General features: G+C 32.0%; 61 protein-coding genes and 2 riboswitches. Of the genes, 6 read left to right on the top strand and 55 right to left on the bottom strand.

Annotation, left to right across the window (positions count from 1 at the left end; genetic code table 11):
• Nucleotides 1-4: 4 nt before the first annotated feature.
• The 16 genes from aroA to CN601_RS09650 form a co-directional block, all read right to left on the bottom strand.
• Nucleotides 5-1,288 carry a 3-phosphoshikimate 1-carboxyvinyltransferase gene (aroA, locus tag CN601_RS09725; protein WP_098121046.1) on the bottom strand — a complete coding sequence of 428 codons (1,284 nt, stop codon included), beginning with the start codon at nt 1,286-1,288 and terminating at the stop codon, nt 5-7.
• A 177-nt stretch (nt 1,289-1,465) separates the two neighbouring features.
• Nucleotides 1,466-2,551 (bottom strand): 3-dehydroquinate synthase, encoded by a 1,086-nt coding sequence (gene aroB, locus CN601_RS09720; protein ID WP_098170921.1) that lies wholly within the window; start codon nt 2,549-2,551, stop codon nt 1,466-1,468.
• Nucleotides 2,551-3,720 carry a chorismate synthase gene (gene aroC / locus CN601_RS09715; RefSeq protein WP_098121044.1) on the bottom strand — a complete coding sequence of 390 codons (1,170 nt, stop codon included), beginning with the start codon at nt 3,718-3,720 and terminating at the stop codon, nt 2,551-2,553. The genes aroB and aroC overlap by 1 nt, the downstream gene beginning before the upstream one ends.
• Before the next feature lie 244 nt (nt 3,721-3,964).
• On the bottom strand, nt 3,965-4,411 hold the full coding sequence (ndk, locus tag CN601_RS09710; protein ID WP_098170920.1) for a nucleoside-diphosphate kinase: 447 nt from the start codon (nt 4,409-4,411) through the stop codon (nt 3,965-3,967).
• Nucleotides 4,412-4,637: 226 nt separating this feature from the next.
• Nucleotides 4,638-5,600: a heptaprenyl diphosphate synthase component II gene (gene hepT, locus CN601_RS09705; RefSeq protein ID WP_098121042.1), complete on the bottom strand. Its 963-nt coding sequence runs from the start codon at nt 5,598-5,600 to the stop codon at nt 4,638-4,640.
• Nucleotides 5,601-5,644: 44 nt separating this feature from the next.
• The gene (locus CN601_RS09700; protein ID WP_098121041.1) at nt 5,645-6,355 is read right to left on the bottom strand and encodes a demethylmenaquinone methyltransferase; all 711 of its coding nucleotides are present in this window, start codon (nt 6,353-6,355) and stop codon (nt 5,645-5,647) included.
• 41 nt (nt 6,356-6,396) lie between these two features.
• Nucleotides 6,397-7,071, bottom strand: coding sequence for a heptaprenyl diphosphate synthase component 1 (locus CN601_RS09695; protein ID WP_179865508.1), 675 nt, complete (start codon nt 7,069-7,071; stop codon nt 6,397-6,399).
• A 264-nt stretch (nt 7,072-7,335) separates the two neighbouring features.
• On the bottom strand, nt 7,336-7,908 hold the full coding sequence (gene folE / locus CN601_RS09690) for a GTP cyclohydrolase I FolE (protein WP_098121039.1): 573 nt from the start codon (nt 7,906-7,908) through the stop codon (nt 7,336-7,338).
• Nucleotides 7,909-8,227: 319 nt separating this feature from the next.
• A complete protein-coding gene (locus CN601_RS09685) occupies nt 8,228-8,500 on the bottom strand; it encodes an HU family DNA-binding protein (RefSeq protein WP_056466694.1) in 273 nt (90 codons plus the stop codon).
• Between the two features lie 476 nt (nt 8,501-8,976).
• On the bottom strand, nt 8,977-10,455 hold the full coding sequence (gene spoIVA / locus CN601_RS09680; RefSeq protein WP_098121037.1) for a stage IV sporulation protein A: 1,479 nt from the start codon (nt 10,453-10,455) through the stop codon (nt 8,977-8,979).
• A gap of 197 nt (nt 10,456-10,652) precedes the next feature.
• A complete protein-coding gene (locus CN601_RS09675) occupies nt 10,653-11,369 on the bottom strand; it encodes a hypothetical protein (protein WP_098121036.1) in 717 nt (238 codons plus the stop codon).
• 20 nt (nt 11,370-11,389) lie between these two features.
• Entirely contained in the window at nt 11,390-11,587 is a 198-nt protein-coding gene (locus tag CN601_RS09670; protein ID WP_098121035.1) for a DUF2768 domain-containing protein, read from the bottom strand.
• A gap of 437 nt (nt 11,588-12,024) precedes the next feature.
• Nucleotides 12,025-12,294 (bottom strand): stage VI sporulation protein F, encoded by a 270-nt coding sequence (locus CN601_RS09665; RefSeq protein WP_098121034.1) that lies wholly within the window; start codon nt 12,292-12,294, stop codon nt 12,025-12,027.
• Nucleotides 12,295-12,573: 279 nt separating this feature from the next.
• The gene (locus tag CN601_RS09660) at nt 12,574-13,611 is read right to left on the bottom strand and encodes an NAD(P)H-dependent glycerol-3-phosphate dehydrogenase (RefSeq protein WP_098121033.1); all 1,038 of its coding nucleotides are present in this window, start codon (nt 13,609-13,611) and stop codon (nt 12,574-12,576) included.
• Between the two features lie 42 nt (nt 13,612-13,653).
• Complete coding sequence (der, locus tag CN601_RS09655; RefSeq protein WP_098121032.1) at nt 13,654-14,964, bottom strand: ribosome biogenesis GTPase Der; 1,311 nt, start codon at nt 14,962-14,964, stop codon at nt 13,654-13,656.
• 131 nt (nt 14,965-15,095) lie between these two features.
• Entirely contained in the window at nt 15,096-15,686 is a 591-nt protein-coding gene (locus CN601_RS09650; RefSeq protein WP_098170919.1) for a YphA family membrane protein, read from the bottom strand.
• 265 nt (nt 15,687-15,951) lie between these two features.
• Here CN601_RS09650 and CN601_RS09645 point away from each other — a divergent pair, with 265 nt between their 5' ends.
• Nucleotides 15,952-16,089 carry a YpzI family protein gene (locus CN601_RS09645; protein ID WP_082459340.1) on the top strand — a complete coding sequence of 46 codons (138 nt, stop codon included), beginning with the start codon at nt 15,952-15,954 and terminating at the stop codon, nt 16,087-16,089.
• 47 nt (nt 16,090-16,136) lie between these two features.
• Here CN601_RS09645 and rpsA read toward each other — a convergent pair whose 3' ends face one another.
• The 14 genes from rpsA to CN601_RS09575 form a co-directional block, all read right to left on the bottom strand.
• On the bottom strand, nt 16,137-17,255 hold the full coding sequence (rpsA, locus tag CN601_RS09640; RefSeq protein ID WP_098170918.1) for a 30S ribosomal protein S1: 1,119 nt from the start codon (nt 17,253-17,255) through the stop codon (nt 16,137-16,139).
• Nucleotides 17,256-17,363: 108 nt separating this feature from the next.
• Nucleotides 17,364-18,044: a (d)CMP kinase gene (gene cmk / locus CN601_RS09635; protein ID WP_098170917.1), complete on the bottom strand. Its 681-nt coding sequence runs from the start codon at nt 18,042-18,044 to the stop codon at nt 17,364-17,366.
• A gap of 138 nt (nt 18,045-18,182) precedes the next feature.
• A complete protein-coding gene (locus CN601_RS09630) occupies nt 18,183-18,368 on the bottom strand; it encodes a DUF5359 family protein (protein WP_098121028.1) in 186 nt (61 codons plus the stop codon).
• A gap of 169 nt (nt 18,369-18,537) precedes the next feature.
• Nucleotides 18,538-19,506 (bottom strand): asparaginase, encoded by a 969-nt coding sequence (locus CN601_RS09625; protein WP_098170916.1) that lies wholly within the window; start codon nt 19,504-19,506, stop codon nt 18,538-18,540.
• A gap of 485 nt (nt 19,507-19,991) precedes the next feature.
• The gene (locus CN601_RS09620; RefSeq protein ID WP_098170915.1) at nt 19,992-20,969 is read right to left on the bottom strand and encodes a YpdA family putative bacillithiol disulfide reductase; all 978 of its coding nucleotides are present in this window, start codon (nt 20,967-20,969) and stop codon (nt 19,992-19,994) included.
• Between the two features lie 139 nt (nt 20,970-21,108).
• On the bottom strand, nt 21,109-22,389 hold the full coding sequence (locus CN601_RS09615) for a Glu/Leu/Phe/Val family dehydrogenase (protein WP_098121025.1): 1,281 nt from the start codon (nt 22,387-22,389) through the stop codon (nt 21,109-21,111).
• Nucleotides 22,390-22,754: 365 nt separating this feature from the next.
• Entirely contained in the window at nt 22,755-23,369 is a 615-nt protein-coding gene (locus CN601_RS09610; RefSeq protein WP_098121024.1) for a genetic competence negative regulator, read from the bottom strand.
• A gap of 76 nt (nt 23,370-23,445) precedes the next feature.
• Entirely contained in the window at nt 23,446-24,354 is a 909-nt protein-coding gene (locus tag CN601_RS09605) for a MerR family transcriptional regulator (RefSeq protein WP_257131665.1), read from the bottom strand.
• A gap of 31 nt (nt 24,355-24,385) precedes the next feature.
• Complete coding sequence (locus tag CN601_RS09600) at nt 24,386-24,913, bottom strand: hypothetical protein (protein WP_098170914.1); 528 nt, start codon at nt 24,911-24,913, stop codon at nt 24,386-24,388.
• 406 nt (nt 24,914-25,319) lie between these two features.
• Nucleotides 25,320-25,952, bottom strand: a complete 633-nt coding sequence (locus CN601_RS09595) for a CBS domain-containing protein (protein WP_098121021.1) — start codon at nt 25,950-25,952, stop codon at nt 25,320-25,322.
• Nucleotides 25,953-26,040: 88 nt separating this feature from the next.
• Nucleotides 26,041-26,676, bottom strand: a complete 636-nt coding sequence (locus CN601_RS09590; RefSeq protein ID WP_098170913.1) for a LysM peptidoglycan-binding domain-containing protein — start codon at nt 26,674-26,676, stop codon at nt 26,041-26,043.
• A complete protein-coding gene (locus tag CN601_RS09585; RefSeq protein WP_098121019.1) occupies nt 26,673-27,257 on the bottom strand; it encodes a CPBP family intramembrane glutamic endopeptidase in 585 nt (194 codons plus the stop codon). The genes CN601_RS09590 and CN601_RS09585 overlap by 4 nt, the downstream gene beginning before the upstream one ends.
• Before the next feature lie 9 nt (nt 27,258-27,266).
• Nucleotides 27,267-28,784 carry a RecQ family ATP-dependent DNA helicase gene (locus CN601_RS09580; RefSeq protein WP_179865507.1) on the bottom strand — a complete coding sequence of 506 codons (1,518 nt, stop codon included), beginning with the start codon at nt 28,782-28,784 and terminating at the stop codon, nt 27,267-27,269.
• Nucleotides 28,771-29,844: a YpbB family protein gene (locus CN601_RS09575; RefSeq protein WP_179865506.1), complete on the bottom strand. Its 1,074-nt coding sequence runs from the start codon at nt 29,842-29,844 to the stop codon at nt 28,771-28,773. The genes CN601_RS09580 and CN601_RS09575 overlap by 14 nt, the downstream gene beginning before the upstream one ends.
• A 322-nt stretch (nt 29,845-30,166) precedes the next feature.
• On the opposite strand from CN601_RS09575, the gene CN601_RS09570 reads away from it, so the two are divergent.
• Nucleotides 30,167-30,415, top strand: a complete 249-nt coding sequence (locus CN601_RS09570) for a ferredoxin (RefSeq protein WP_056466764.1) — start codon at nt 30,167-30,169, stop codon at nt 30,413-30,415.
• A 176-nt stretch (nt 30,416-30,591) separates the two neighbouring features.
• Here CN601_RS09570 and CN601_RS09565 read toward each other — a convergent pair whose 3' ends face one another.
• The 12 genes from CN601_RS09565 to rluB all read right to left on the bottom strand — a co-directional run bounded on the left by CN601_RS09565 (nt 30,592) and on the right by rluB (nt 44,013).
• Nucleotides 30,592-31,158 carry an ECF transporter S component gene (locus CN601_RS09565; protein ID WP_098170910.1) on the bottom strand — a complete coding sequence of 189 codons (567 nt, stop codon included), beginning with the start codon at nt 31,156-31,158 and terminating at the stop codon, nt 30,592-30,594.
• Nucleotides 31,159-31,373: 215 nt separating this feature from the next.
• Nucleotides 31,374-31,509, bottom strand: a riboswitch (FMN riboswitch).
• Between the two features lie 64 nt (nt 31,510-31,573).
• The gene (locus CN601_RS09560; protein ID WP_098170909.1) at nt 31,574-32,482 is read right to left on the bottom strand and encodes a phosphotransferase; all 909 of its coding nucleotides are present in this window, start codon (nt 32,480-32,482) and stop codon (nt 31,574-31,576) included.
• Between the two features lie 577 nt (nt 32,483-33,059).
• On the bottom strand, nt 33,060-33,629 hold the full coding sequence (locus CN601_RS09555; RefSeq protein WP_098170908.1) for a cob(I)yrinic acid a,c-diamide adenosyltransferase: 570 nt from the start codon (nt 33,627-33,629) through the stop codon (nt 33,060-33,062).
• A 34-nt stretch (nt 33,630-33,663) separates the two neighbouring features.
• Nucleotides 33,664-34,449, bottom strand: a complete 786-nt coding sequence (locus tag CN601_RS09550) for an ABC transporter ATP-binding protein (RefSeq protein WP_098121013.1) — start codon at nt 34,447-34,449, stop codon at nt 33,664-33,666.
• A complete protein-coding gene (locus CN601_RS09545) occupies nt 34,446-35,498 on the bottom strand; it encodes a FecCD family ABC transporter permease (protein ID WP_098170907.1) in 1,053 nt (350 codons plus the stop codon). The genes CN601_RS09550 and CN601_RS09545 overlap by 4 nt, the downstream gene beginning before the upstream one ends.
• Complete coding sequence (locus CN601_RS09540) at nt 35,464-36,423, bottom strand: ABC transporter substrate-binding protein (RefSeq protein ID WP_098170906.1); 960 nt, start codon at nt 36,421-36,423, stop codon at nt 35,464-35,466. Before CN601_RS09540 ends, CN601_RS09545 begins: the two co-directional genes overlap by 35 nt.
• A gap of 124 nt (nt 36,424-36,547) precedes the next feature.
• Nucleotides 36,548-36,720: riboswitch (cobalamin riboswitch) on the bottom strand.
• Nucleotides 36,721-36,893: 173 nt separating this feature from the next.
• Nucleotides 36,894-38,681 (bottom strand): ATP-binding protein, encoded by a 1,788-nt coding sequence (locus tag CN601_RS09535; RefSeq protein ID WP_098121010.1) that lies wholly within the window; start codon nt 38,679-38,681, stop codon nt 36,894-36,896.
• The gene (locus CN601_RS09530) at nt 38,681-39,400 is read right to left on the bottom strand and encodes a response regulator transcription factor (protein ID WP_098121009.1); all 720 of its coding nucleotides are present in this window, start codon (nt 39,398-39,400) and stop codon (nt 38,681-38,683) included. The genes CN601_RS09535 and CN601_RS09530 overlap by 1 nt, the downstream gene beginning before the upstream one ends.
• Nucleotides 39,401-39,637: 237 nt before the next feature.
• Nucleotides 39,638-40,804 (bottom strand): c-type cytochrome biogenesis protein CcsB, encoded by a 1,167-nt coding sequence (ccsB, locus tag CN601_RS09525; RefSeq protein WP_098121008.1) that lies wholly within the window; start codon nt 40,802-40,804, stop codon nt 39,638-39,640.
• Nucleotides 40,805-40,817: 13 nt separating this feature from the next.
• Nucleotides 40,818-42,440, bottom strand: coding sequence for a cytochrome c biogenesis protein ResB (resB, locus tag CN601_RS09520; RefSeq protein ID WP_098121007.1), 1,623 nt, complete (start codon nt 42,438-42,440; stop codon nt 40,818-40,820).
• Between the two features lie 28 nt (nt 42,441-42,468).
• Nucleotides 42,469-42,996 (bottom strand): thiol-disulfide oxidoreductase ResA, encoded by a 528-nt coding sequence (resA, locus tag CN601_RS09515; protein WP_098170905.1) that lies wholly within the window; start codon nt 42,994-42,996, stop codon nt 42,469-42,471.
• Between the two features lie 288 nt (nt 42,997-43,284).
• Nucleotides 43,285-44,013, bottom strand: coding sequence for a 23S rRNA pseudouridine(2605) synthase RluB (rluB, locus tag CN601_RS09510; protein ID WP_098121005.1), 729 nt, complete (start codon nt 44,011-44,013; stop codon nt 43,285-43,287).
• A gap of 218 nt (nt 44,014-44,231) precedes the next feature.
• Between rluB and CN601_RS09505 the strand changes: the two genes are divergently transcribed.
• Both CN601_RS09505 and CN601_RS09500 read left to right on the top strand, forming a co-directional pair.
• Nucleotides 44,232-44,510: a hypothetical protein gene (locus CN601_RS09505; RefSeq protein ID WP_098121004.1), complete on the top strand. Its 279-nt coding sequence runs from the start codon at nt 44,232-44,234 to the stop codon at nt 44,508-44,510.
• Nucleotides 44,511-44,578: 68 nt separating this feature from the next.
• Nucleotides 44,579-44,851 carry a hypothetical protein gene (locus tag CN601_RS09500; protein WP_098121003.1) on the top strand — a complete coding sequence of 91 codons (273 nt, stop codon included), beginning with the start codon at nt 44,579-44,581 and terminating at the stop codon, nt 44,849-44,851.
• Between the two features lie 678 nt (nt 44,852-45,529).
• Here the strand turns inward: CN601_RS09500 and CN601_RS09495 are convergent.
• From CN601_RS09495 to CN601_RS09435, 13 genes are all read right to left on the bottom strand, one after another.
• Nucleotides 45,530-46,003 (bottom strand): S-ribosylhomocysteine lyase, encoded by a 474-nt coding sequence (locus CN601_RS09495; RefSeq protein WP_098121002.1) that lies wholly within the window; start codon nt 46,001-46,003, stop codon nt 45,530-45,532.
• A 28-nt stretch (nt 46,004-46,031) separates the two neighbouring features.
• Nucleotides 46,032-46,673 (bottom strand): class I SAM-dependent DNA methyltransferase, encoded by a 642-nt coding sequence (locus tag CN601_RS09490; RefSeq protein WP_098121001.1) that lies wholly within the window; start codon nt 46,671-46,673, stop codon nt 46,032-46,034.
• Entirely contained in the window at nt 46,674-47,828 is a 1,155-nt protein-coding gene (locus CN601_RS09485) for a bifunctional cystathionine gamma-lyase/homocysteine desulfhydrase (protein ID WP_098121000.1), read from the bottom strand.
• 3 nt (nt 47,829-47,831) lie between these two features.
• Nucleotides 47,832-48,752 (bottom strand): PLP-dependent cysteine synthase family protein, encoded by a 921-nt coding sequence (locus tag CN601_RS09480; RefSeq protein WP_098170904.1) that lies wholly within the window; start codon nt 48,750-48,752, stop codon nt 47,832-47,834.
• A gap of 220 nt (nt 48,753-48,972) precedes the next feature.
• Nucleotides 48,973-49,503, bottom strand: coding sequence for a spore maturation protein (locus tag CN601_RS09475; protein WP_098120998.1), 531 nt, complete (start codon nt 49,501-49,503; stop codon nt 48,973-48,975).
• Nucleotides 49,504-50,097, bottom strand: coding sequence for a nucleoside recognition domain-containing protein (locus CN601_RS09470; RefSeq protein WP_098170903.1), 594 nt, complete (start codon nt 50,095-50,097; stop codon nt 49,504-49,506).
• Entirely contained in the window at nt 50,090-51,235 is a 1,146-nt protein-coding gene (locus CN601_RS09465; RefSeq protein ID WP_373604966.1) for a D-alanyl-D-alanine carboxypeptidase family protein, read from the bottom strand. Before CN601_RS09465 ends, CN601_RS09470 begins: the two co-directional genes overlap by 8 nt.
• Nucleotides 51,236-51,382: 147 nt before the next feature.
• The gene (locus CN601_RS09460) at nt 51,383-52,306 is read right to left on the bottom strand and encodes a superoxide dismutase (protein WP_098170902.1); all 924 of its coding nucleotides are present in this window, start codon (nt 52,304-52,306) and stop codon (nt 51,383-51,385) included.
• A 118-nt stretch (nt 52,307-52,424) separates the two neighbouring features.
• Nucleotides 52,425-53,411, bottom strand: a complete 987-nt coding sequence (locus tag CN601_RS09455) for an aromatic acid exporter family protein (RefSeq protein WP_098120994.1) — start codon at nt 53,409-53,411, stop codon at nt 52,425-52,427.
• Nucleotides 53,412-53,582: 171 nt separating this feature from the next.
• Nucleotides 53,583-54,077: a DUF3907 family protein gene (locus CN601_RS09450; protein WP_098120993.1), complete on the bottom strand. Its 495-nt coding sequence runs from the start codon at nt 54,075-54,077 to the stop codon at nt 53,583-53,585.
• Between the two features lie 18 nt (nt 54,078-54,095).
• Entirely contained in the window at nt 54,096-54,491 is a 396-nt protein-coding gene (locus CN601_RS09445; RefSeq protein WP_098120992.1) for a hypothetical protein, read from the bottom strand.
• 72 nt (nt 54,492-54,563) lie between these two features.
• On the bottom strand, nt 54,564-55,145 hold the full coding sequence (gene scpB / locus CN601_RS09440) for an SMC-Scp complex subunit ScpB (RefSeq protein ID WP_098120991.1): 582 nt from the start codon (nt 55,143-55,145) through the stop codon (nt 54,564-54,566).
• Entirely contained in the window at nt 55,145-55,915 is a 771-nt protein-coding gene (locus CN601_RS09435) for a segregation/condensation protein A (protein ID WP_098170901.1), read from the bottom strand. Before CN601_RS09435 ends, scpB begins: the two co-directional genes overlap by 1 nt.
• 208 nt (nt 55,916-56,123) lie before the next feature.
• On the opposite strand from CN601_RS09435, the gene CN601_RS09430 reads away from it, so the two are divergent.
• Both CN601_RS09430 and CN601_RS09425 read left to right on the top strand, forming a co-directional pair.
• Nucleotides 56,124-56,240: a YjcZ family sporulation protein gene (locus CN601_RS09430; protein WP_098120989.1), complete on the top strand. Its 117-nt coding sequence runs from the start codon at nt 56,124-56,126 to the stop codon at nt 56,238-56,240.
• Between the two features lie 111 nt (nt 56,241-56,351).
• Nucleotides 56,352-56,855 carry a DUF309 domain-containing protein gene (locus CN601_RS09425; RefSeq protein ID WP_179865505.1) on the top strand — a complete coding sequence of 168 codons (504 nt, stop codon included), beginning with the start codon at nt 56,352-56,354 and terminating at the stop codon, nt 56,853-56,855.
• The last annotated feature ends 816 nt before the right edge of the window (nt 56,856-57,671 follow it).

Genomic DNA, 57,671 nt, shown 5'->3' with positions numbered 1-57,671 from the left:
ATGACTACTTTATTAATTCATTTAATTGCTCTTTAAAATTCGGAAAAGATACCGCTATACACTCTGTGTTTTCGATTATTGTATCACCTTTTGCAAGTAGTGCAGCGATTGAAAGCATCATTCCCATTCGATGGTCTCCATGTGAATTTACATTTGCACCTATTAAAGAACTATTTCCTTGTATAATCATACCATCTTTTGTTGCTTCAATGCTTACACCAAGATTTGTAAGTTCTGTTACAACTGTTTGGATACGATCAGTTTCCTTAACTCGTAATTCTTCAGCATCCTTAATAATTGTCTCACCGTCTGCTAATGCCGCTGCTAATGCTAAAATAGGTAACTCATCGATACATGTTGGGATTTCAGCACCACCGATGATAGTAGATTTTAAATCGGATGATTTCACTCTTATATTAGCGATTGGTTCTCCGTTTACTACTTTTTCATCCTCTAGGGTAATATTAGCTCCCATTCTTTCTAAAACGGTTAAAATGCCAATTCTAGTTGGATTTACGCCGACATTCTTTAATAAGATCTCGCTATTTGGAATGATCGACCCTGCTACTAAGAAAAATGCCGCAGATGAGATATCACCAGGTACAGTAACATCTGTTGCAATTAATTCTTGGTTACCGTCAATTGAAACGGCATTTCCGTCTACAACTAATTCACAGCCAAATGCCTTTAACATTCTTTCAGTATGGTCACGAGACTTTTCTGGTTCAGTTACAACAGTTGTTCCGTTTGCAAATAAACCCGCTAGTAAAATTGAAGATTTAACTTGTGCACTTGAAACAGGAGAATCATATGAAATACTATTTAGTGAACCACCTCTTATAGAAATAGGTGTATATGTAGCATCCTCACGTCCATCTATAGAAGTTCCCATCATTTTTAAAGGTTTTGTAACCCGTTTCATTGGTCTTTTCCCAATTGATTCATCACCAATAATAACTGAATGGAATGGTAAACCACTTAATATTCCCATCATTAATCGTGCTGTTGTCCCCGAGTTACCTACATCAAGTACTGCATTTGGCTCTTTTAATGCTTCAATTCCTTTGCCATAAACAATTACTTCATCTTCTGTTACTTCGATTTGTACACCTAATTTTCTAAAACAAGCAATCGTACTTAAACAATCTTCACCTAATAGAAAGTTAGTTATTTTTGTCGTCCCTTTCGCTAATGAACCAAACATAATTGCCCTATGAGATATTGATTTATCTCCCGGAATTATCACATCACCAACTAAACGGATTTTTTCTAATTGAGAATTTCTCATCGTAGCCACCTTTTCTAACCTTTCTATACGTAATTACATTCCATTTTTTATTAAATCAAACCTTTTTTTTCTCCTAAATTCTATTCGACGAATTGTCCCATGTTTTTCATTCTAATTTAGAAAAAGAAAATGATATTTTGATTTATAAATGATCAAAACACCATTTTCATGTAAGGATTATGAAAGTATTTGCTTTAAAAAACAATCTAAATTCTCTTTAATAAACTCTTCCTCTAATTCACAAGTTACTGGATTTCCATAGTTCTTTAATAATATATATTTTATTTTCAAATCTATATTTTTCTTATCTTGTTTCATTAGATTAACAATCGATTCTATTTCTAGATTTGAATATACAGGATATTCTAATTGTTTATACCATCTTAAAATCTCATCATATTTTAAATCGATTTTAAAATATTGTTCACTTAAGTAAATTGAAAATAAGGTCCCAAACGCAATTGCTTCACCATGAGTAGTTTTTGCATAGCCTAAATAAGCTTCAATAGCGTGTCCAAGTGTATGGCCTAAGTTTAAAAATGCTCTTTCTCCATTTTCTCTTTCATCCTTAGATACAATTTCGTTTTTCACACTTATTCCCATCGTCACACACTTTTCAATTAATTCAGCATCTAAATTTTCAAGAGAATGGATATACTCCATTAACCAATTCAAATTTTCGATAGAAGAAATCATAGCCTCTTTACTAACTTCAGCAAAACCTGATCTCCATTCCTCAATTGGCAATGTAGTTAAAAAATTCAATTCATACAATACTAGTTCTGGCTGATAAAACGCACCAACGATATTTTTAGCTTTCGGAAGGTTTATGGCAACTTTACCACCAATCGCACTATCGTGAGCTAATAATGTTGTAGGCATTTGAATAAATCGAATACCTCGCATATATGTAGCCGCTACGAACCCTGCTAAATCACCAACTACTCCCCCACCTAATGCTAAAATTAAACTATTACGATCTAACTGAATATCAAAGCAATAAGTTAAACAATCTTCATAAATGGCAAAGCTTTTACTTTTTTCACCATGAGGGATGACATACTGTTCTACAGTATTAACATGAAGACAATTTTGTTTTACTTCCTCCAAATAATACGATGCAACTTGATCATCAGTAATAATCAATATTTTTGAAACTTTAGGTACAAGGCTTTCAAGCTTCGACTGTAAATGACTTAATACCCCGTACCCAATACATACATCGTATTGTTTAGAGCTTGTTTTTACAGTGATCACATTCATTAAAACTTCCTCGCATACTCACGGAAATCTTCAATATTGCGTTTTAATCGCTCAAGTTGATCTGATTCAAATTGTTCGATAATCGCTTTTGCAACTTCCCATGCTACGATATGCTCAGCAACTACTGACGCTGCTGGAACCGCACAGCTATCTGATCGTTCGATACTTGCTTCATATACTTCTTTTGTTTCGATATCAACGCTCTGTAATGGCTTATAAAGCGTTGGAATAGGCTTCATTACAGCTCGAACGACAATTGGCATGCCAGTTGTCATACCGCCCTCAAAACCTCCTGCACGGTTCGATAATCGATAATAGCCTTTTTCCTCAGAATATGCTATTTCATCATGTACTTCACTTCCAGGTATTGAACCGGCTTGAAAACCAATACCAAACTCTACCCCTTTAAAGGCGTTAATACTTACAATAGCACCTGCAATTTTTGAATCTAGTTTTCGGTCATAATGTACGTAACTACCAACACCAGCTGGCATACCCTCAACGACTACTTCAACGATTCCACCTACTGAATCACCATTTTGCTTAGCATCATCAATTAATGCTTTCATATTTTCTGTTGCTTCTGAGTCTATACATCTAACTTCAGAGTTTTCAGCACGATTATGTAAGTCTTCAACATTTTTATATTCTATGTTTTTCGCTTTAACTCCACCAATTTCAATTACATGGCTTGCAATTGTGATCCCTAGTTCACTTAACAATTTTTTTGCGACTGCCCCAGCTGCAACACGTACAGTAGTTTCACGAGCCGAAGAACGCTCCAATACATTTCGAACATCTCTAAAGCCGTATTTAATTGCACCATTTAAATCTGCGTGACCAGGTCTTGGTTTTGTAATGCTTCTTTTTCCTTCATATTCAAGATCTTCTAAAGGTTCAGCACCCATAATATTCGTCCAATGTTTAAAGTCGTTATTTTCAACAACTAAAGCGATTGGAGAGCCAAGTGTATAACCATGTCGAACACCGCTAGTAATTTGAGCAGTATCCTTCTCAATTTGCATTCTTCGCCCTCTTCCATATCCACCTTGACGTCTACGAAGTTCACTATTAATTTCTTCTGCTAAAATTGGTAATCCTGCTGGAACGCCTTCAATAATAGTTGTTAATTGTGGACCATGAGATTCACCAGCTGTTAAATAACGCATGTCAACACCTTCTCTTTATGTAAGTTTAAAATTATTAGTTACTACTATACCACAACCTATTTGGAATTTAACATAAAAAAAGGACGATAAAATGGCACTTTTTTTGATTTTTTGTAAAAATTTGTTTCTTTTGATGTAAAAATGGTTTTTCTGTACAGAATTTTTGTTCAATTTCTTAAACTAAATTTTATGACAAATAAAAAAAGCTAGCACGAGGCTAGCTTCTTTATTTCAATATTAAAGATTAGTATACCCACTCTTTAATAAGCTTAGAGTATTCAACTAATTCGTTTTGATTGAAGAAAATACCGATTTCACGCTCAGCGCTTACAGGTGAATCTGAACCGTGAATAATGTTTTTGCCTACAGTTGCAGCATACTCACCACGGATTGTTCCTGGAGCTGAATCTTTAGGGTTAGTTGCTCCCATCATTTGACGCGCGGTAGCGATTACATTTTCGCCTTCCCAAACCATAGCAAATACTGGGCTTGAAGTGATGAAGTCTACTAATTCACCAAAGAAAGGACGCTCTTTGTGCTCAGCATAGTGAGTTTCAGCTTGTTCTTTGCTCACTTGCATTAATTTAGCTCCAACTAATTGGAAACCTTTTTTTTCAAAACGTGAAACGATTTCACCAATTAAGTTACGTTGTACACCATCAGGTTTTACCATTAAATAAGTTCTTTCCATTATGCTCTACCTCACTTGATTTCAATTATGTATAAACAACACAGTTAGAATAGTATCATCTATTTATAAAATTATCAATAGTTTAAAATCTTGATATTTTGTAAAAATTGCAATCGCTTACAGATTTTCGGTTAATTTTTATCAAACTAACTAATTTATTGCCATAACAATCCTATAAAAAAAGCCAAAAGAGGCAGTCCGAAATGCTTTTGCATTTTTACCGCCTCTAGTTTTTTCGATTTCCAATATTTTTAGCAATTAAAATTAACATTTCCTTTGCTTCGCTATTTGGTAGGCTTGCGATACTGTTTAGTGACTTTTGTAAATAAGCTTCACTTACCTTTTTAGCAGCTCTTATGTATGTACTTTTTCGAATTTGATTAATAAGTGGTTTAACAGTCTCTGGATCTATTCCTTCATGAACTGAAACAATTTTCTCTTTAAATGCTAAATCATTCATTGCAAACAAAACAGGTAATGTAATATTCCCTTGAATTAAGTCGCTTCCTGATGGTTTTCCTAATTCCTTCTCAGAAGCCGTAAAATCTAGAATATCATCCATAATTTGATAAGACATACCTAAATAGTATCCATAATCTTTTAAACACTTTTGAAAAGCTTTAGAAGCTCCTGATGCTATTGCACCTATTTCGCAACTTGCAGATATTAAAAGTGCTGTTTTTCGTTTAATTCGTCTTAAATAACATTTTAAATTTTGGTCAAAATTATATTTATCTTTTATTTGTTCAATCTCACCTAAACAAATCTCTAAAATTGTTTCAGATAATTTTTGATGGGCCAATGGGATTTCAATTTCTGACATACATTCCAATGCTTTCGCAAATAAAAAATCCCCTGCATACATAGCAACTCGGTTATTATATGTTGAATTAATTGTCGGTTTACCTCTTCGTAAACTAGCTTCGTCAATTACATCATCATGTACTAATGATGCCATATGTATGATTTCCAATGTAGCTGCTACATTTTTTATAGATTGAAGGTTATATTGTCCAAATTTAGCACTAAGCAATACAAATACTGGTCTAATTCTTTTTCCACCAGATTGAAGTAGTTGTACAGATGCATTTTTCAAAATTGGCTGCGTTGAATCGACTACTTGATGTAGTGTATTTTCAATCTCATTAATGTCTTTTTTTAAATAAGAATACTTCCATTTAACCTTCATTCCGTTCACCTTACTATTCATCCCAATTTCTTGCTTTTTTGTAACTAGCTCTTTGGTTTAACACCTAAATGCATCGCCGCTACCCCAAAAGTATAAGGTTTGATTCTAATTTTCTCTAATCCTGCTTTTTCGAAAAGCTTTGCAAGCTCATTCATCCCTGGAAAAGTACTTGCGCTTTCTTGTAACCAAGAATATTCTTTAAAGCTTTTAGCGAATAATTTACCAAAGATCGGCATGATGTATTTAAAATAAGCTTTATATACATGTCTAACACCAAATGCCGTTGGTTGTGAAGTTTCTAAACATACTACAATCCCACCAGGTTTTACAACTCTAGTCATTTCTTTCAACACTTGATAATAATCTGGAACATTTCTTAATCCGAATCCGATTGTAACTGTATCAAAATAGTTGTCCTCAAACGGTAATTCCATCGCATTACCATGGATTAATTTAACCTGGTCTAAATGCATACTTTTAACTTTTTGCTCTCCAATTGAAAGCATGTTCTTACTAAAGTCTAATCCTACTACTTCTCCATCTTTTCCAACTGCATTTGCTAATGCAATCGTCCATTCACCAGTACCACAGCATACATCAAGCGCTTTCATACCTTTTTGGACATTCATTATTTTCATAGTTTGTTTGCGCCAAGCAATATGTCTTCTAAAACTAATAATACCATTCATTGTATCATATTTATTATAAATCTTTTCAAACACGTCATGAACGCGTTCTTCTTTTGATTGAGTCATATAAACCCCCACTAAACTAATTACGATTACTTCTATGTAGATTATTTTTGTAATTGTATCATTATTTTTGATATTTCTTCTTTTATTTTACCCATATCATTCATACCTATTATATTCTGAAATTGCTTAATAAAATCAGAACAATGATCAACTGAAGAGATTTCGTATTCTTTTTTCAGTCTAGCTATTAAACAAGCTTGCTCAATATGGTGAATTGATTCTTCCGATGCAATAAATTTTGCAAAATGAACAATTATAGTTGATTCAATAACTGTGATACATTTGAAAAGCTCATCTAAAGATTTAAATTTTTCGTGAACTAAATTAATTTTTTCTTCATTCATTTCTTTTACCGCATATGAAAGTTCCTTAATTAATCCAATTTCACCAGTTTTAGAAAGAGCATTGTAATATAGTCCACTATATAAGTCCCCTTCCAATACGGTTAACTGTTTCTTCTCACGATCCATTGGCGTACTTTCATATGTTGATACTTTTTCATGTGTATCTAATGCAATTTGATGAATCATCAAGGCTTTACAGTAATGCACAATTTTATCACTCGTAAAATCATTATCTTTTAATAAATTTATTAATAAAGTAACCTTTACATCATCAATTGTTGGTATTGAAAGATGCTGATTTAAATAAGGATGTTTAATTGTATGTAAAATTTGAGTGATTACTTCATTTTTTATCTCGTGAATACTATTCATTATTTCCATCCATTCCATTTATTACTGATTTAATCATTATACCATAAGTATTTTAGATGGTATAAGTTGATTACTCAATCAACTTGCATTATTTATAATGAATATTTTCAAAAAAAGCAGGTTTACCTTTATTCAGACGAATGATAAACGCCCCTCTATAAGACGAGCGTTTACGATCAGTCTAAAAAACTTCTCAAAATGTTGAACCTATAATACATTGTCGGCACCTTAATGACGGCGCACCTGTTTTTTTGATTGATAAAACTATCTTGTTGAATGAATCATTGCAAGAATTTCATTTCTTCCTTGAGCATCCTCTTTTAATGATCCACGAACCGCTGTAGTAACTGTTTTTGAACCAGGTTTTCTTACTCCACGCATTGACATACACATATGTTCTGCTTCAACGACTACCATTGCACCATGTGGTTGAAGTACTTCCATAATCGCATCAACTACCGAAGCAGTAATACGTTCTTGTAGCTGTGGTCTTTTTGCAACAGTTTCAACTGTACGTGCCAATTTACTTAATCCAGTTACTCTACCATTCCTTGGAATATAAGCTACATGTGCAACGCCATAAAATGGTAATAGATGATGTTCACACATTGAATGGAATGGTATATCTTTTACTAGAACTAATTCTTCATGATCTTCACCAAATACTTTATGTAAATGAGCTTTTTCATCTTGGCGCATGCCAGAGAATACTTCAGCATACATTTTCGCAACTCGTTTTGGCGTTTCGTAAATTCCTTCTCGATTTGGATCATCACCGATAGCTTCGAGAATTAGACGAACCGCTTGTTCAATTTTTTCTAAATTTACTTCATTCATTAATTGATCCCCCATGCTAAAAAAATTCTAATATTCACTATCAGATTCGTTTTATTTTAACATAATTCTTTTTTTATAGGCAAAAAAAAGAAGGATGCCTTTAATTATCATCCTTCTTAGTGACTACTAGAAGCGCACGATTCTTTACTTTGTCTATTTGCAGCCTTGTTACTAATAAGTAACTTCGCTTTACAAAAGACTTTGCAATACGTAATGATGACCGCTTTTAAGAAGTTTGAAAAACATCTTTTTAGGGCTTTCCAGCAAAAAAAGAAGGATGCTTTAATTAGCATCCTTCTTTTCCGCTTAAATTATGTAATTATTTTACAGCATCCTTAAGCGCTTTACCAGGTTTGAAAGCTGGAACTTTACTAGCTGCGATTTCGATTTCTTCGCCAGTTTGTGGATTACGTCCTTTACGAGCTGCACGCTCACGAACTTCAAAGTTACCAAATCCGATTAATTGTACTTTATCCCCGTTTTGTAACGCACCAAGAATTGATTCGAATACAGCGTCTACTGCTAAAGTAGCTTGTTTTTTAGTTAATTCACCAGCTTCAGCAACTGCATTGATTAAATCAGTTTTGTTCATGTCTTTCACCTCCTCCCAAAAAATTAAAATAATTCTTAATTTCATTTGTGACCAAAATTTTAAATTTTATACAACAAATTCCAATTAATTTCTTTGTCATGCCTTATATTATACGATTCTACGGCTTTTTTCAATATGTTTTACAAGAAAATGTTGGAATTACTCGAAAATGTGAAGCGATTTTTCTGAAAAATTCATTTTTCTACCACTAATTTTTTATAATTTCTTGTTGAATATACGATGATTACTGAATTAATAGGCAATTCCGTAATTTTTTTTTACTAATTCCGATCAAAATATTTTTGTAGAAACTTGTCGATTCTAATCTTTTTTGCAGTTTTTTTAATTTACTACTAAAAGCAATTTTCGTCTCAAAAAAATACCAAATTCTCTTAAAAATCTTTTCGAATTTATGAAAATGCAAAAAAAAATCAGATGGTTTAATACCATCTGATTAATTATATTGATTCATTCTATTAAAGGATGATTGCAATTAAGCCGCCACTTCCTTCGTTGATAATTCGTTCTAATGTTTCCTTCAATTTATATCTTGCATTTTCAGGCATTAGAGAAAGTTTTGCTTGGATTCCTTCACGAACGATTGAACTTAATGAGCGTCCAAATATATCTGAATTCCAGATTGACAGTGGATTATCTTCAAAATCCTGCATTAAGTATTTAACAAGCTCTTCGCTTTGTTTTTCTGTTCCAATAATTGGTTCAAATGTTGACTCAACATCTACTTTAATCATATGAATAGATGGGGCAACCGCTTTTAGTTTCACACCGAATCTAGATCCGTGGCGGATAATCTCCGGTTCATCTAAACTCATATCTAAAAGAGATGGTGCAGCAATTCCGTATCCAGTTTGTTTCACCATTTTTAATGCATCGGCAACTTGATCATATTCTTGTTTTGCATGAGCAAAGTCTTGCATTAATTCTAATAGATGATCTTTACCTCGAATTTCTACTCCAACTACTTCTTTTAAAACTTGGTCATATAACTCATCTGGAGCAGATAAATCGATTTCTGCCACCCCTTGCCCCATGTCTATTCCAGCAAGTTGTGCATGTTCAATAAACTCATAATCACTAAATTGACCAACTACAAAGTCTACATCTCTTAATCGTTTTATGTCTTTTACTGTTTCTTGAATTGCTTCTTGGTAGCTTTGGCGTAACCAGTGATTTTCTTTTAATACTAATACCCAGCTTGGTAGATTTACATTCACTTCAAGGACTGGGAACTCGTATAGAGCTTCACGAAGTACGTTTAATACATCACCTTCACGCATTGCTTCAACACTTAAAGCGATAACAGGAATGTCATACTTTTCGCTTAATTCCTGTCTAAGTGCTTCTGTATTAGGGTGATATGGCTGAGAAGAGTTAACAACCATAATGAAAGGCTTACCAACTTCTTTTAATTCAGCAACTACTCGTTCTTCTGCTTCGATGTAATCGTATCTAGCGATTTCTCCAATTGTGCCATCAGTTGTTACAACAACTCCAATTGTAGAATGCTCTTGGATAACTTTTCTTGTACCGATTTCTGCTGCTTCATTGAAAGGTATTGGTTCTTCATACCAAGGTGTGCTAATCATTCTAGGGCCGTTTTCATCTTCATATCCTTTAGCTCCTGGTACACTATAACCAACGCAATCTACTAATCGAATATTTACATCTAACCCATCCGCTACATGAATTTTCACACCTTGATTTGGAACGAATTTAGGTTCTGTCGTCATTATTGTTTTACCTGCTGCACTTTGAGGTAATTCATCATGTGCTCTCGCACGATCAGCTTCATTTTGAATATTTGGGATAACAACTGCTTCCATAAAGCGTTTTATAAATGTTGATTTACCAGTACGCACAGCGCCTACAACACCTAAGTAGATATCTCCTCCCGTGCGCTCGGCAATGTCTTTAAAAATATCTATCTTTTCCATGTGTTCCCCTCCCGATTTATCAATACATGGGAATAATTGACTTGAAGTAGTATGCCTATGACAATATCATTCTATGATGTTGTCCTAGTAAGTTATGACAAGATTTTTTATTTTTTCTACTTATTAACTTCGGATAAAAATAAAATAATCCTTCGATAAAATGTATTCTTTTATCAAAGGATTATGATTTATATTATTTATTTTTGTTCTAAAAATACCGGTTGTCCATCTTTGACAGTGTATGGAAGTGAGTATGCAGGCACGATTGGTGAGTCTTTTACTAAAATAGATCGTATATCTTCACCGAACTTAAAATTTTTCGCTTCTTTTATTTTTGCATATAAGTCAGTTGAATAATCCACATAGAATTCACCGTCATTGCCCATTACGATTGGTAAATGATTATTACTATAAGGACTTACAACGTAAGGCTCCTCTTTAAACCCCATCTTTTTATAGTTTAATAGGAATACACCGTTAGCAAGGGTTTTCTTAATTGGTGGATAAGTATGTTTATCTTTATAAACTTGTACTTGCAAATTAACATCTCTTAATTTTTCTGCAGTTCTAAGATCAACTAATTTGACCGTTGGATTTTTTTCTGCATCAATTAAGACATATTGAAAGATTCCACCATTTTCATATGAATTACCAGGTGAATCACTTAAATAACCGGGAATCAGTTTCGTAAAATCAATTGGATATTTAATGTAAATTGGTGTACTCATATCCTTCGTTTTTATTGGTAAGATTCCAGAATTATCTTCTTTAAATTTATTTACTGCTTTTTGAACACTTTCTATTTGATCGTCATATGGTACTTGATTTTGTGCAAGATTATCTTGTGGATATAAACAGCCACTTAATACACTTATTACAAAGCACATTAAAATGGTAAGAAATAGCTTTTTCATGTTAGTCCCCTTTTTTATCATTAACTAGGCCAGCTTAATACGATATATGTAATTAAAATTCCAGATATAATTAAAGACATATATGCAATAAATGCCGTTATCATTTTTAAAAATTTAATTTTTATTTTGTGTCTACTCAAGAAAATTAAAAATAATGAAAAAAGCATTAATCCAATCCCAACAAAAGAAATAATTTCATTAATATGTGCCGCGTTCATCTTGTTCCCCCTATGTAATTGCTAACATTATTATAGTATCAAAATAATGACCCGATTTGAAATAAAATATTTTTATTCCTATTAAGTCATTATCGACTAATTCAGTCCCTACCTATACTTGTTCAATACTATTTTTCAATCTTTTTATAATCGATTATTTTAGATAAAATTCTCTATTTTTAATTAATCCGAGCACATCGATTGTCCCTCAAATCATTCCAAATAAAGGTTATACATAGGAGAATTCACATATTTGTAAATAAAAAAAGAAAGAAGAAGTAAATAAATACTCCTTCTTTCTTTGAAGCAAACTGGGGCAATTGCTTCTTTAAATTTTATCGACTAACACCCACCAGAATTCATCCGGTATAAGTCATTCTATACTATGCGAAAATGTATGATTATGCACTAAATACATCGCTGAAGAATAAGCCCAATTATTTTTGTTTAAACATATTTGTTAATGATTGAAAATCTAGTGGCATATTATTTGTAACAATTGCTTGAACGATTTTGTCTTCTTTTTCCTTTGTAACTTGACGACCAGTCATTAACGCAATTTGGCGCACTAGTTTTCTAACAGTAGCTTCATCTTTAAAGTTTGCATCTTTCACTGAATCAGCAACTTTAAAAATATCTGATTTACTTACATTTGCTTTCTTTTCAATCTTATCAAAGAAACCATTTGGATTATTATTAGTCACCATTCAAACCTCCCTTTTTCTATACAACATATGCTATGCAAAAAAAGAGAAATGGTGAAACGCCTATTTTAGTCCATTAAGGAAAAGTATAAAATAAAAAAATCTACAGCTTTCCTTTAAAGGATTTATGTATGCATTATTCTATTTATTAAAAAGAGGGATGTGAGCCACTTCTTCTTGCCTGTACGGTGTACAAAATATAAAAAAGAGTGTAGAGAAATTTTTCTCTACACTCTTTAGCATTAATTAGAGTACACATATTCTTATAAGTAATCTAATTGATTACTCAGTAAGATCACTTATAAAATTCAAAGTGCTCTCGCCTTCATGTCTTTTTACACGAGACATTAGCGCATCGACTGCTAATTTTGGATTTTTATTTTCAAATAATACTGCATATAACTCATTAACAATTGGCATTTCAACATTTGCTTGTTTTGCCAATTGGTAAGCGGCTTTTGTCGTACGAACGCCTTCTACAATCATACCCATATTATCTAAAACTTCTTCTAGTGATTGGCCTTTTCCTAATAAATTACCCGCTCTCCAGTTACGGCTATGTACACTTGTACAAGTTACGATTAAATCGCCCATTCCTGTTAAACCTGCAAAAGTTTGAGTATTAGCACCCATTGTTTTACCTAAGCGAATAATTTCAGCAAGTCCACGAGTCATTAAAGCCGCCTTTGCATTGTCTCCATAGCCAAGTCCGTCAGTAATCCCTGCAGCAAGTGCAATAATATTTTTTAGAGCCCCTCCAATTTCCACACCTATTACATCTTCATTTGTGTAGACACGGAAGTAGCCATTAGAAAATAAGTCTTGTACATATTCTGCTTCGTCCATATTTTCAGAAGCAGATGTTACAGTCGTAGGATGTCTTAAAGCAACCTCTTCAGCATGACTTGGTCCTGATAATACAACAACTGATTTTAAGAGCTTTGGATTAATTTCTTCTGAAATCATTTCTGAAACACGTTTTGAAGTATCTGGTTCAATCCCTTTACTTGCATGAATAATCGTAACCTCTTCAGTTAGCTCATTATTTAATTTTTGACATACCTCTCTAATTGCTTTTGTAGGTACTACAAGTAAAATATATTTAGCTCCATTAATCGCTTCGTTTAAATTTACTGTTGCTTTTAAAGATTGTGGTAATTCAATTTCTGGCAAATATTTTTTATTTGTATGATCATCATTTATTTCATTAATTTGATTGGCATTATTTCCCCATAACGTAACTGAATGTCCATTATCTGATAACACCATGGCTAAAGCTGTTCCCCAACTACCTGCACCTAAAACTGAGATTTTTTCCATAACCACACTCCCTTTCAAAAAGAATCCAAATTTTACAATGAATTAAGCTCGTGCTCGACCAATAATCCTAATTGGAGATCCTTCAAAGTCAAATGCATCTCTAATACGATTTTCTAAGAATCGTTCGTAACTAAAGTGAAGTAATTCTGGATCGTTTACAAACACAACGAATGTTGGTGGTTTAATCGCGACTTGAGTTGCATAATACACTCTTAATCTTTGTCCATTATGTGTTGGAGTAGGATTCACTGCAATTGCATCCATAATTACATCATTAAGTACATTCGTAGGAACACGTAAGCTATGGCTCTCACATGCTTTATTAATCATCGGTAACAAAGTTTGAGTTCTTTTCTTCGTTTTAGCTGAAAGGAATACAATCGGTGCGTAGTCCAGGAATTGGAAATGTGCACGAATGTTTTCAATGAAGTCATTCATTGTTTTTTCATCTTTTTCTACAGCATCCCATTTATTAACGACAATAACAATTGATCTTCCTGCTTGATGTGCATAACCAGCGATTTTTTTGTCTTGTTCGATAATTCCTTCTTCACCATCTAATACAACTAAGACGACATCCGATCTTTCAATTGCTCTTAAAGCACGTAAAACACTATATTTTTCTGTACTTTCATAAACTTTACCTTTTTTCCTCATACCAGCTGTATCAATAATGACATAATCTTGACCATCTTTTGAGTATGGCGTATCTACAGCATCACGTGTTGTACCGGCAACATTACTAACGATTACACGCTCTTGACCTAATAATGCATTTACTAAAGATGATTTCCCTACATTTGGACGTCCAATTAAACTGAATTTAATTGTCTCCTCATCATAATTTTCTTCTTCTTTTTCAGGGAAATGCTTAACAACCTCATCTAGTAAATCTCCAATTCCTAAACCATGTGAGCCTGAGATTGGAAATACTTCACCGAAGCCTAATGCATAAAAGTCGTAAATATCGCTTCTCATTTCAGGATTATCTACTTTATTAACTGCTAAAACAACTGGCTTTTTTGTTTTATAAAGGATTTTAGCAACTTCTTCATCTGCTGCTGTTACACCTTCACGGCCATTTGTTAGAAAAATAATTACATCCGCTTCATCAATAGCGATTTCTGCTTGTTGACGAATTTGCTCTAAAAACGGCTCATCACCTATATCAATTCCACCTGTATCAATTAAACTAAATTCTTGATTTAGCCACTCTCCTGAGCTATATATACGGTCACGAGTAACTCCTGGAATATCTTCTACAATTGAGATTCTTTCTCCCACGATCCTATTAAAAATAGTTGATTTACCTACATTCGGTCGTCCAACTATTGCAACTGTCGGTTTAGACATTTAATTCATCCTTCCTAGCATAACTATGTACCATTTAATTCATGTAAATGTGTTTTAGTTTTGATTATAAATTGATTTATTTAAATAACTTATCTATTTTAACAAAAAATATGAAAAAAGACCAATATACATTAGTTTTTTAGTAATTTTCTATTTTTAAGGCTCAATTTTGAATAATATTTTGTTAAATATTGAATCCCTGACAATAGTAAGATTGTAAAAAATAAAGTATCAAACCAGTTTAAGTCTCCGATTACATAGTTAAAATCAATCGATTCAAATGTAATATAATTAAATAGTTCTCCTTGAACAAGACCAATCGTTATGTATCGTAACTTATCATAATAAGATTTACTTAAAAATAAACAAAGCACGATTATAAAAAATGATTTAATAATCATCTCATTGATAAAAAAACTTGCAGGATCATATATAGAAAGCAAAGTTACAACGCTATATGTCATCCCAATAATCAATCCTTTAACGAAATGGATTATTTGTTCACGTAAACTTAATAAGCTAATTTTGTAACTTATGTAAAAAATCATGATGATATATGAAATATTTATTTCAATGGAAAATACATCGATTGTATAAGCTGAACAGATAATTAAGATCAGGATCCCTGATAAATAGAGAAAGCTCAATTTCGTTCTTTCTCTTAAAAACATCAAAACAAATACGAGAACCCAAGAAGCAATTATAAAAAAACTCCCTTGCACATGAAAACCTCCTATTAGTTCTAGTATGTAACAATTCCTACCAAAAATAATCAATTTAGAAAGACTGATTTCTTATAAATTTAATTGTAAGAAATATTATAGAAATGACTATAATTTTGAATATTTTTATACTAAATTTTACTGATCCAATTATTAACTGGATAAAAAATATACTTTTAAAAGTAAAAAGCTGACAGAAAAGAATGGTATAAGAAATTGATTTTATTACGAATCTATAAAAGAGAATTTTTTGGAGGTGAAACGAGTGGGAAAAGATCGACAAGAAAAGAAGCTTAAGCAATCTAGAAGAGTTGAATCTGATCGTGATCAGAGCATCCATTACAAAGGTGCTACACGTTTAGACACTCCTGAGGAAGCAAGAGCAGAAAATCAACATAACTAATTAAACAAATAAAAATCCTTCAGCTTCTCAACTGAAGGATTTTTATCTTATTTTTTAAATTTACTTAATTTTTCACCAAGAAGCTCACTTAATTGGAAACCACTTTCGCTTGGTTGTACGTATTTAGCAATATCTTCTTGAAGTTCAGCTTCACCAGCTTCTTTGATGCTTAATGATAAGCGTTTTTCAGTAGGGTTAATTTCTAAAATTTTAACCTTTACATCTTGACCTACCGCTAAGACTTCATTTGGATTTTTAATATGTTTATCAGCAATTTGAGAAACATGAACTAATCCTTCAATACCTTTTTGAACTTCTACAAATGCACCAAAGTTTGTTAGGCGTCTTACAGTTCCTTCTACAACAGCATCAGCTTTAATACTTGGATCTAATTGATCCCATGGGCCTGGCTGAATTGCTTTCATTGATAAAGCGATACGGTTTGTATCTGTATCAATTGAAAGAACTTGAACCTTTACAGTATCTCCTACAGATACAATCTCTTCAGGTTTTGTAACTCGATTATGAGACATTTGAGAAACGTGTACTAATCCATCAACTCCACCGATATTAACAAAAGCACCGAAATTAGTTAATCTTTCTACTTTACCTTCAACAATTTGACCAACTTTAATTGTTGAATATGCTTGACGACGATTTTCAATTTCGTTTAACTGCTCTACAGCTTTATGTGATAGGATTACACGATTTTTTTCACGATCAAGTTCTTCGATTACTACTTCAATCGATTGACCAACATAGCTTCCTAAATCTTCTACGAATTTTTTTGAAACTAAAGAAGCCGGAATAAAACCACGTACTCCTACGTCAGCGATTAATCCACCGTTAACTTGCTCAGTAACGATTACTTCGAATACTTCTTTACTTTCTAATTTAGTTACTAATTGATCCCAAGCTTTAACAGAATCTACAGCACGTTTAGAAAAAACTACTGAATCTTCTTCAACTTTAATAACCTTTAATTCAATTTCCTGTCCAACAGTTAACGCGTCACTAACGTTTTCAATATGTACGTTTGAAATTTCTTTTATTGGAAGAATACCATCTGTTTTTCCACCGAACCCTACAATTGCTTGTTTATCTTCAATTTGTTCAATTACACATGAGATAATTTCCCCAACCTCTGGCATTACTTTTTCAACCATGCTATATTCCTCCTTGTGTTTTAAAAATGGATAGACCAATTATGTATTATCCTCTTTTACCATCTAATAAATAAGCAGAAAAGTCAAGAAATCTGATGACTAATTCTTCTAAATATTTTTTACCTTTTCATCTACAATTGTTAATATATCATTTACAACGTCATCAATGTTTTTCGAAGTAGTATCTAAAGATATTGCATCATCAGCTTTTTTCAGTGGTGAAACTTCTCTTTCTGAGTCGATTCGGTCTCTTGTTGAGATTTCTATTTTTAATTGCTCTAGGTCACTTTCGAAACCATTTTTAACATTTTCAATATGTCTTCTTTGAGCTCTTTCGTCTACTGAAGCAATCATGAATATTTTAACTTCTGCATCAACTAATACGTGAGTACCAATATCTCTCCCATCCATTACAACTCCACCATTCACAGCATATTGTCGTTGTAATTCGACCATTTTTTCACGAACTAAGCTGTGTTTTGCAACAAATGATACGTTTCTAGTCACTTCTGGAGTTCTGATTGGCTCTGAAACGTCTACATCGTCAATAAACACTTTTTGAGTGTCCTCTACAGGAACTAATTTTATTGTTATATTAGAAAGTAAATTGCTTAAATCCATTTCATTATTAACATCAATATTTTCTTGGATTGCTTTAAAAGTTAGAGCACGATACATAGCACCTGTGTCGATATATACATAACCTAATTTTTTTGAAACGATCTTTGCAACGGTACTTTTACCAGCAGCTGCCGGACCATCTATCGCTATACTAATTTTTTTACTCATAAGTCCTCCTACATAAAAAAATTGCTAAATGAATAGCAACCTTTAATCTTATCATGTCCTAAAAAGACAAAAACAAATAAAAATAAAGCAGGCTAGCCTGCTTTATTTAATATTACCATATGATTCCGATGAATTCATCTATTTACCTATATGATTATATACTTCTCTTGTTACATCTTTTGCTTTTTGCGTTACTCCTTCATATAATTCAATTTTTGTTAAATAAACTGAAAGACTTGGAAAAGACAAAATGTACTGGCTTACAACTAAACAAACTAATTGAATCATGATTAACTTAAAAAGTATTCGTTCGATTCTTTTCATTTTTTTCATACCCTTTTTTATTACCATTATGAATAAATCCAATTAATTTTATACACAATTTCGAAATTAATATAAAATTACTTTAACTTAAATTCGAAATCTAACACAATTCTGATATACAAAATAAAAAACGTGCTAAGCACGTTTTAAAATAAATAAGATTTGAAATTTATTTAGTAAAACCTTCAAGAATATCCTCAACTTCAGATGCTAACATGACAGTTAATTTAATTCTTGCCTTTTTACTGTCGTAATCTTTACCTAAAATTACACCTTTGTTAACTAAATCATAAGCACTTCCGAAATAATCGTAGGTCGGATATACTTCGCCCTCTTCAGAACTTGTTGTGATAATTACTTTAACCCCATCTTTAACTGCTTTTTCAATTTCTTCAGTCATAAATGGTGATACTTGTCCTCTTCCAACACCTTCTAGGATAATACCTTTTGCACCATTTTCAACAGCTGCTTTAATGAAGTATCCTTTTGCTTCGATATAACATTTAATGATATCAACTTGCGGTAGTTCACCTGTAATTTTGTATTTATCTTTTATTACTGGTTTTTGGTAAATATGTACTTTGTCATTATCAATAATCCCTAAGTACCCGAAACCGAAAACGTTAAATCCTTGAATATTGGATGCATGTTCTTTTTTAACATATTTTGCAGTAAAAATACGTTCATTAAAGACAACAACAGTTCCAACATTTCTTGAAGAGTCATCAGCTGCAGTATAGATTGCATGTCTTAAATTAATAAAAGCATCAGTACCTAGTTCACCTGGTGATCTTTGTGAGCCAGTAACAACTACAGGACGTTCGTCGTCAATTGTTAAATCTAAAAAATAAGCCGTTTCTTCTAAAGTATCAGTTCCATGGGTAACGACTACCCCATCGATTGTTTCATCTTGATAGTATTCTTCAATTTTATTTTTTAACATCATCCAATGATTAAAGCCGATGTGCATACTTGGAACTTGAAAAAAAGAATCAACAATAACATTTATATCTTTTGGTAAATCAAGCATTTCTGCAATTTCTTGTCCCGATAATGCACCTGAATCTAACTTCCCTGATTCAGCATTTGGTTTACTAGCAATTGTTCCACCTGTCGTAATTAATACTACTTTTTTCATTACAGCACCTCATTTCACATGAAATTATATCATTTAAAAATTATTCAAGTAAACAAAAACAGGTTATAAATTCTTTGTACAAAAAAAACGTAGCTATGCTACGTTTCATGTTGTTGAAAAAAGAAGTTATCAATGTAAAGGAAGTAGTATGATATTAATTTCTACTACAGAATTCTCGCTCTCCATGGGGTGAGATTCATGAGTTAGAAAATAGCAAGTTAATCAAAAAAACTTACTAATAAAAGCTTCAATAGTATGTAAAAATACAAAAATAAGAAAACTCCATAATCATAATAGGCCGTAGTGGAAGTCCACTACGACCGATTTTTCTTAACACTGATGATGATGGACTGATCGACAAGCTCATTTTTCATCCGTCTGAAACGTAGCTATGCAATGTTCATATACTGTTGAAAAATGAACTTATCAATAAATTTGCAGAACTTGAGAATTTTAAAAAATTATCCCAAAAAAACTTTGCCCATTTACTTTGAACTACTTGTTATATGAGAGGCAATTAAATCTCCATGAAAACGGCCATTTTCAATAAAAATTTCATTTGCATTGTTACCGGCAGCGATTACTCCAGCAATATAAATACCTTCTATATTAGTTTCCATCGTTTCTGGATTAAATAGTGGTCGCCCCGACTGATCATCTACCTTTACTCCCATACTTTTAATTAAAGTATGATCCGGATGATAACCTGTCATTGCATAGACAAAGTCATTTTCAATCTCGATTATTTGCCCTTCTTTTTCATAAACAACCGAGTCTTCTTTGATTTCTACTATATTTGCGTTAAATTCCATTTTGATAGATTCTGAACGGACAAGCCCTTCAAACTCAGGTAAAACCCATGGTTTAATACTTGGTGAATATGAACTACCTCTATAGATGACAGTTACTTCCGCACAACATTTTTCTAATTCTAGTGCTGCATCGACACTTGAGTTTTTACCACCAATAATTGCAACCTTTTGATTAAAATGCTTATGTCCTTCAAAAAAGTAATGTGAAACTTTTTCAAGCTTTTCACCAGGAATTGATAAGTAGTTTGGTTGATCGTAGTATCCTGTAGCAACTATGACTGCTTTTGCTTCATACTTTTTTTCTTCACCGTTTGTCGTAACTGTTTCAATCATAAAATTACTTTTTTTTGTAACAGACGTTACTTCTTCAAAAGCATTAATTTTTATATTATTTCTTTTTACAACATCACGGTAATAAGCTAGTGCCTGATGTTTCTTCGGTTTTCTACCTTCGATAATAAATGGAATATTTCCCACTTCTAATTTTTCACTCGTACTAAAAAACGTTTGATGTGTTGGGAATCGACTAAGGGTATGAACTATATTTCCTTTTTCAATTATTAATGCAGATATCCCCTTATTTTTCAGAGCTAGATAAGCCGCAATACCACAAGGTCCTCCACCTATGATCAGAACTTCAACTTTTTCCATTTGAAACATCTCCATTAAACTTAATTCTTAGTTATATTTACTATATCTATTTTACGTAAAAAATTTATTTTGTCTAATAATAGGTAAACAAAAAAACAAGATGGAAAAATTCCCATCTTGTTTTTTATCATATATAAGCTTATACCCAACCTCTGAATCGGCTAGCTTCAGCCATTTTACGCGCTCCTACCATGTAAGCTGCAAGACGCATATTTACTTTTCTATTTACACTTGTTTCATAAATATTATCAAATGAGCGTACCATAACTTTTTCTAATCTTGTTTCTACTTCTTCTTCAGTCCAGTAATAACCTTGGTTATTTTGTACCCATTCAAAGTAAGAAACAGTTACGCCACCAGCACTAGCTAATACGTCTGGAACTAGTAGAATTCCACGTTCAGTTAAAATTTTTGTCGCTTCAAGTGTTGTAGGTCCATTAGCAGCTTCAACTACAATCGATGCTTTAATGTTATGAGCATTTTCTTTTGTAATTTGATTTTCAATCGCTGCAGGAACTAAAATATCACAATCTAATTCTAATAATTCTTTATTTGAAATTGTATTATTAAATAGTTTAGTAATTGTACCAAAGCTATCTCTACGATCTAATAAATAATCAATATCTAAGCCATTTGGATCATGAAGAGCACCATAAGCATCAGAAATACCAATAACTTTTGCACCAGCATCATGCATAAATTTAGCTAAGAAGCTACCTGCATTACCAAATCCTTGGATAACAACTCGTGCACCTTCTAAGTTAATACCTTTACGCTTAGCTGCTTCACGAATTACAATTGTAACACCTTTAGCAGTAGCAGTTTCACGACCGTGAGAGCCACCTAATACTAATGGCTTACCAGTAATAAAACCAGGAGAGTTAAATTCATCTATTCTAGAATATTCATCCATCATCCAAGCCATAATTTGAGAGTTCGTAAATACGTCTGGAGCTGGAATATCTTTAGTTGGTCCTACGATTTGGCTAATTGCACGAACATAACCGCGGCTAAGTCTTTCTAACTCACGAAAAGACATATCACGTGGATCACAAACGATTCCACCTTTACCTCCGCCATATGGTAAATCTACAATTCCACATTTCAAGCTCATCCAGATTGAAAGTGCTTTCACTTCATTTTCTGTTACATTCGGATGGAAACGGATACCACCTTTAGTTGGTCCTACTGCATCATTATGTTGTGCTCTGTAACCAGTGAAAATTTTCACTTGTCCATCATCCATGCGAACTGGAATTTTTACAGTCATCATACGAACTGGTTCTTTTAAAAGTTCATACATTTCATTTGAATATCCTAATTTTTCTAACGCTTCTTTGATTACTACTTGTGTAGGCGCTAGTACATCTAATTGTTCTTCAGTGTTGCTATTTTTCTCTGTAGATTTCTCGGCAACCATTGTAAACCCCCTAGAAATTTGAACTATGAAAAGTTTCATTCATTCTGAAATTAGTATACAACTTTCCATCCCATTTTGAAAGTTATAAACACATAGAAAACAAAATATAATATTTGTTTAATGTAAGCGTTTTCTAAGGTCATTATACTCCTATTTACAAAGTTTGAAAAGGAAAGAATATGAAGAAATACAATATATTCATAAAAAATTTACATAAAGAAAACTCGCCGATTGGCGAGCCTTTAGCCGAAGACAGAGACGTAGTTGCACTGCACGTTAGATCTTGAATTGGAAACTACGTCGATTTGACTTCACCGGTGCAAATTTATACTTTCAAATGTGAAAGTAAAACCTCTCGTAATAAATTACTGAGAGGCTTTATTTTTATTTTTAACGAAATAAAAATGCAGTTGTTCAATAGCATTTTCTGAAATAAGCTCTTTACCGTACTCAATAATACGATAAATTGTTCTTGTGGAAGGATTTCCATATTCAGCTAATATCGCATAAAATGTTTCACGATCTAGTCTTCCTATTTCATTCTCCTCAAACTTTAAATAAAACGTATTTTCAAAAGAGAACAATCTTCCACCAATAGCATCACATGAAACTAATTTTTCAGAAAGTAGGATTAGATCATCCAAAGTAGAAAACTCGTACAATATATGTTCACTTTCATCAAGGATTACTTCCATTGATATAAAATCATCTTGAAATTCATCTTCCTCTTCTTCAATATCATCGGATTTTGTGACGATTACTACCATCCCTTGAGCTTGAAGTGAGAAAACTTCAACGGATACTTTACCATCTACTTCGAAACCTAGTTCTACGCTAGCTTCATGCATCATATCTTGAAAAAGCTGTTGAACTTTTGGCGCATTATACCATAAGTCTTCTTTTGTCAGACCACGTTCAGATAAATCATCAGATGTAAGAAAAACTTTTATTTTATTGTAGTTCAACCGTTCCAACCTCATGAACTAGCCTCCTTGCTGCATTTACCATAGTACAGTTTATGTTTTTAAATACTTTTGGTGATTCTAAAGTCAAAATTCATTTATAATTAAAATTCTGCTTTAACCACTCATCCCAGTTTGATTGTCCATTCCCTATATAAAATTCCTGGATTGAATCCATTATAGGGCTGTCACAAGTTGAAACTGCGTGACCACCAATTCCAATAATGATATCAGACTTAATTTTTTTGATTGTAATGGCTAGATCAATTGTTTTCTTTAAATTATCTTTAGAAGTACATGACATAATAAATCCAGCTGGATTCACTTCGCTTATAACTTGTTCAACGTCATTAGAGTCAATAGATGCTCCTAAATAAATTACCTGAAAACCAATTCTTCGTAAATAAATAGTAAATATTAATAAACCTAATTCATGCTTTTCATCTGGACCACAAACTGCAACTAACTTTGGCAAATGTTTATTGTTTGGTAAGTTTTGATAAACCATCCCTAATCTTGTTCTTAAGAAAGAGGTCGCAAAGTGTTCATGTGCACTTGTAATTTCTCCGTTACGACATTTATCACCTATTAAAATGAAAACTTTAGAAATGATTTTAAATAACACTTTATCAACTGAAAAAAGACTAAATGCCTCATTCACATAATTATGTGCTTCATTTTCTTCAAAAGTTAATAGTGATGATACAATACGATTTACTAAAGCATCAGATTGTAGATTTTCGGAAAGTGATTGATCATTAGATGATTTATGCTCTTTTGCTTCATATAAATTAATCGCTTGTCCAATTGTAAATCCTTCATTAACTTTTTGAACAAGCCATTTTAAGATGTATACATGTTCTTCTGTATAAAGTCGATGGCCAGCATCATTTCGTACAGGACTTATAATATTATATCTTCTTTCCCAAGCTCTTAAAGTGCCTGGTAATATCCCTACAATGTTAGAAATTGCTTTAATATTGTATTTTCCTATTTGGGCCAATTTTCTTTCCTCCTGCATGTAAACAAAACCCTTATTTCATAACCTCAAAATTTATGACAGTTAGTGTGTTTTGTTTTCGAATTCCTTTATTGTTATGTAGCTCCAAATATACCGTTTTCTGATTTCGTTTTACATTTGATTGACTTCTTTCAAACAGATAAACTTGAATACTTTTAAAATTACTAATATTACTATCCATTACTTCAGTATAGCTTGATAAAATACACAAACTGTCTTCATAAAGCTCTTCAAGTGCAAACGAAAGTTGATCTCTATTTGTTTTCACATCATCCAAACCTATAATTGTAAATTTCGTACAATTTTCAGTCTCAAATGAAGCACTTGTATTTTCTAAAATTGTAACTTTACAATCTAGTAATAATGCATTTAAATCTCTATAATTGCCACGATAGTCCTGATCATTCCATAAAAAGTAAACAGGAGCCATAGTAGATAAATATTGTATGTTTACATCATTATATTTTTTTGTTTGCCTTTTTGAATATCCACTTAAGAGAATGATTGTATTGTCATTGCAAATACTTTCAATCTCACTCAACTTAGAACGAATATCACCTATATATGGTATCCAAATAAATTGAATGGACTGTAATGAATCATCTAAATGCTCAATTTTAATTTTTTTATTGATAATTTCTAACTTACTTTTTCGATTTAATAGCAGAATAATCGCTAGTACTACTATTAATCCAATTAATACTAAAAATTTTATTTTAATTTCCCCCTTGTTTCATAAACACATTAAGTAAATACCATGTTGCTCCTCTTGTTTTTACGCCATTCATATAAAAGCAATTTAATTTAGTTCTATACGTACAGTTCATAGCACTTTTGTTTATTATACAAAAACTAGTAGAAATTGAAAAATTTTAAACTGCAAAAAAAACTTATGTCCATTCGTATTGAATGTGCATAAGTTTTAAATTAGACAAAAAAACAGTACATTACTCATTCGTAACAGATACTATTCTAAGGCCGAGTTCTTCAAATTTACTTAAAATTTTATCTATATTTTTATTAGCTTCTATTTTTAAGACAATTCTTCTTAATAATTGATCTTTTGAATCAAACGTTACAAGTGAAATGACGTTGATCTTAAAATGATGAAGATAGTCAAGTAATCTCGCTAGTTGACCTTCTTGCTCCATACTTGTCATTGAAATCCTGATTCCTGGACAATCCTTTCCAAGTACTTCTTGAAAAATCTCGATAACGTCATATCTTATAACAAGTCCAACGAAATTTCTTTCATCATCAACTACCGCAATAGATGGATATTTTTTTAATGAGTGCATTGTATCTTCAAATGGCTCTTCCGCTTTTACACAAATTGTTTGATGTGTTGCTATTTCACCTATTTTTATGTTTCTAATGTATTCTTCTTTTGACAATTCACTATAGAAGCAACTTCTAAAAATCTCAGCTTGTGAAATCATGCCAACATACTTATTTCCTGATAATACAGGTACGCTATCAATCTGTTTTTCTAATAAAAGATTCATTGCACGATCTACAGGATCGTTTGATTGAACCGTAATGACTTGATGATTTTGAAGCATTCGATGTTTTGCTAACATTCTATAACACTCCCTTCACTCTATTTATAACATAGAAAGGAAGCATTCAATTTAAACGGATTTGTCTAGATTTTGAACTTCTCAAATCTTATTTATCCACATCGACATTTAATGGGATTTTTAATATTTGACCAGGTCTCACTTCAATACTTTGTAGATTATTTGCATCTTGAATAATTTCTTCACCATCTCGATTACCATAATATTTCATCGATATAGTAAATAATGTTTCCCCTCTTTTTACTTCATGATTTATTTCTTTTACACCAACCGATCCATTTGAATCAGTTTCACTAGATGAAGATTGAGGTTTTACTTCATTTGTTACATCACTTTTTGTAGAAGCATTTTTAGTGCTTTCCTTTTTATTTTTATGGCTTTTAAATTTTTCAGTAGCAGCCAGTCTGACTTTTTCAAATTTATTTGAAGGAACGATTAAACTTCCTTTTGGAGTAAAAATTTTATCATATTTACTATGAACGAACTTAACTACGCCAAACGGTAGGAAAATAAAAATGATTACTAAAGCTGTAATCAATGGATATTTTATTTTCCACCATGGTCTTCGTTCATCTTCTTTTCTTTTCATCGTCTCACTTCTAGGTGGGAGATTTAATAGATCACTTGACTTGGCTGGATCTTTACTTTTTTGATTTTTTAATTTCTTATTTTTATTCTTTCGACTTAAGTCAGCTATACTATTACTTTGAAGCTCTTTATTCATTCCTTTTCTTCACTTTCCAAACTTAGTTTCATATACATTCCTAATACATAATCCAATATAAAATGAGCGAGAAATACAATAATGATATTATTTGTTCTCAAATATAAGTATCCGAGGAAAAAGCTTTCGATCAATACAACAGTTAGTAAAATTGGCTTTTTTACATAACGAAAATGAACTAAAGCGAAAACAACCGAAGCAATAATTAAACCGAATTTAGCTTGTATAAATCCTCTGAAAAGTAATTCTTCTGATAATGCAATTAGTATACAAAGCACTGTCATTTCAGGAATCGAAAGCGACGAAAAGAATCTTTTATTAAAGCCGCCATCATCTAGCAAACGTTCTGGAATCACAAAATTTAGTAAAATATTAAATATTACTAGTCCAACCCCAGCTCCAAAGCCATATAAATAAGTTTGATAATTTTTATAAAAATGTAAATCATTAATAAATTTACCAGTACCTATGAAAATCGCTATACAAATTATCGATATTGCTAAAATGACAAGTTGCGTACTATAAACACTTTTCTTTAAATAGTTAACGGGAATTTCTTGATTATTTAATTCACGTTCCATATCGTTTCCTCACAGCCCCAATTTATTTCTTAACTCCTGTTCCCATGAAAGTACTCCTGTATTTTCAATTTGCTCACGATCAGTTAAACAATAATCTTCAAATGATAAACCACAAATATTACAGCAGTTTGCTAGTTTATTATTTAAAATTTCATCAAAAAAAGAAAGATATTTTTCTCGATAACAAGTAGTGGAAGAAAGAAAATCAATCATCGATTTCAGCTTGAAATATTTTACTTTTTTCCTCTCTTTAATTAATTCTTGAATTGATTCATAAAACTCATAATTTAATTGTTCTTTATACAAGTTTTCGTCTACAATTACATTATTTTTGACCATTTCAGCATAGAACACTGTCCACTGAATTTCACTAAATTGAAAAACTGTTTTCCAATTTAATAATAAATTCTCATTCAATTTTATCGGATTATCTTCTAATTTTCTTAAATACGATATAAATGACTCAACTTGATTTACTGAAAGTATTTCGTCATCAATTAGTCTTAATGGTAATTCGTGGTCTTCTTCAGCTACAAGTAAAATTGCTATACTTGCCTCACCATCACGACCAGCACGCCCTATTTCTTGGAGATAATTTTCAATATTCGTCGGATATTGATAATGTATCACGAATCTTACATTCGGTTTATTTATCCCCATTCCAAAAGCACTTGTACATACAATTATATCAATTTGATTTTGAATAAATTGTTGTTGGATTAAGATTCTTTGTTCATGCTCCATCCCACCATGGTAATATGCAACTTTACAATTCAATTTTTCTCTTATGGTATGTGAAATTTTTTCGCATGTAGATCTTGTTCCGCAATAAACAATCCCTGGACCTTTTAATTTAGAAAGATAATCCGTTAATTTATCGATTTTTTGAATTTCTGAATCCACTTGATCAACTTGAATTGCAATATTTTCTCTATTAACAGAGTTAATATACTTATGTACATGTTTTAAATCTAATGTTTCGATTATTTCTTCCCGTACATTTTCACTAGCAGTTGCGGTTAAAGCTAAAACTGTCGGATTGTTTAATTTCTTCTTTATTTCCCCTAAAGTTTTATATTCTGGTCTAAAATCGTGCCCCCATTGAGAAATACAATGTGCCTCATCAATAACAAATAATGATATTTTATGTGCTGAGAGCTTTTGAATTAAAAATTGATTTTGTAGCATTTCAGGAGAAACAAAAATAAATTTATAGCTACTTATATTATTTAATAAATATTTTTTTTGCTCAAAACTTCTAAAACTATTTAATGCAATGACTCGCTTATCTCCAAAGGCCTTTAATTGTTCGACTTGGTCTTCCATTAGTGAAAGTAATGGTGAAACGACCACAACAATTCCAGGTAAAAGTAGCCCAGTTAATTGATATAACAATGACTTTCCACCACCTGTTGGAAGCATCGCTAATACATCATTTGAGCTTAATAAGTCTTTTACGATTTCTTTTTGATTATTCCTAAAGGACTGATAACCAAATTTTTCGAATAAAACTTTATTTAGGTCCATGTAAATCACCCATTCTTGCAAGTGTAATACGAATTTGAAAATAGGATACTTCATTTAATAAATCTTCTTTAACCATTTTCAATTTCCTTGTATTGAGCTCAATAATTTTATTTTTTATGAGACTATATTGAATTGGCGTAATAAATTGTTCAATTGGAAATAACTCGTCACTTAATACACACTCTACGATATGATCTTCAATTGTACTAAGCTTTAAATTACGAATAGATGCTATTTCTTGAATTGTTTTCCCTTCTGCAAATAGACGCTTTGTTTCAATCGAAGTATTTGTTATATTTGTACTTTTTTCACCTTGAACAAATTTACTTAGAAAAGGGTAATCAAGTTTATTTTCAATTAAATTAGTGAGAATTTGGTGCAATATGTTGATTGATTTAATATAGATCGTCTCGACACTTTCATTATTTTCAGATGCTATTTGTTCTAGTGTCATTCCATAAGCATTAGCTCCAGATAAACGCTTTACAAATAGCAATGCATCATCATCACTTAAATTCATTAAAGTCTTATGTAGGTCTTCATAAAAACAATTAACTAATTCAGTTTTTTTACCACCAAAATTTAGAATCACATTTTTTACCCATTCTTGGATATCATAATCTTGATTAACAGCTCTAAAATACTTTTGATTCATATTTAAGTTTGAAATTGTTTGAAAGAACAACGAAAATCTTTTCCAAAAATTTTTTTGAATACTAGAAAACCTTAGTCCATTTATAAATGTGAATTCTTTGAACTGTAAATTTTGATTTTCTATATAAGCTAGCCCATTTTTATTTAATAAATATGTATTTTTATGTTCAGATGCTTTTATATACCCTATATTTTCTAAACCATTTATTATGTTTTGCATAGTCTGTTGAGTAAGGAATGGGAATAGGCCGAAAAATGATGTTACATTGTAAAAATGAGAATCTTGAATAATTTGAGCACTTTGTTTACCTTTTAATAAATACAAAATACCTTGTACAGTTCGCTCGCCATTATATCGATGAATTAAAAAAAGTATGATTTCTTCCAATATTGATCGTTTAGACATTGTATACCTCACGGATATATTTATTAACAATAATATATTTGAATATTTTTTCAAATAATAAATAGTAGTACAAAAATATTTGTGCATTTTTTTTAAATAGTTATTATTTATTCTAGCTTATCATATGTATCAACAACCGAACCATTTTTTACGTATAAAAATCATTATTTATTTTATTTGAGATTTCATCATTTCTCGTTTTTTTCAAAACCTTGTACAATTATATTGAAAAGTTTTGGAAACCGTTTTAAAATGTTTACAGGTACATTACAAAAAAAAGTATCTGTAACAAAAACAGGGAATAATTTGGGAGGTCAATACAATGGCAAAATATACAATCGTTGATAAAGACACTTGTATCGCATGTGGCGCTTGTGGCGCAGCTGCACCTGATATCTATGACTATGATGATGAAGGGATCGCATACGTTACTCTAGATGATAACCAAGGAATCGTTGAAATTCCAGACGTTTTAGTTGATGACATGATGGATGCATTCGAAGGTTGTCCAACAGATTCAATCAAAGTTGCTGACGAATCTTTCGATGGCGACGCTTTAAAATTCGAATAGTAAAAACTGCGACGAATTAATTTCGTCGCTTTTTTTATTTAACAATTTAATGATAAAGTATAAATCCAAAGACTTCGGACTGTATGCTTTAATGAAAGACGCGAGCAAGATATTAGCCCGAATAAAGTTTAAAAAACAAAAAGTGTCTACTAAATTTAGTAGACACTTTAATATATTTATACGTTATGAACGTTCATTCTTTGAGTTAACCAAACTTTTAATTTAGGGTATAATACTAAGGTTATCACCATAATTAAAATTCCTTTTAACAAGTTAAATGGAATAATTGACACAACAATTACTTTATTTGGTAGTGGATAATGCATGAAATGTGCATATGCAGGTAATAGCACAAAATAATTCAAAATACTTAAAACTACAGTCATTGCGATCGTGCCTACAATTAATCCTATCGTTAATCCCTTTATAGTGCGATATTTACGAAAGAAATACGAAGCAGGTAAAATATATACTACCCCTGCAATAAAGTTAGCTAACTCTCCAAGTCCGACTGTCGTAGTACCTTTAATTGCAATATGAAGGATGTTTTTTATTAAAACTACAGCAATTCCAGCAAATGGACCAAAAACGATTGCTCCAATTAATGCGGGAAGCTCGCTAAAATCTAGTTTAAGCCAATCTGGAAAAATCGGAATTGGGAATTCGATCAACATTAGTAGATATGAAATACTACTAAGCATTGCTACGATCACCATTATATTTACTTTGTTACGTTGTTGCATTTACCTCTCTCCTTTTTCCCGATCATATCAAGAAAAATGAAAGGTTCGCTTAAGTAGCGTACTATTTGCAAATAGCTTTATAAGTTCAAATCAAAATAAGAAAACTAATTTAAAATTATGCAAATAAAATAAAATCCCCTATTTATAGAAATAGGGGAGAATTTTCAGCACGCCAAATAAGCGTTCAAAAAGATAAATTTTTTGAACTTGCGAACCTCCATCTTCTCCCATCCAGACTATACTGTCGGCTCTAGAATCGCACTAGATCCTGCCCAAAAATCAGGCTCGCGGGCTTATAAGCAATGCTTAATTACCGCCGGTGGGGAATCTCACCCCGCCCCGAAGATAGATCGTATATTAATTTACATTTTTAATGTTACTAAATTAAATACAGTTTGTAAATAAAAAAATCTACCTACTCAATTAGAGCATTTCGTAGGTTTTCTTGGCAAAAATTTACCAATGTGTAATCGTTTTGATCGTGTGCATATACCAAAAGTACAATTGTTGTAAAAATCGCTTTAAACTGCGCAAGTTTCTTTGAAGCTTCAGACACTTTACCATAAATTGCATAAAAAGACTCTCTCTGATCAAACGGAATTAGACTATATACAATTGATAAATCTAATTCACATTTTCCGATATGAGCGTCCCCCCAATCAATTATTCCTTTCAGTTTGTTTTGTTCATTTACGATAATATTTTTAAAATGTAAGTCCCCGTGAACTAGTATCAATGATGTCTCACTCTGAATTTCAACTAAATTTTCAATATAATGGTTAATTTTCTGTTCATCTACAATTAATTTATTCCGTATAGCTTGTTGAACATATTTTTCTAGTTGCGGCTTTCGAAAGTTAATATCTAATCTCCTCAGCTCATCGTACGGTAGTTTAATTTTCGCCAATTCAATTAGATCAATTGAGTGTAGCTGTTTTAAGAAGTTTGCGAGTGGTTCAATCAATGCTATTCTTTCTTCTCTATTCAATCGAATTGGAGGCTTTCCTAAAATATAGCTATAACCTAAAAATGGCCAAGGAAATAGTTTTGAAGGCTTACCATCAAGTACTGGCACGGTTGTATTCATTTCAAATTGATTATGTATTACCGGTAGTAGATTTTTTTCTACGTTTAAGATCTTTACTGCAATTTTTCTACGTGGAAATCTAAGTAAAATTTCATTGTTTAAGCTAAAAACAGTATTATCAAATCCTTCTCCAATTTTTTTAATTTCTTTTATAGTAATTCCAGGGAATTGCTCTTTTACTATTTCTTTCACTAATCCTTCATTCATTACAATTGCCGGATCCCATATGTTAGACATTTCTTTCTCCTTAACAATAAAAATAGAACTTCACATTATAAATGTACTTTACCAAATTTAATAGCAAATTACATTTATATTTGAAGTTCTAAAAACAATCAATAACTTATTAAACTTTAAGGATTTGAAACCATTTTTAATTCGTGAAAGTTTTTATCTAAAACTACTTCCTTTAATTTCTCTCGATTTCCTCCAATAAACAATAGACCAATCGTTAATACAAACACAACTATCAAAAAACACCTTCTAAGAAAATCAACCATTGTATTATTTCCTCCTACCCATGAAATTTGGTTTTCTGACGAGCCCTGTGCATTAGTAGACGATTACCAAGAAAGTTTTTTTAACTTTATAAAGAAAATTTTGTGTTAGGATAGCCTGTTCCTCTTTTTTTGACATTTAAAATGAACTTTCATTCATACCCTTTAACTCTTCTATATGTATAAGAAACTCAGATTACTAGCAAATTGAAATGCTAAAAGATACACTAAATCATTCTATGATTGAAATAATCGATTTATACAAAAAAGTAGCGATTGTTTTGAAAAATTCTACTAAACAATCGCTACTTTTTTATTTATTTTTTATCTGTTCGAAATACAATTGCTCCACGTTCGTATTCTACATCCTTAATCGTTAAACGTGTATTTATTAACCTAGCTAGTGCAAAGAAGTAGTCAGATAGTCGATTCAAATATAAAAATACTGGTAAGTGTATGTTTTCTTGTTTCATCAATGTAACGACTGTTCGTTCTGCACGTCTAGTAACTGCTCTTGCTTGATGGATGATCGCAGCAGGTTTTGATCCACCAGGTAAAATAAATCGTTGTAATGGTGGTGTTGCTTCCATATACTCATCGATTAAAGTTTCAAGTTCTTCAACCATTTTCTCAGTCGTTTTAAACGGTATACTGTCCTTAACGACTGCTAAGTCACCACCACAATCAAATAATTCATGTTGTATTTTTTGTAGTGCATTGTATAAATCTCTTGTATCTTCATGATCTAAATAAGTCATTGCGTACCCAACGATTGTATTTACTTCGTCAATTGTACCGTAAGACTCAACTCTTAAATCATCTTTATCAACTCGTTTACCTACTAAACTCGTTTGACCTTTATCCCCAGTTTTTGTATAAATTTTCATGAAAAACCTCTCCTTTTTTCAATATAAATTTAAGTTAAATTACATTACTCTTATATATAATGACTTTTTTATTTGTTTCAGGGTTATCTAAAATTTGAAAAGAAGTATCATATAGGCCTTTTAATATGTCTTCAGTTAAAACTGAGTTTGTTTTTCCCTCAATATAAATTTTGCCGTCTTTTAAACCTAATAGTCGATCACAATAAAGACTTGCTAAATTTAAATCATGGAAGACAGTTACAACAGTTTTATTCTCATTTTTTTGTAATTCCTTTAACATGTCCAAAATTTTAATTGTATGCATCAAGTCTAAATGGTTACTTGGTTCATCTAAAAAAATGTATGGGGTATCTTGTGCAAAGCATTGGGCAAGAAATACTCTTTGCCTTTCACCACCGCTAATTTCATTGATTAAGCTCTTCTCCATCTTATTAGTACCTGTCATTGACATTGCGCTTCTAACGGCTGTTTCGTCATGATCTGTCCAACTAGGAAAAAAAGAAGAAGAGTGGGCTAGTCGCCCTAATTTCACGGTTTCTTTTACCTCATATGAAAATGTATAGGAATTTTGTTGAGACAACACAGCAATCTTTTTAGCTATTTGTTTATTAGACATACTAGAAACTAATTCTCCATCTAACTTAACATTTCCTTTAGAAGGTTTAAAAAGTCCACATAGAATATTTAAAAATGTAGACTTCCCACTTCCGTTAGGTCCAATAATCCCTAGCCATTCTCCTTGATTGATCGAATAGGTGAGTCCATCCAAATCTGTATGAATTCCATCATATGAATATGAGATATCTTGACTTTTAATCATACTTTTCCTCTATTTCTTTTCAGTGATAGTAATATAAACGCAAACATTGGAGCACCTATTAAGGACGTAATTACTCCAATTGGTAATTCTCGAGGCGCGAGTACTACTCTCGATAAAATATCGGAACCTATTAAAAATATGGCTCCATTTATCATTGATAATGGCAGTAATTTTTTATGTAGTGGACCAACTAGCTGTCTAGTAAAATGCGGAACAACTAACCCTACAAACCCAATTGTTCCAGATACCGCTACAGCTGCACCAGATAAAATACTTCCTGTTAGCAAAATTAGATAAGTAGATTTTTTCACATCAATACCTATATGCTTTGCATTTGTACTACCAAATGTCATCGCATCTAGATGTCTATTTTGACTAAATAAAATCAAAAATGAAACAATTAAAAATGGTAGTAAACTTAAAGAATACTGAATACCTCTACTTCCAATATTCCCCATTAACCAGCCGATTACTGCACGTAATTCATTATTCGAAAATGTGATAAATAATGATAACAATGCAGAACAAAATGAACTGATTATGATTCCACCTAATATGATTGTTTCGACATTTAAAGAGCGATCTAATTTTCTTACAAATAATAATAAGATTAAAAGTGTACCAAAACCAAATAAAATACTAACTACTGGTAAAGTAAAGTAAGTAACAATCGGTAAACTTATTTGAAAAAATAAAACAAACACTGCTCCTACAGATGCGCCCGAAGAAACACCTAATGTAAAAGGATCGGCTAATGGATTTTTAAGTATACCTTGAAACGCGACTCCAGCTAATGAAAGACACGCTCCTACTAATCCAGCTAACAAAACTCTTGGCACACGGATATTCATAACAATTGTTTGAATATCTGCTGGAACATAATTAGTTTTAAATATATCATCAGAAAAGCTAGAAATGATAGAAGAAAAGGGAATCGATGTAGAACCAATCGAAACCCCTAAAATAAATAGAAAAATTAATAAAATAATTGGAAAGATAAAGATTAAATATGTATTATTTAAAAAGCTCTGGGTAAACCGCCTTTGCAATTGCTTCGACTCCCTCTGCAAGTCTTGGACCTGGTCTAGATGTTGTATCTGCATTAATATCATATACTCGTTTATTTTTGATTGCGCTTACTGTTTGCCAGTTCTTTCTAGCTATAATCGTTTTTTCTAGGTTTGGAGTAAAATCACCATAAGTAGTCAAAATTACGTCTGGGTTTGCTTTTATTGCTGATTCCTCACTGTACTGTACCCAACCTTTTTGATTTTCAGCTATATTTTTAGCATGAATCATCGAAATCATTTCATCTAGAAAAGTACCTTTGCCTGCTGTATATATTTCTGGTGGACCTGATATTTCAAGCCAAACCTTTGGATTTGTACCTGCTTTAGCTGTTTTTTTGCTAATTTCATCTAATTTTGTTTTCATTCCACTTACTACTTTTTTAGATTGCTTAGTTTTACCTGTGATTTCTCCAACTTGTAAAATTGTATCATATACATCATTAATAGTTGCAGCATTTTTAACGACAAACACATTGATTCCTGCTTGTTTTAATTGCTCTAAGCCATCTGCAGAAATTCCTAAACTTGATTCATGAGCTAATACTAAATCAGGTTTTAGAGAAATAATTTTTTCAACATTGTAAGTCATGTCAGCATTGTTTCCGCCAACTTTATCAATGTTTTTTACTTCCTTTGGATAATTATCAAAATCAGTTACTCCAACGACCTCTTTCCCTTCTCCAATAGAGTAAAGGATTTCTGTGTTACTTGGAATTAGTGAAACGATTCTTTTAGGTGCTTCTTTTAACGTAACTTCTTTTTTCGTAGCATCTTTAACAGTCATTGGAAAAGTTGCTTGTTCATCTGTACCTACATTCGATTTTTTTGGTGTCGTATCATTAGTACAACCAAATAAACCTAAACACAATAAAATCATGATAAAACTAGCTAAAAACTTCTTCATTTGAATCCTCCTAAAATTTTGGAAAGCATAAAAAAAACCCCATTCATTTTGAACGGGGCTGAAACAACATACATATACAAGAAGTCTTGCAACTGCTGCTTCAAACTCTTACTCCCCGAAGAATTGAACAAGGATGACTTTAGCAGGTCTACTGACTTTGCTTCAACCTACTCCGTCCTTCCCATTCTTTCGAACAGTGGATAGCCGTTTCGTCCACATTACAGTTGCGGGGACAGTTCTGGATTGTAACCAGATTCCCTTTTAAGCAATACTTGCACTAAACTCATCAATATTTCATTAATTCAATCGTAAGATATATTGAGTAAGAATTCAATTATTTTATTTATATTTTGTTGTGTAAAATACTATATTTCAATTATTTATCCAGGTGAGAACAGTCCAAACATAACTTTATTTAACTTGAAGTTTAGAAACTAAAATCTCAGGAAAATGTTTTATATGAAACAAGATTACTCTACATCTTTTTCGTTCATTCGTAAATCATGAGGGATTTTCACTTTAAATGTCGTTCCATGTCCAATCTCACTTGAAACCTTGATTGATCCACCATGAGCATTGACAATATTTTTAACAATTGCTAACCCTAAACCAGTACCGCTCCTACCTCTAGTACGAGCTTTATCGGCCTTATAAAAACGTTCAAACACAAATGGTAAATCTTCACTTGAAATCCCTGCACCCGAATCAATGAAACTAAATATTGTCGATGTTTCATTTTGACTTACAGATACAATTATTCTGCCATTTTCATTTGTATGTCTAATAGCATTATCAATTAAATTAGTAAAAACTTGCTCCATTCGATCTTCATCGATATATACATCTACATGTGGAACATTATCGATTTCACCAAATAGCTTAATATTTTTTTCTTTTGCTAGCCCTTTGAACTTACGTAAAATTCGATCTACAAATTGAATCAATGGGACATGATCTCGATTCAATTCAGTAAAACCATTTTCCATTCTTGCTAAATCTAACAAATCATTTACTAATCTACCCATTCGAAGTGACTCATCATAAATAATTTGTGACAACTCTTGCATTTCTTCTTTAGATTCTGCTACACCATCTACAATCGCTTCGCTATAGCCCTGTAGTAAAGAAATAGGAGTACGTAACTCATGAGAGACATGAGCTATAAAATCCTTTCTCATCTTCTCCAAACGCCTTTGTTCTGTCACGTCTCGGATTACAGCTACAACGCCTCTTATATTTGTCTGATTATAAAGTGGTGACATTAAAACTTGCCAATTACCTTGATCAAAATTTAATTCAATAAATTGCTTTTTCTCACTTACAACAACTAATTCAAATAAATCTAGTAATTCCTTCGTTAAAACGAGTGACGAGGTTTCTTCTTCAAAATAATCATCATTAAGCATTTTTAAAAAGCGTTCTGCCGGTGGATTTGTTGTTATAATTCGTCCTTCATTATCGATTGAAATAACGCCATCTACCATACTTGTAATTATATTAGAAACCTTTTCTTTCTCTTGCTTTAATGCATTCATATTAAAATTTAATTGTTTACTCATTTTATTAAATGAATAGGCTAGCTCTCCAATTTCATCACTAGAATGAATTGGCACTTTCACATTAAAATTACCCGAAGTCATACTACCCACAACTTCTTTCATCTTTCTTAACGGTGCTGTAATTTTTGATGAAAGGAAAAAAGAGAAAAATGTTGTTAATACGATTCCAATTGATGCAGCGAGCAAAACAAAATTAGTTGTTTGGTGAATCATTACTTTAACAGGTTGCAATGTTTGGTAAACAAATACAGCTCCATTTTTTGCATTAGCATTTAACGGCACACCAACAACTAATTTTTCCCTTTCACTATTTTCACCGTAGACTAGTCTTTTACTAACCTCTTTATCTTTAGTTAGTGTTTGGTCTAATACATCATCATTTTGTATTTCTTTAAAAGGTAAATCTTGTATTCCATATGTATTGTTTGAATACCACGGTTTTTGACCATCAATCGAAATAATTACTCTTGAATACCTACTCACAATATTATTTGATAAATATTCAATATTTGAAATTGGTTGGCCATTTTCAATTAATTGTGCAATTTTTGAAGCGTCATCCTTCATATTTTGTACTTGAAGGTCAATATAAAATTTTTCAAAAAAACCTATTAAGACAAATGTCAGAAAGGATAACACAAGAGATACTAATAATATAATTGTAAGCCAAAGCTTTCCAACTAAACTTCTTAGAATCATTACTCCTGACCTACTTCAAATTTGTAACCCACGCCCCATACTGTGACAATCATTTTTGCAGCATCTTCAGAGCTCTTACTTAATTTTTCTCGAAGTCGTTTGACATGTGTATCAACTGTTCGTAAATCCCCAAAAAAATCGTACTGCCATACAGATTTTAACAATGTTTCTCGATCAAAAACTTTCTCAGGTGACTTCGCTAAAAATAATAATAACTCATATTCTTTTGGCGTTAAGCTTATATCTTCACCAGCTACAATTACTTTATGAGCATCATTATCGATCGTTAAATGCGGAAACACTACTATGTCTTTTGCAGAAGTATTATCAGAAGTAAATACCGGTACTGGAGAAGCACGTCTTAATAGAGCCTTTACTCGAAGTACTACTTCACGTGGACTAAAAGGTTTAACGATATAGTCATCCGTACCAACTTCAAAACCTTGAACACGATTTGTTTCTTCACCTTTAGCCGTTAGCATGATGACTGGCGTTGTTTTAGTTTTTCGTAATTCCCTACAAACTTCAACTCCATCAATTTTTGGCATCATTAAATCTAGTACAATCAATGAATATTCATTCTTTAATGCTAAATTTAAAGCATCTTCACCATTATCAGCTTCATCAATACTATATCCATCACGTTCCAAATACATTTTTAATAATCGTCTAATACGATCTTCATCATCTGCTATTAATATTTTTATATTTTGTTCCATGCTTATAACCCCCTCTTCATAATTTTACATAATAAAAATCGTATATTCTAGTACAATTTGTGAACATTTTTACATAATTCTTTGAATTTATTATTTCCATAAATTAGTGAAAAAATCCAGAATCGAGCAGCGAAGAACTTAGGAAATTGTTTATAAATCTTTCTTTTCTTAACGTAGAAAAACCCCCGACACGGAAAATTCATTTCCTTTACGGGGGTTTTTAGCACATCTTTTTAATTATGCGTATGAGTGTAAACCTGCAATGATTAAGTTAACTGCAATCAAATTAAACATAATAATCGCAAATCCGATAACAGCTAGCCATGCAGATTTTTCACCTTGCCAGTTTCGTTTGAAACGAAGATGTAGGAAAACTGCATAGAATAACCAAGTTATTAATGCCCAGTCTTCCTTTGGATCCCAACTCCATAATTTCGTCCAAGCAATTTGAGCCCAAATCATGGCGAAGATTAGTCCACCAAGAGTGAATACTGGAAAACCAATCGCAACAGCACGGTATCCGATTTCATCTAATAATTCACTATCTACCTTCTGAACAAAAGGCTGTAAAAATGCTCCAATTCGTTTTCTAAGGATTAAACGAATAATTGCATATAATGCTGCACCTGCAAAAATTGACCAAATTACTGTGTTCAATTTTTTAGCATTCACCATAGCTGGCATTTCTGCAAGAGCTTCAAATTTACCTTCTGTTTTTAATTCACCTTTATGAGGTCCTACTAGTGAAGGAAGATTATAAACCATATCTTCTTGAACTTTATCTTTATTGATCCAAGTATACTTTGCTTCGTAGCCTGATGCAGTAAATGCCGTTGAAATAACGATAAAACCAACAACTGTTACTAAGAAGTACAAAACAGCTTCTAACCAAAATGTTTTCTTATTTGAAACTTTTTGATTGATATTTTTAATTAAATAAATTAGACCTGTAATAAAACTAATAGCTAAAATAGCTTCTCCTAATGCCGCAGTCGTTACATGAATGTATAACCAATAACTTTTTAAAGAAGGAACTAATGGCTTAACTTCGTGTGGAAATACTGTTGCATAAGCAATGATAATAATCGACAATGGTAATGCGAAAAGTCCGATTATATTTAAGCGATACATGAAATAAATCATAATAAACGCAAAAATCAACATCATCCCAAAGAATGTAATAAATTCAAATAGATTACTAACAGGTGCGTGTCCTGCTGCAATCCATCTAGTAACAAAATAAGTAAGTTGTGATAAAAATCCAATAATCGTTACAGAAATACCAATAGTACCCCATTTATTAGGACCATTATCATTTGTTTTCATCGAGCCGCCAAAAAAGAAAGTAGCTACAATATAACAAATAAACGCGGTAAATAAAAAATTACTACTTAGCTCGTACATATTTTCCCCCTAATTAAACGCTTTTCTCAGCTTGTTGATCAATAGGAACTTCAATCTTTGTGTCTCCCAACACTTTCTTCAACTCTTGCTTTAATCCATAATAGTTTTTATTCGTAAATGCCGCTATCCAAATTTCCCCATCTTGATTTTGGATCCAAATACGACGATGGTACCAATACATACCTTGTATAACACCAATCATAAAGATTGCTCCACCAAGTGCTAGTAACCATAGTGTTAAATCTTTTCGAACAGTTAATCCAGTTGAATCTTTTGTTTCAATACCAGCAAATGACATCTTAAACTTATTTTCCCCATTTGGTTCAATATTTTGCTTAATTGCAACGAATGCTACTTCACCTTTTGGCGTTTTTGGTGTTGTCATTTTAAATACAAATGCTGGGTTGTCTGGCTTTCTTGTTTTCGTATCAGGTTGACCATCAGAGTTAAAATAAAAATCAGGAAAATAATTTTTAAGTTCTACTTTATATCCATTTTTCAAATCATAAAATTGTTTTGGATTTTGTAAATCCACTTTAATTGGACCTAATTTTTCTCCTGTTTGTTTATTTTGTAATGTAAATAAAAATGCACTAAACTCTCCAATTCGATAGTCTACTTGATATAGTGCAAAGTTTTGAAACTTTAGAGGCTCATTTACTTTAATACTATAATCTTTTACTTTTTTAAGTTTTGGGTCTTCCCCAGGTATTAAATTACCTTGTCTTTTATATAGCGTAACATCAGCCTGATAGTTTTTTGGAATTTTGTCATTTCCATAACGCTCAATAGCTTTTTTATAGATTTTACTTTCTTTATTTTTATCGTAAGTTTCCATATGGAAATCTTTTAATTTAATATAATAGTTTTGATTTGTACCAACTACAGGTTTTAATTCACCTTCTTGAACCCATAAAGCCTTGTCCATGTACATTCCTGGAACATATCTCAACATAACTGCTATCAAAAAGATAATTAAACCAATGTGGTTTACATATGGACCCCAACGAGAGAAGCGACCTTTTTCAGCTAAAATATTGCCATTTTCTTCTCGAATTTTATATCCTCTTTTTTGCAACTTAACTTTAGCTTTTTCAATTTCTTCTGGAATATTATCAACTCTACTAATTCCAAACATTTTTTGTCTTTGTAAAAAGTTTGGGTGTCTAGTAACCGTTTGTTTGTTGAGCGCTTTATAGAGTGGTAAAATTCGATCTAAACTACAAATTACAAGTGAGATCCCAATCGATGCGACTAATAGCATAAACCACCAAGAGCTAAAAGTATTATCTAATCCAATTGCATCGTAAATCTTACCAAAAATACCATATTCGTCTTGATAAAACGTTGTTGGATTCGCAGTTGGCGGTAGTAAATCTCGTTGCGGAAAAATAGTACCTAGTGCTGCTGCTACTAGAGTTATAATTATTATGATGACTGCTACCTTTACGGATGAGAAAAAAGTCCAAACTTTATCGATAATTGTTTGATTATTAACGATTGACCTTCTAGCAGTACCTTCATAGCGCATATCAAGTAATTCTGTTGCACCTTCATCTTGAGGTTTACCACACGATTCACATATTACAGTACCTACATGATTAAGATGACCACATTCACATTTAAAAGTCTCCATATTATTTCCCCTAACTAATGCTCACTCATCATTTTGGCAATATTTCTTTAATATAACTTTCAAAAGAACTCGGCGTCATTTGTCCAGTTACGATTCGTTTAATGGTCCCATCAGGACTTACAAAAAATGATGTTGGTAAAGGATTCACACCATATATATTTAAAACCTCTTGATCTTTATCAATTCCAACTGGAAACTTAAGTTTATAATCGCTTACAAATCTTTCTACAGAAAATTTCGATTCATCTGCGTTCATAGCAAGTAATTCAATACCTTTGTCCTTGTATTTTGAGTAGATTTCGTTCATAAAAGGCATTTCACGCTTACATGGTTCGCACCATGTTCCCCAAAAATTAACGATTACACCTTTTCCTTTTTCACCTGAAAGAGTATATTGTTTTCCAGTATTTAGCTCCTTCATTGCAAAGTTTGGTGCTTTACTTCCTTTTGTAATTACTTCATCATCCTTAAAGAAATTTATGTAAAAAGTATACCCAATTGCACAAAGCAAAACTAATAAGATAATTGTTCGTATTAACGTCCTATTTTTCTTCATATATACAGTTCCCCCCATATGATAGAATATCATTATTTCCTATTCTTGAATAGAATTTTGATATGTTTCAAAAAAGACTAAATTTTCAATTTTTTATACTAGATTAATCATTTTTAAAGAAAAGAAAAAACTCGGTATTTACCGAGTCAGTGTGAAGACATAAGTCCAAATATATGATATCAGACTGATATAAACACAGTCTTGTCAAAATGCCAGCCATATAAGCAGTTAGCTTGTAAAAGGGATGCCATTCGAAAAGGAACGCGTTATCAACAGTCTGACTCGGCATTAGCGAGGCTTAGCTGAAGCCATTGCTCTTATTTTTTTTACTTCATGAGGTGAAAGTTCTCTTGCATCACCAGGAGTTAATCCAGTTAAATCTAAAAATGCATATCGCTCACGTTTTAATTTCATAACTGGTGATCCAATCGCTTCAAGCATTCTCTTAACTTGACGGTTTCTACCTTCATGAATGATTAGTCTAATAATTGCAGTATTTTTGCCTTTATCAAGCGAAATCATCTTAACTTGAGCAGGAGCAGTTTTCCCATCCTCAAGCATAATTCCTCTTTCTAACTTACGCAATCCCTCCTTAGTAGGGATCCCCTTTACTTTTGCAATATATTCTTTATCTATTTCATATTTTGGATGTTGAAGTAAATTTGAAAATTCTCCATCATTTGTTAGTAAAATAATACCTGATGTATCAAAATCCAATCTACCAATTGGATAAATACGTTGTTTAATCATTGGAAAAAAGTCTGTTACAACTTTTCTACCTTTATCATCTGACACACTTGATATTACGCCTGATGGTTTATATAAAAGGAAGTAAACTGGCTCTTCTTTATCAATAGGAATCTCTTCCACTTCAACACGATCATTACCGCTCACTTTTACACCTAACTCAGTAACAACCTGACCATTTACTTTTACTTTACCTTCTTTAATTAACTCTTCTGCTTTACGACGAGAAGCAATTCCTGCCCTAGCAATAACTTTCTGTAATCTTTCCATTCGATCATTTCACCTCTTCAACCATCATACAGATTTATACAATTGAAAACAAGTAGAAAAGAAAAGGAATTAGCTTTTAAAAGGAAACGAACAAAAAAATAAAACAAAAATCTAATACTTTACTGCATTTTATCTGAGTCGATTCCACTGACCTTCTACTCATATTTTCAAAAATCTATCATATAATTTACTAGATTTGCAGAAATGAGGTAATAGAAATGAATTTAACTTTAAAACACCCTTCCGCATTTGATCGCTCAAAAATAATAACGCCAGGTAGTGTACTGATTACTAAAAAACATGAAACAATCTACATGCTTGTTTTTGAAGAAAATGAAGATGACTTCCCATATGTACTTATTTCACTATCAGATGCTAAACTAGTCCAAAATTATGACATTATGCCAACATTAGGTGATATAGAAGATTGGATTGGTGAAATCACGTTAGTTACACAAAAAAATAAACTTTCTATTACAATTCAAGCAAATTACTAGTTTGCTGTTTAATCTATTAAAATTCCGTCAATAATATAATAAGTAAAAATGAAAAAGGAGCTTACTATATGAATTATTCCTTTAATCCTGCCATAAAATATAATTCAGTCGGTTCGTTTAAATTAGGCGATGTTTTTTTTACATCAGATAAACCTGCAAAAGCATACAAATTAATCTATGACTCTACAGAAACGAATTATCCATACATATTACTTTGCCTCGATGATGCAATCTCAATCCAAAGCTTTGATGACATTCCAACAATTGAAGATATTGAAGAAAACATCGGATCAATCAAGTTTACTGTCCCTAAAGAAAAATTACTTCTTGTGATAAATTAACTAACAATATCCAATAAGACCGATAGATTAGTAAAAAAGAAACGTTATCGATTTAGGTGACGTTTTTTTGCTGTTTAATAAAGAACATTGATCAGCGATGTTTCTAAAGATAAATGAAGCTCTATGAGGTTAATTACCTCTTTCTTTAGCGCACCTGCAGGGTAAACTGAACTATACCGACAAAATGATTGGACTTTTAATCCAAAATCAAAAGCATTTTAATGATTTTTAATAGATTTAAGCTTTATGATCAATTTTCAATCGATTTCACTGTCATTTCATTTCATTATTGTAAGTTTAGCTCGCATTTATTAATGATTCATTGGCTTATTTGCAGTTTATCAAAATATATTTGCAGATTTGGCTTTTTTATTTGCAGTTTCCGTCATTTTATTTGCATTTCTACCATTTTTATTTGCAGCTCGGCTTTTTTATTTGCAGTTTCCACCATTTTATTTGCAGTTCTTCCATTTTTATTTGCAGCTCGGCTTTTTTATTTGTAGTTTCCACCATTTTATTTACAGTTCTTCCATTTTTATTTGCAGCTCGGCTTTTTTATTTGCAGTTTCCGCCATTTCATTTGCAGTTCTACCTTTTTTATCCACAGTTCGGCTGTAGGCATAACAATCTTTTATCAAAAGTAAAAAAACGTCATCAATTTAGATGACGTTTTTCATATTAAGCAAATACACTCTCTAATGTTTCGTCAGATTGCTCGCTCCAATATTTCAACCATTTTTTTGCGCCTTCAAGGTCGTGAAGTTTCGCTTGGCCGCATTGAAGTTCGTTCGCAGCTGGTACTTCTTCTACTTGTAATCCTAGTTCAGCTGTTTTACGTAATAATGTGATTACTTCTGAAATTGTTGGTGTACCAGCAATAATTAAGTAAAATCCAGTTTGGCATCCCATAGGAGATAAATCGATAATTTTAAAAGGGTCTCCAGCAGGTACTGCTTCTCGGACATTTAATGCTAATAAGTGCTCTAAAGTGTGGATTGTAGCAGGTTGCAGAGCTTGCTTATTCGGTTGGCAAAAACGAATATCATATTTTGTTACAACTCCGTCTGTTCCAACTGCATGTGTACCACAATGTCTAATATAAGGTGCTACTACTTTTGTGTGATCTAATTCAAAGCTTTCTACTGATGGCATAATCTATTTCCTCCTAAATTTCTTCTCTCTATTTTTTTGTAGCTTCAACGATCCATACAAAATCATTATATTGTTCGAATTTCACATCAAACCCATTTTTTTCAAAATGAGAACGAACAACTGGAATTAATGGATAGTATTCTCTTTTTAAATCGTCTCTTAAATTGATAAAATTTGCCTGTTCTGCTTTTGTAATTTCGTTTTTATATTCGTTTTCAGTTAAAAACATTGTATCTGCAAATACAATTTTCCCACCCGAATTCAATAATGAGCTATATATTTTAATAGCTTCATATTTTTCAAGATCAGTTAGATGATGAAATACATATGAACTAACAATTGTATCAATTTGTACTTGTGGTTTTGGAAAATCAATTAAATCTCCATCGTGAATTGTAATAGTTTCTCCTAATTTTTTTGAAGCGATAATTCTCATTTCAGGAGATGGTTCGATTGGAAATACAGTTTTTCCTGCATCAAAAAGTAATTTTGTTAAATTGCCTGTTCCTATTCCAAATTCAAGAATACTATTTCCACTTCTTTTAACAATTTCACCTAGTATTTCATCATAACGTCGAAATGCTTCTTTATATTCTGGGTCATGGCCTTGAACAAAAGAATCGTAACTATCTGCCCAACCAGTAAAAACATCTAAAAACTCTCTACCCATTTATCTCACCTTTGATGTTTGAAATATTAATGCTTGTTCTAGGTCTTCAATTAAATCTTCAATATCTTCTAAACCGATTGATAATCGAATTAATTCATCAGAAATTCCTGAAGCAATTCGTTTTTCCCTTGGAATCGATGCATGCGTCATTTTTGAAGGAATTCCTACAAGACTCTCAACTGCTCCTAAACTTTCTGCTAAAGTGAACCACTTTAACTTGCCTACAAATTCTTCTGGATCTAGACCTTCTTTTAATTCAAAAGATAACATGCCACCAAAACCACTGCTTTGTTGTTTTGCTAATTCATGATTTGGGTGAGTCGATAATCCAGGATAGAAAACTTTATTTACATTTGGATGATTCGTTAAGAAATTGACAATTACTTCAGTATTTCTTTCATGCTCTTCCATTCTGATTCCAAGTGTTTTAATACCACGTTGTAGGATCCAACTATCGTTTGGACCTAAAACTCCACCAATTGAATTTTGGTAAAATGCTAATTCTTCTGCAAGGTCTTCTCTATTCGTTACAGCAAGACCCGCTACTACGTCACTATGTCCTCCAAGGTACTTAGTACCACTATGAACAACAATATCAGCACCTAATGTAAGTGGTTGTTGCCAGTATGGAGTAGCAAACGTATTATCTACAATCGTTATCAATTCATATTCATTCGCAAGTTTAGCAATTGCTTTAATATCAGTAATTTTTAATAATGGATTACTAGGTGACTCAATAAAAATCGCTTTTGTATTTGGTGATATAACATTTTCAACTAAAGCGATATTACTTGTATCAACAAATGTAGCTGTTACGCCTAAATTTGATAATACTCTAGTCAGTAAACGGTAAGTACCACCATATACATCATCGCCAACTACTATATGATCACCCGTTTTGAATAGACTAAAAACAGTATGAATTGCCGCCATACCTGAGGCGAAAGCAAATCCTGCAACTCCGTGCTCGATGTCTTTCATTAACTCTTCAAGAGCATGTCGTGTCGGATTGCCTGTTCTGGAATATTCAAAGCCTCTATGCTTGCCAACAGCATCTTGTTTATACGTACTAGTTTGATAAATTGGAACACTAACTGCACCAGTTGTTTCATCTCTACTAATTCCCCCGTGTATTAACGCCGTCTTTTTCTTCATTATTTATCCCTCGCTATATATGTTTTTACTTAAGTATCTTTCACTACTATCTGGGAAAATCGTTACGATTGTACTCCCTGGTTTTGCTTTTTGGGCTTCCTTTAAACTTGCGTATAACGCAGCTCCTGAGGAACTTCCTACTAAAAGTCCTTCATTTATTGCTAGTTCTTTGACTAATCGAAATGCATCCGCATCAAGAACTGTATAAATTTCATCAAAAAGGTTCGTATCTACAAACCCAGGAATGAACTCCATTCCAATTCCTTCAGTGTCATGTGATCCTGGTTCCCCACCGTTTAAAATGGATCCTTCTGGTTCAACAATGACTGTTTTTACACTTTGTAATTTAACTTTTAAATACATCGCTGTTCCAGTAAATGTTCCTCCACTTCCAGCACCTGCAACAAATACATCTATTTTTCCATCAAGCTGGTCAAAAAGCTCTGGACCTAATGTTTTGTAATACGTTCTTGGATTCGCTTCATTACTAAATTGTGAAGGTACAAATGAATTCGGTATTTCTTTTGATAGTTCATTTGCTTTTTTTATAGCACCTGTCATTCCATCTTCTGTAGGTGTGTTTACAATTTTAGCTCCAAGCGCTCTCATTAAAGTTTGTTTTTCTAAACTGAATTTTTCAGGAACGACGAATACAGCATTTACTCCATATTTTATAGCTGCTAATGCTAAACCAATTCCTGTATTACCAGCGGTAGGTTCAATTACTGTACCACCTTTTTCTAATTTACCTTCATTAAATGCACTTTCTAATAATTCCATTCCAAGCCGATCTTTTACACTTCCACCTGGATTACAGAATTCTAACTTTGCAAATAGTTTTGTTCCTTTTGGTAAGGGGAATGTTGTAATTTCAAGCAATGGTGTTGATCCAATCAGCTCGTGTACTGACTTTACAACTTTCATAGTTTCAAACTCCTTTATGTTACAAAAAAGGTTAGTTTCTTCCAATCCATTATATGCAACATGGGTAAAATTGAACGTTGTCTTAATACCAACTATTCTTATTGGTATTATAAGATATTAATACGGAATGCGCAATAAAAAAGTACTTTTATCCCGTTTTATAGGAATTAAAAGTACTTTTTATAGTGATTAAACTGATTCAAGTTGCCTGTTTGTTGCATTAAGAAAAAAACATTGTGACAAAAATGATTGAAAAAATAATACTAATTGCATCTGCAATTAAGCCTACTTTTAAAGCATCTCCCATTTTACGAATGCCCACTGCTCCAAAATAGACTGTTAAAACATATAAAGTCGTATCCGTACTTCCTTGCATAGTCGATGCTAACCTTCCAATAAAAGAATCCGGCCCATAGCTTTTAATTAAATCTGAAGTAATACCTAACGCAGCAGAACCTGATATTGGGCGGATAACGGCAAGCGGAAAAACTTCTGCAGGAATACCTAACGAACTTAATAATGGGCGTAAAAGTTCTACACAAAACTCTAACGCACCAGACGCTCTAAAGATCGAAATAGATACGAGCATTCCGACTAAAAACGGAATGAGTTGAACTGCAATCGTTACTCCTTCTTTTCCGCCTTCTACAAAAGATTCATAAGTAGGTACTTTTTTCCATGTTCCATGTATTAAGATTATTGCGATAATAAATGGAATGATATAAAGAGATACCGCATTCATATATCCCATTTATTTTCTCCCCCTTCGATTTCTCCTACTTGCAAAATAGCTATTTACAGCAAGTCCCCCAATAAAAGAAACAACTTGCGCCAGTATTGTAACACCCACTATTTCAGTCGGATTTGAAGAATGATACGCCATTCTAACTCCGATCACTGTTGTAGGAATTAATGTAATAGCACTCGTATTTAAAGTTAAAAAAGTAATCATCTCATCACTTGCTTCGTTGCTATTTCTATTTAATATTTTTAGTTGTTCCATTGCTTTTATTCCTAGAGGTGTTGCAGCATTCCCTAAGCCAAATAAATTAGCGACCATATTGGACATAATATAACCAAGAGCTGGGTGATTTTTAGGAATTCTCGGAAATAGGAAAGATAAAAAGGGTTGAAATATTTTCGAAAAGATTTTTAATAATCCAGATTCTTCTGCTATGCGCATTAAGCCTAACCAGAAAACAAGAACACTAACTAGTCCAATAATGATGGTGATTGCTTGCTTTCCTCCATCGAATACCGCTTTATTTACTTCGTCCATTGTGCCATTGACAATAGCAAAAATAAAACCAATTATTGTAAGAGCAACCCAAATGATATTAACCATCTGAGTGCTCTCCCATTAAGCTTAATAGAACATCTTTTCCATTTTGGATAATTTCTTTTGTAAATACTTTTACTTTACTATTACTATAAAAAATATTTCGAACCCCGATTTGTTCCCCTTCTAATTCAATAATTGCTTTCCCAACAATTGCACCGTTTGCGATTTTCTTTTTAGTAGGTTTTTGCATTTCGATTGTTATTCTCACCTGATCTCTCTCTTTCTTTTCTAACGGATAAGAGAAATCATTCTTTAAATAAACATGCCCTTTATATTTTTTATTTGTTACTTCCTTTATTCCGCCTTTACTTAATACTTTTGTTAAAGGATATTGACTAAATCCATATTCAAATAATGACATATGATCTTGCCAATCTTGCCCATCATTGAGTGTAACTACGATTAGATCCATACCGTTTTTAGAAGCAGTTGATACAAGTGTTCTTCTTGCTTTTTTAGTAAATCCTGTTTTACCTCCAGTACTATACTTATACATAAAAGTCAGTAATTTATTTTTGTTTTTCCATACATAGTCCCAAGATTCTGCTGTATTTGGCGCACGATGTACTTTCGTCCCAGCAATTTTTGCATATTTAGGATTTTGCATAGCGTATCTAGTTAATAACGCCATATCAAACGCAGATGAGTAATGCTCTTTTCCTTGCTGATCGAGACCCGACGGATTACTAAAATATGTATTACTCATTCCGATTTCTTTTGCTTTTTCGTTCATCATATAAATAAAACCTTCTATGCTTCCTCCAACAGCTTCTGCAATCGCATTAGCAGCATCATTCCCTGACCTAAGCATTAAGCCATACACTAAATCCTCTAGCTTAATTTTTTGTCCAGGTTTTAAATAAATTGACGACCCTTCAGTTTGCACTGCTCTTGAACTAATTGTTACAGTATTTTGCATTTTGCCAGACTCAACAGCTAAAAGCGCAGTCATAATTTTTGTAATACTGGCTATTCTTTCAGAGTCATGCATTTTTTTACCATACAAGATTCGTCCAGTTTTTTGGTCCATCAAAACGGCATTTCTAGCACTAACTCCTCCAAATGCTTTAACATTATTCGTCGGAATTAGAATTCCGATTAAAAATAAGCCAATGATTCCTAATACTAGCCATTTTTTCATCTTTCGCATCAACTCCACAGTTAGTCCTAATTAGTACAAGTTTACGAATTAAACTATAAAAAAATGACTTTTTTTAAGAAAAAAAGTGCTTAAATCCGTTAAGGTATTATCCTTTAGCGAATTTAAGCACTTCATAATGTATGGCATTTAGTAAAATGGTTGCCATTTTAATTGACTAGCATAATCATATCGATAATTGACATCTGGCCAATTAACAATGTTCCAAAAATTTGTAATGTATGCGTCCTTATCAAATTTATATTGTAAATAGTATGCGTGTTCCCAAACATCTAAAACTAGTAAAGGAATTGTATCCCACTGAGTAAATAGTTGATGCTTTTCAGTTTGAAGAATTTCTAAACGATTAGCTCTTGGTGCCCAAACTAAAATTGCCCAACCAACTCCTTCTACTTTTTTAGCAGCTTGTGTAAAATGCTCTTTAAAGTCATCATAACTTCCAAAATCATCTTCAATTTGCTTTAATAGCGCTCCGTGAGGTTGCCCTCCACCTGATTTACTTAAATTATTCCAAAAGATCGTATGCAAATAATGTCCAGACCCATGAAATGCAAGCTCTCTTTCCCAATGCTTAATTAAATCATATTGCTTATTTTTCCGGGACTTTTCTAACTCAATCTCGGCTTTATTTAAACCATCTACATAACTTTTATGGTGCTTATCATGATGTAGCATCATAATTTCTTTTGATATATACGGCTCTAGCGCATTATAAGGATAAGGTAATGGTGGAAGCTCGTGCTTACCAATGCCAACTTTTTCTTCAACGTCCATTACACGATAAGCGTAGCTATCGTCATACTCTTCTTCATTTAATATCGATATTAACCGTTCTTGTATATCGTCAACATCCATACTAATTTCATCTAAAAAAGTATTTTGATCTACATAATGATTCGTTGTTCCCATTCTGTTTAACAATAGTTTAATTTTATATTCTAATAATTCCTTTTCTTGAATATGGTCAAATCTTTCAGCCAGTAACTGTAATACATTTGCACACCAGATTTCGACTTCCCGAAAGTAAGTGACGAGTTCAGATTGATTTAACATCATACACCTCCAACAGAGAAAATAAATTTCTCTTCTACTCTCCATTGTATGACATTAAAATTATAGCTATTACCTGTATTCATGCGATTAACTTAGGTGAATCACATTTATTAGATGATTAATTTGCTTTTTCCAATGCCGTATGATTTTCTGAATAAAACTCCATTTTTAATGAAATCACTTTTTCCAATTCATATACAATCATCATTAAACTGGCTCTTGTTTCAAACTCATCTCTAGATTCTGGTAAAGGCATCTTTCTGAAATCATTCATCATATGATTGAATTCACCTAATAATTCAATTCCTGTCGATTTTTCTTTTAAATAAACACCCGTGTCTTCAAAAAATTCAGCAACAATTTTTGAATGAGGATAATTTAGCTCAACTTTTTTTAATAAAGGAATAATTTGGTTGGCTATTATTTCAAATTGGCGCTCCCTCATCTCAAAATAATTAATATAGTATAAATTCGTTTTTATAAAGCTATTTTCAACTTGTCTATACGCCAATGTTTTAGCAGTATGTAATAGTGCTTTAGTTTCATTTATTAAATCATTTTGTAAATCTTCATCCTTACCTTTCATTTTTAAAGCGATCCCAAGAAGTAACATCTTAAAGTTTTGTTCGATTTTCTTTTGAGATTCAATCATTTTCTTCTCAATACTTGGCATATATGTATTCATAATTAATGCAATCGAGATCCCTACTGCCAATATTTCTACTTGATTTAATAAAAATGAAATTGATTTATCATTTCCTACATAGATTTGTAAAACGATTACTGAGCTTGGAATGATACCTTCTTGTAGTTTTAATGTGACTAATAAAGGAATTGTTAACAGAAAATAAATGACTACTGTCAATGGTGTATAACTCAAAAACTCAAACATCATCCACCCAATTAACATTGCAATAACTGAAGCAACAAACCGTTGGATCGCAACAATAAAAGATCTGCGTTTTGTATTTTGAATACTTAATAAAGTAACTACAGCCGCTGTACTATAATTTTGCAGATGGAGTGTTTCGGCAACCAAGAGGGATATTCCACTACCTATTGCTGTTTTGATTGTCCTTTGTCCTATTGAATACATTTGTTTCATTTCTAATCCTCTTCTCTTACAAAAGAAATTTCAATTGTATTGTAACTTATCCCGTATATAAATTTCTAGAAATATCCAATTTTTTTATTGTTTTAACCCAAAATGAAAAGACTAGAAATTTTTTCTAGTCTTTTGTCTTAAACATACTATTTACATTTAACTATATTCTAATTACTGCTTGTATTGTTGCATTTGTTTTGTTGAGTAATCCGTTTCATAATACTCAAGTTCTTCACGCATCTGTTGAAAAACCTTTTCTAATGACGAAAATAAATCTTGAACAGTACTTGGTACAGCTTTATAAAAAGTAATCGCTTGATTACCTGTGTAAGCTGCACGGCTATTTTCATACCACGCATCATTTTTAGGAGAGAAAAATTCTGCAATGCATCTGTGATAAATTTTATGTAATGTGTTTTCTGCAGTTGCTTTATGAAACTGTCCACTTAATATTTTCTCACACACTTCCTGTGCGTCCTCACAATAAACTGTAATTCTACGCAGTGACGACAGGATTTTCTCTAAGTAGTTACTATCCACTTTTGAATCTTCATGTTGAAATGACGGTAAAGAATTCTTATTTAAAAACAAATTACATTCTAGACCAACAATACCTAATTGATTTCCTACAATTTTTAATTGATGCTCTACCATCTTATTCGACATTTTATTCCCTCCGTTAAATTAGATCGATATTTCAATTTTATTTGAATTTTGTTTCATACTTTTCGCATAACCTACTACTTTATCAAAATCAACACCTTGTAACTCTTTTGAGAATTGATCTAATTCATTAATATATATTCGCTTTCTTCCTCGATAGTCAGGATTTTTAATAATTAATGCAAGTGCAACTATATCGCAAAAATCAACCGAAAGATTTTCATTTTCAAATAATCTAGTTGTTTCCAACGCACTAAATTCTGACAGTTTTTCTTCGAAGAATCTTACATATAAAACAGAAGTTACAATTTTTTGACCATTATATTCATATTCAACTTCAGAGCGATTAAAAAAATCTTCTGAAGTATTTGGCTGAGCCTTTACTAATTCATACCCATGACAATTATAAATTAACAATTCTTTCACCCTCCAAGATTTCCATACTATTAGTTTAACATAGGATAAGGTAATAATTGCAGAATTTTTTAACTAATCTTCCTTTTCAAATTTACTAAAAAACAAGTCTGCTTCTGCTTCTACCTCTTCCATTTTTAAATCTTGTGGTAAAGGTGGTAATTCTTTTATATTTTTTAAACCAAAATAATCTAGAAACTCGGAAGTTGTTCCGTATAAAATTGCACGCCCTGTACCTTCAGCTCGTCCAACTTCTTTTATTAAATATTTTGAGACAAGAGTTTGGATTGGTTTTTCAGTCTTAACTCCACGTATATCTTCAATTTCTGTTCTCGTGATTGGCTGCTGGTATGCAACGATCGCTAAAGTTTCTAATGCTGCTTGTGATAACGAAGAATTCGATGGACTTTCAACTAATTTTTTGAAAAACTCACCATGCTCTCTTTTTGAAGTAAGTTTATATCGATTTGCTAAAATTCTAATCTGTAAACCTCTATTAGGTTGTTCGTATTCTTTTCTTAGGGTTTCAACTAGTTCTAAGACATCTGATTGATTTAGTTCTAGTGTCTCTGATAGCTCCACGATTGATATCCCTTCATCGCCAGCTACAAATAATAAACCTTCTAAAACACCTAATAAATTATTTTCCTGCTCCATTACAAGTACACCTCAGCTTGTTTTTCTTCAAAAACCTCCCGTGATGTTAGAAAAATTTCTGAAAAATTTTGTTCCTGTTCTACGACAATTTCTTTTGTTTTCATTAACTCCAAAATCGCTAAAAATGTTACTACGATACTTTCTTTCTCATTATATGGGAAAAGACTAATGAAATTAGTTCGCTTTTTTTTACCTTTTAAGAAGGTAATTATTTCATCCATTCTTTTTTCAATCGATATTTCTTCACGTACGATTTTAGTTTGTAGTGGCTCTTGTAACTTTTTACGTTTAAAAAGCTTTTGGAGAGCACCAAACATATCATAAATCGTTACATCCGTCGGCATCACAATATCTTCTGGTCTAGGTCCGTATTCTGATAAGTCAACCGGATTTCGGGTAAAAATCATCGCACGTTCTGATTCTTTTTCCTGAAATACAATCGCCGCTTCTTTAAATTGCTTATATATAATTAATCGATTCATTAACTCGTCTCTAGGGTCTTCTTCAAGTACCGCATCCCAATCAGCTTGTTCTTCATGATTAGGTAAAATACTCTTACTTTTCATTGCAAGTAATTCAGCAGCCATCACTAAATACTCACTTGCAATGTCCAATTCTAATTCTTTCATTGTATGAATATATGAAACATATTGATCTGTTATTTCAGATACAGGTATATCATAAATATCAATTTCAAATCGTTGAATTAAATGAAGTAATAAATCTAATGGCCCTTCAAATGCATCAATTTTAACTTCATATTGCTTCACAAACTACTCACCAACTTACATTCATAATAAAAATATATTCTTTAACAGTATAAAGTATTATTTCATAAAACTATATAGCAGAAAAGGATTTTTCGTTAATGAAGTTCCATAGTTCCACATTTTTTAGATTTCTGCCTATACCAATTTCTAATAAATTTCATAATATATCAGTGCAAGAGAATTATTTTTTTGGTAAGGAGGTTATTTCATGAGTAAAGGTGCTGTTTCTCCAGAGTTCGGCGGTTTCGGCCACGGCAGAAGCTTTGCTTTAATCGTAGTATTATTTATTTTATTAATCATTGTTGGATGTGCTTTCGTCTGCTAATTTAACCCCGTGAATAAACAAAACGTGAAAGCCTAGACATAAGCTCTAGGTTTTCTTCTTTTTAAATAAATCCATTTCTGTTAAAATTTGAGTAATAAAGAGGTGAAAAACTTGGTCCATTACAATAAAAATGAACGATACATAAAATACTTATGTCATTTCCATTTTGATCATGATTTTTTTGAATGTCATGAAATCCTTGAAGAACAGTGGAAGCTTGAGCTAAATGAAGATTATAAAAAAGTATGGTTAGGTTTAATTAGATTATCCGTTGTATTATATCATTATAGAAGAAGAAACTTTACTGGTGCAAAAAAATTAATGCGTCATGTTATTGCATTTTCTAATGATGAAAATTTATTAGCAATGGCCGGACTTGACTCTATTCACTTTAATAAAATCATTTCAGAATTACAGTTAGCTATTCAAAATGAAACAGATTACAAACATTTTGATCTTCCGCTAAATGACCGTGAATTAATCAGACGTTATCAAAATCAAAAAGAACATTACTCAACATTTACTGAAGAATTAATAAATAAACATTCAACTCGTGATCGATCAGATGTTATTACTGAAAGATTAAAACAGTTGGAATTAAGAAGAAATATTTAAAAAGGTACTCTTAAAAAAGAGCACTTTTTTTGCTGTTTAAAAAAGAAACTGTCAATTAATCAACAATTTTCCCATTTAAGGAAGCTGAATGTGGTTGATTTCCACTACAGGATTCTCGCTTTCCATGGGGCGAGACCTAAGCCTCCTCGGCTTTGCCTGTGGGGTCTCAGCCTTCCCGCATTTCCCATAGGAGTCGAGCCTCCTTTCGTTCCAATCAACTTCTTCAAAATAAAAAAGCATGCAATAAAGCACCTTATTAATCCCCTTTACTTTGAGAAAAATAGATATTAAATACTCGGTTATTTTGCTAATATCGATTAATCGTCTATTTATAAACTTAATATTGAAATTGCATTTCAATATTTTATATTCCCATAATGAGCAATTACTAAAGTTTGTTGGTATTTCACAAACAAATTATCTATTAAAACAAATAAATAACATCATCAAATGATTACAAATTTCCATCAAATAGATCGCTTAGTAACATTTTAACTATTGCCTATTTTATATTTCAACACTCTGACCACTATAAAATTGTGGTTTTTTCTTTTGTTCAAAAATCAACATTTAAACTTAACAGACCCTAAATACTTTGGAGTATATCGATAAAATTTTATTCAGATAGATGGACTTAATTCTAGTAAATTTGATTCATAGATTTAACCTGAATACCTATGTTCTATTATTTTATTTGTAAATATATTAACAAATTAATGATAAAATCCAATCCTATTAATTATTTCGAAATAATATAAAGTGTACGTCAAAATATTTTTGGAGGTGTATCTATTTGCCAATACCACCAGGCCCACC

It is taken from the genome of Bacillus sp. AFS017336 (assembly GCF_002555445.1).
Lineage (GTDB): Bacteria > Bacillota > Bacilli > Bacillales > Bacillaceae_G > Gottfriedia.
This window is presented reverse-complemented; position numbering and strand designations above follow the sequence as displayed.

Bases quoted from the DNA above. Each gene is read 5' to 3' on its own strand.
- CN601_RS09585 (WP_098121019.1), bottom strand. From the start codon at position 27,257: ATGGAACGTGAATTAAATAATCAAGAAATTCCCGTTAACTATTTAAAG.
- CN601_RS09615 (WP_098121025.1), bottom strand. From the start codon at position 22,389: ATGGTTGCCGAGAAATCTACAGAGAAAAATAGCAACACTGAAGAACAA.
- CN601_RS09630 (WP_098121028.1), bottom strand. From the start codon at position 18,368: ATGAAAAGAATCGAACGAATACTTTTTAAGTTAATCATGATTCAATTA.
- CN601_RS09475 (WP_098120998.1), bottom strand. From the start codon at position 49,503: ATGGGATATATGAATGCGGTATCTCTTTATATCATTCCATTTATTATC.
- aroB (WP_098170921.1), bottom strand. From the start codon at position 2,551: ATGAATGTGATCACTGTAAAAACAAGCTCTAAACAATACGATGTATGT.
- resA (WP_098170905.1), bottom strand. From the start codon at position 42,996: ATGAAGAAAAATAGGACGTTAATACGAACAATTATCTTATTAGTTTTG.
- CN601_RS09595 (WP_098121021.1), bottom strand. From the start codon at position 25,952: ATGTTAGCAAAACATCGAATGCTTCAAAATCATCAAGTCATTACGGTT.
- spoIVA (WP_098121037.1), bottom strand. From the start codon at position 10,455: ATGGAAAAGATAGATATTTTTAAAGACATTGCCGAGCGCACGGGAGGA.
- resB (WP_098121007.1), bottom strand. From the start codon at position 42,440: ATGGAGACTTTTAAATGTGAATGTGGTCATCTTAATCATGTAGGTACT.
- CN601_RS09575 (WP_179865506.1), bottom strand. From the start codon at position 29,844: ATGTCTAAACGATCAATATTGGAAGAAATCATACTTTTTTTAATTCAT.
- CN601_RS09675 (WP_098121036.1), bottom strand. From the start codon at position 11,369: ATGAAAAAGCTATTTCTTACCATTTTAATGTGCTTTGTAATAAGTGTA.
- CN601_RS09505 (WP_098121004.1), top strand. From the start codon at position 44,232: ATGAATTTAACTTTAAAACACCCTTCCGCATTTGATCGCTCAAAAATA.
- aroC (WP_098121044.1), bottom strand. From the start codon at position 3,720: ATGCGTTATTTAACAGCTGGTGAATCTCATGGTCCACAATTAACAACT.
- CN601_RS09430 (WP_098120989.1), top strand. From the start codon at position 56,124: ATGAGTAAAGGTGCTGTTTCTCCAGAGTTCGGCGGTTTCGGCCACGGC.
- cmk (WP_098170917.1), bottom strand. From the start codon at position 18,044: ATGAGTAAAAAAATTAGTATAGCGATAGATGGTCCGGCAGCTGCTGGT.
- CN601_RS09450 (WP_098120993.1), bottom strand. From the start codon at position 54,077: ATGTCGAATAAGATGGTAGAGCATCAATTAAAAATTGTAGGAAATCAA.
- CN601_RS09685 (WP_056466694.1), bottom strand. From the start codon at position 8,500: ATGAACAAAACTGATTTAATCAATGCAGTTGCTGAAGCTGGTGAATTA.
- rpsA (WP_098170918.1), bottom strand. From the start codon at position 17,255: ATGGTTGAAAAAGTAATGCCAGAGGTTGGGGAAATTATCTCATGTGTA.
- CN601_RS09500 (WP_098121003.1), top strand. From the start codon at position 44,579: ATGAATTATTCCTTTAATCCTGCCATAAAATATAATTCAGTCGGTTCG.
- scpB (WP_098120991.1), bottom strand. From the start codon at position 55,145: ATGGAGCAGGAAAATAATTTATTAGGTGTTTTAGAAGGTTTATTATTT.
- CN601_RS09550 (WP_098121013.1), bottom strand. From the start codon at position 34,449: ATGATTAAAAGTCAAGATATCTCATATTCATATGATGGAATTCATACA.
- ccsB (WP_098121008.1), bottom strand. From the start codon at position 40,804: ATGTACGAGCTAAGTAGTAATTTTTTATTTACCGCGTTTATTTGTTAT.
- CN601_RS09580 (WP_179865507.1), bottom strand. From the start codon at position 28,784: ATGGACCTAAATAAAGTTTTATTCGAAAAATTTGGTTATCAGTCCTTT.
- CN601_RS09465 (WP_373604966.1), bottom strand. From the start codon at position 51,235: ATGAAAAAATGGCTAGTATTAGGAATCATTGGCTTATTTTTAATCGGA.
- CN601_RS09535 (WP_098121010.1), bottom strand. From the start codon at position 38,681: ATGATTCTAAGAAGTTTAGTTGGAAAGCTTTGGCTTACAATTATATTA.
- CN601_RS09480 (WP_098170904.1), bottom strand. From the start codon at position 48,752: ATGAAAGTTGTAAAGTCAGTACACGAGCTGATTGGATCAACACCATTG.
- CN601_RS09590 (WP_098170913.1), bottom strand. From the start codon at position 26,676: ATGAATAAAGAGCTTCAAAGTAATAGTATAGCTGACTTAAGTCGAAAG.
- folE (WP_098121039.1), bottom strand. From the start codon at position 7,908: ATGAATGAAGTAAATTTAGAAAAAATTGAACAAGCGGTTCGTCTAATT.
- aroA (WP_098121046.1), bottom strand. From the start codon at position 1,288: ATGAGAAATTCTCAATTAGAAAAAATCCGTTTAGTTGGTGATGTGATA.
- CN601_RS09495 (WP_098121002.1), bottom strand. From the start codon at position 46,003: ATGCCATCAGTAGAAAGCTTTGAATTAGATCACACAAAAGTAGTAGCA.
- CN601_RS09485 (WP_098121000.1), bottom strand. From the start codon at position 47,828: ATGAAGAAAAAGACGGCGTTAATACACGGGGGAATTAGTAGAGATGAA.
- hepT (WP_098121042.1), bottom strand. From the start codon at position 5,600: ATGAAGGTTAAATGGAAGTATTCTTATTTAAAAAAAGACATTAATGAG.
- CN601_RS09695 (WP_179865508.1), bottom strand. From the start codon at position 7,071: ATGAATAGTATTCACGAGATAAAAAATGAAGTAATCACTCAAATTTTA.
- CN601_RS09660 (WP_098121033.1), bottom strand. From the start codon at position 13,611: ATGGAAAAAATCTCAGTTTTAGGTGCAGGTAGTTGGGGAACAGCTTTA.
- CN601_RS09570 (WP_056466764.1), top strand. From the start codon at position 30,167: ATGGCAAAATATACAATCGTTGATAAAGACACTTGTATCGCATGTGGC.
- rluB (WP_098121005.1), bottom strand. From the start codon at position 44,013: ATGGAAAGATTACAGAAAGTTATTGCTAGGGCAGGAATTGCTTCTCGT.
- CN601_RS09560 (WP_098170909.1), bottom strand. From the start codon at position 32,482: ATGTCTAACATATGGGATCCGGCAATTGTAATGAATGAAGGATTAGTG.
- CN601_RS09470 (WP_098170903.1), bottom strand. From the start codon at position 50,097: ATGGTTAATATCATTTGGGTTGCTCTTACAATAATTGGTTTTATTTTT.
- CN601_RS09670 (WP_098121035.1), bottom strand. From the start codon at position 11,587: ATGAACGCGGCACATATTAATGAAATTATTTCTTTTGTTGGGATTGGA.
- ndk (WP_098170920.1), bottom strand. From the start codon at position 4,411: ATGGAAAGAACTTATTTAATGGTAAAACCTGATGGTGTACAACGTAAC.
- CN601_RS09540 (WP_098170906.1), bottom strand. From the start codon at position 36,423: ATGAAGAAGTTTTTAGCTAGTTTTATCATGATTTTATTGTGTTTAGGT.
- CN601_RS09460 (WP_098170902.1), bottom strand. From the start codon at position 52,306: ATGTTAAATCAATCTGAACTCGTCACTTACTTTCGGGAAGTCGAAATC.
- CN601_RS09620 (WP_098170915.1), bottom strand. From the start codon at position 20,969: ATGGAAAAAGTTGAAGTTCTGATCATAGGTGGAGGACCTTGTGGTATT.
- CN601_RS09665 (WP_098121034.1), bottom strand. From the start codon at position 12,294: ATGGTGACTAATAATAATCCAAATGGTTTCTTTGATAAGATTGAAAAG.
- CN601_RS09530 (WP_098121009.1), bottom strand. From the start codon at position 39,400: ATGGAACAAAATATAAAAATATTAATAGCAGATGATGAAGATCGTATT.
- CN601_RS09490 (WP_098121001.1), bottom strand. From the start codon at position 46,673: ATGGGTAGAGAGTTTTTAGATGTTTTTACTGGTTGGGCAGATAGTTAC.
- der (WP_098121032.1), bottom strand. From the start codon at position 14,964: ATGTCTAAACCGACAGTTGCAATAGTTGGACGACCGAATGTAGGTAAA.
- CN601_RS09455 (WP_098120994.1), bottom strand. From the start codon at position 53,411: ATGAAACAAATGTATTCAATAGGACAAAGGACAATCAAAACAGCAATA.
- CN601_RS09610 (WP_098121024.1), bottom strand. From the start codon at position 23,369: ATGAGGTTGGAACGGTTGAACTACAATAAAATAAAAGTTTTTCTTACA.
- CN601_RS09555 (WP_098170908.1), bottom strand. From the start codon at position 33,629: ATGAAAATTTATACAAAAACTGGGGATAAAGGTCAAACGAGTTTAGTA.
- CN601_RS09565 (WP_098170910.1), bottom strand. From the start codon at position 31,158: ATGCAACAACGTAACAAAGTAAATATAATGGTGATCGTAGCAATGCTT.
- CN601_RS09625 (WP_098170916.1), bottom strand. From the start codon at position 19,506: ATGAAAAAAGTAGTATTAATTACGACAGGTGGAACAATTGCTAGTAAA.
- CN601_RS09700 (WP_098121041.1), bottom strand. From the start codon at position 6,355: ATGACTCAATCAAAAGAAGAACGCGTTCATGACGTGTTTGAAAAGATT.